Below are 56,874 nucleotides of genomic sequence, written 5' to 3' on the forward strand. Positions count from 1 at the left end.
CTCCCCGACCAGGGCTCGAACCTGGGACCTGCGGATTAACAGTCCGTCGCTCTACCGACTGAGCTATCGGGGAATCGCAAAGAAGCGAAACTATAGCATAATTTTTCGAGACCGCACAATTGCCGGCCTCTTCGTGCTCAGGGAAAGCGCATCAGGATCGGTACGCCGGCCCTGCGCAGGCATCCCGAGGTCACGCTGCCCAGCAAAGCGGCTTCGAGCGCGTCCTGGCGCCGGGTGACCATCGCCAGGATGACGCCGCTGCGATGGGCCACATGATCGACAATCGCCTGCACCGGTTCGCCATGCAGCACATCCCAGTCGACGCTCACGCCGTGCTGCTTGGCGAGTTCAGTGGCCTGGGAATGCACATAGCCGGATTCCAGCATCGGCATTTCCTGGCTGGGTCCCTCGCCCACCTGCGCAGCATTGACGGGCTGAACTGCGCTGACGACTTCCAGTCCGGCATCGGCCCACTGGGCAAACCTGGCGGCATCATGGGCCATGACCTCTGGCAACTGGCTGCCATCCAAAGGCACGACTACGCTGCGCAGCGTTATCTTTTCAGAGGCTGCCGTCCTGCCTCCGGTCGGACGATACACCAGCACCGGCCCCTCGGCGCCGCGCACGACACGCCGGGTCACGCTGCCTAGCATGATCTCCATCAAGCCGGAATGCCCGCGCGAGGTCATCGCCAGCAAAGTGGCTGGCTGACTGGCTGCTTCTTTGAGAATCGCCCGGGCCGCATCACCCGTATCCAGCACACACAGGCCGCGGACGCCATGAGCGGATGCAATCGAATTAATGTAATCCCTGGCATCCGCTTCGTCAGACGCTTTACCGACAATACGCAGCAGCATCAGCTCCGTGCCATGCACGGCCGCCAAGCCAGCCGCATAGGGAATCACTTCTTCCGAAAACGGTGAACCATCAAGCGGTACCAGAATGCGTTTGTACATAGCGATCACTCCAGAAGGTATTGTCCAGGACACTGCACAGCCTTGCGAGGCAAGCCCAGTATAGGGTCTCGGGTGCGTTTACCCTAAGCCTACCGCCCTCGTACCTGGTCGATCAGCCTGCGATCCCGTTTGGTGGGACGGCCCGCTGTCAAATCCTGCGCAGGCTCCGGCGCCAGGCGGCGCTGTTCCGCCGCCTGTTCACGGGCCGTGATGCTGACGGGGGTCTCTTGGTACAACAAGGCTGCCTGGGGCGCAGGGCCACGCACGCCGCTGACCGCCCGGACCTCGACCTCGATGTCCAGCCCGGTCTTGCGCACCCGGATCCGGTCGCCCGCAGTCACCTCCCGCGCGGGTTTGGCGACGATCTGATCATTGACCTGGATGCGCCCTGCGCCAATTTCATGCGCAGCCAGGCTGCGGGTCTTGTAGAAACGGGCGGCCCAAAGCCACTTGTCGAGCCGGATCTTGTCCATGCGGTTTCCTTGCTGCAGTCAGAGTCACACAATAGGGGATCAGGCGGGCCGGGGCAAGGCGCTCCCCACCAGGAAGTCATCCAAACGGTAGGTCACCACTGACGAGCCGGCCAGCGGTTTGAAGGCGACCTCCTGCTCGCGCAATTCGCACAGCCATGGCGCCAACGTCAGGGGCTTGACGCCCGCCAGCGCCTGGTGGGTGAACAGCCCGACACAAGACTGATGCGCGGGATCGCGAGCGGATGCGTATTCAAAAGCCTGGACGCCGGCCCCGCGCATATCCGCCCCCAACTGCTGGGTTGCGGTGTAGTCGGACGGATGCATCAGAGACGTGCCGTAGCGATCAAACGGCGGCGCCTGCAGCAGCAGGCCATGATCCGTGCGATAAGCAGCCGTGAACAAGGTATGTTGACTGATCAGCACGTCTTTGGGGGCAGGCCCCGCCATGGACTGGCGAAAAATGAAGCGGTAATAGGCGGATTCAGCCAAGGTCGTCTGCTGGCTCAAGCCGCCATACAGCAGCCCCGGTTCGTGCCGCGCCCCGAACCGCGATCCCCAGGGCAAAGGGGGATACCGGAAAGGGGACCGCAGCAGATAGTGATAACGGTCGCCGCCAACAGGCCAGACGGGTTTGGACGCCTCTAGCAGGGATTCCAGGACCGCCTGCTCTTCCAGGGTGTCCACATAACCCAGGGTGGCGATCTGTTCCTGGCTTTCAACCAAGCGATACAAGACGCCCCGGATCGGTTGAATCTGGTGCGGCCCATCGCATGCCGCCCAGATCAAATCTTGCCCCGCAGTGCATCGACAAAGCGCAGCACCGTCATCAAGCCCTGGATGGTGCGAATCTGTTCGGCGGGCACTCCGCCCGTGACGGTATTCGGGGACTGCATGAAATGCCGGATCCATACGGCATCCCCGCCCGCCAGGGCGAACAAGGCGCGCGCTATCCGGATCAACAGCAGGGCGATTTCCCCCTGTTTGGAGTCAGGGTCCAGAGATTGCGCGGTTTTCATGCGACTGACAGCGGTGCGATGCATGCCCAGCACTGCCGCCAATTGGACCTGGCGCAAACCCAGCTGATCCCCCGCCCGCAATACGGCCTTGGCCAGAACGGCATCCGGGGCCGGAGAGGTCTTGAGCAGGGCTGTCATGGCGATCTTTAATTGGTTCTATATGCACAATTATCTTATAAATGTGCATTTATAACAATATCGACAGACACTGAAACTTACTACAAACTGAACGGTCCAATCCTATCCACCCACCCTCGGAGCCATTGCCCATGAAATGCCCAGTCTGCACGAACACAGACCTCGCCATGTCCTCGCGCCAGAATATCGAAATCGACTACTGCCCCAATTGCCGCGGGGTCTGGCTGGATCGCGGCGAGCTCGACAAGCTGATCGAGCGCAGCGCCAGCGAATCCGCAGCCACGGCGCGGCCCGCTGCTCAAGCGGGACATCCGCCACAGCCTCGCTACGAAGACTCCCGCCGATACGACGGCCACCGCAAGCACAAATCGTTCTGGCACGAAATTTTCGACTGAGCAGTCCATGATGGGCGGTGTCAGTCCGCCCATCATGGACCGAGCCGATGCCGGGACGAAGGACTACTATGAATCCATCGAATTCCCGGACAAAGGCGATGTCACCCATCTACACCATCGGCCATTCCACCCACGACCTGCCGGCCTTTGCGGCTCTGCTGCAAGCGTCGGGGATCGAACGGCTGGTGGACATCCGCACGGTGCCGCGCTCGCGCACCAACCCGCAGTTCAATCGCGACACCCTGCCCGACTCACTGATTCCCTACGGCATCGATTACGAACATCTGGCCGCGCTGGGCGGACTGCGCGGCAAATCAAAAACCACATCGCCTGCGGTGAACGGCTTCTGGGAAAACGACAGTTTTCACCACTACGCCGACTATGCGCTGACAGATGAATTCCGCCAGGGACTGGACACGTTGATCAGCCTGGCGCACGCACAGCGCTGCGCCATCATGTGTTCGGAAGCCGTCTGGTGGCGCTGCCACCGTCGCATTGTCAGCGACTATCTGATCGCCCGAGCAATCCCGGTCTTTCATATCATGGGGCCGGGCCACGTGGACGCCGCCAGCCTGACGCGGGGAGCTGTCGTTCAGGCGGATGCGACTGTCCTATACCCCCTCGCCGCACAGGCCGCCGGCTGAAGGGCCTGCCCACGACCCACCCCGGTGTACAGGCCAGTTCCAGCAACGTTCGGGCATGCCGGCAGCGCCGGCATTCAGCCGACCGTCAACATGGTAAATCTTCATGTCGGACGCGAACCATTTCCCTACGCCATGATCTGAGCATCAGGTGGATCGATCTGCCCGCCCGGATGCAAAGGTGCTCCCGGGCACCCTCTGGAGTTCATGTCATGACGACACGTTCCCGCATTGCCTACTTGACGGCCTGCTCCGTGGCCGCTCTCGGCCTCGCTATGGCCGCGCCGGTTTTTGCTGCCAATACCGCAGCAGGCGCCCCCGCTCAGGCTACGGCCCAGGCGACTGCGAAAACCGCCCCGGCCCATAAAGCCAAAGCACAGCACAAGGCCAAGAAAGCTCACTCGTCCGCCAAGAAACACACGATGCCGCAAACCAAATCCTGAATCATCACAAGGCCCTGATCAGCCATATTCAACGCCGCAGCATGTCGCTGCGGCGTTTTTCATGCGGTTTTTGGATACACTGAATCTCTTTAGACTTCACCGTTCGGACTGAAGCCGCATGCACCTGCAACGCAATACTCTGCACAACGAACTACACGCTCGACCCTCGATGTATTTCGACGCGCCCGCCCAGGTCTTTCACCTGGCTATTCTGGACGAGAGCGATGCTGCGCAGACCATTATCCGCACGCTGTGCAACCGCCACGTTGCCCTGGCCGATCCGACCCTGCCCCAGGGCGAATTCCCGGTGGGCGACGCTCATCTGAAATGGGAACGGCATACTGAATTTCTGACGCTGACCCTGGTCAGTCCCGGCGCGAGCGCCAGTCCCTGGCCCGCCTTGCCCGCCGTGCTGGCCGAGGTTGCAGAAACCCATAGCGAACTGATCATCAACGCCGACCAGATCTGTGTGGAGTCGGAAACATCCTGGCGCGGCGACCTGGACGCCTACGGTTTTCACGACCCGGTCGGGTCCGATCTGGACGACGGCAAGGCTACGGTCTGGAGCGACCTGCGCCTGAACGGCAACGGCTTGAACCGCATGCTGGTGCTCAACCGTCAATTGGACGGCCGGCGCCTGGGCCGGATGGTGCGCCGCCTGCTGGAAATCGAAACCTATCGCCTGATGGCGTCCATGACCCTGCCCGTCGCGCGCATGCTGGGCAGCGAACTGCGGCAATATGAAATCGAACTGGTGGCGCTGTCGGACGACAACGCCCTGGCCGAAGCCGACGACATCCGGGCGCTGTTGAAACGCATCACGCGGCTATCGGCTCGCGTGACTCAGACCCGCGCCCGCACCCGCCTGCGCTTCAGCGCCACCGAAGCCTATGCTCAACTGGTCTTCGAGCGCATCGCCGAACTGCATGAAAGCCGCACCGGCGACTGCCAGCAACTGGGCACCTTCATCGCCCAGCGCTTTCGTCCGACCGTCCGCTACTGCGAATCGACCGACAAACGCCTGACGCGCATCGGCAGCGCCGTGGCCCATCTGGGCAATCTGCTGCAGGCTCGGGTCCAGGTCGAAATGGAAGAGCAGAACAGCAAGATCCTGCAAAGCCTGAGCACCCGCGCCGATACCCAGATCAAGATCCAGAGGGCAGTCGAGGGCCTGTCCATCATCGCCATCAGCTACTATCTGTTCAGCCTGTTCAAACTGCTGTATCAGGGCATCCTGACACTGGGTTTCGACTGGTCGCCGCATTCCGCCCTGCTGACCAGCATGCCGGTAGCAGCCATTATCATCGGCGCCATCGCCTACCGCATCCGCAACGCCCGGCGGCACTGACCCAACCGTCACACCGACATCCATGCATACCAACACGCTTCATTTCCGCAGCTTTCTGCTGCTGCTGACCGCCGTCTCGATCGCGTTCATCAGCATTCTGATACCGTTTTACGCGGCTATTTTCTGGGGCGGCGTGCTGGCGGTGATCTTCAGCCCCCTGCACCGCTGGCTGCTGCGCCTGCTGGGCGGCGAACGCCCCGGCCTGGCGTCCTTTCTGACCGTGCTGTGTATTACCTTGATGGTGATTCTGCCCCTGCTGTTCATCGCGGGCGCCCTGGCCAACGAGGTCGCGGGCCTATACACCCGCATCAATACCGGGCAGCTGAACCTGGGCCAATACTACGAGCAGATCGTGGCCGCCTTGCCGCCCTCGGTGCACGGCTGGCTGAATTCCTTAGGGGTGGGTGATCTGCTCAGCATCCGCGAAAAGCTGTCGGCCGGCGCCTTGCAAGCCAGTCAGTTCCTGGCCAAGCAGGCTGTCAACATCGGCCAGAACACCTTTCAGTTCGTGGTCGGACTGGGCGTGATGCTGTATCTGCTGTTCTTTCTGCTGCGAGACAGCACATCACTGGTGCCGTCTCTCATGCAGCTGATCCCGCTGCAGGACGACCACCGTCACAAGCTCTTCCAGAAATTCGCCACCGTCGTCCGGGCTACCGTCAAAGGCAATATCGTGATCGCCGCCACCCAGGGCTTGCTGGGCGGCCTGATGTTCACCTTTCTGGGCATCCAGGGCGCCTTGTTCTGGGGTGTGTTGATGGCCTTTCTGTCGCTGCTGCCCGCCGTGGGCGCATCGCTGATCTGGGTGCCGGTAGCCATCTATTTCCTGGTGACCGGCGCCTGGTGGCAAGGCATTACGCTGACTGTATTCGGCATCATGGTGATCGGCCTGATCGACAACCTGCTGCGCCCTATTCTAGTGGGCAAGGACACCAAACTGCCCGATTACGTGGTCCTGATTTCCACCCTGGGCGGCCTGTCGGTATTCGGCCTGAACGGCTTTGTCATCGGCCCGCTGTTTGCGGCCCTGTTCATGGCTTGCTGGGGCTTGTTTCCCGATGCCGTGGCCGCGATCCAGAACAGCCGCCCGCAGGATGATGCAGCTGCTTCAGGCCGCAGCGCGCCGGATCAGGACTAGGCCTAGGACTAGGCCCGCCTGATCCAGGCACGCCATCAGGACAGGATGATCGTGATATTGACGATCAGCGCCGCCGCCCAGATCAGCGAGCGTACCGTCCCGCGCCCCAGCATATAGGCCAGGACAAACAGCACCCGCAGCGCGATCCAGACGCCCATCAGGCCGACCAGCCGGTTCGCCGGCACATTGGCGTACAAGGCATACAACACGGCGGCGTAAAAAAACGGCAGGCCCTCGAACAGATTGGCCTGAGCGGCATTGGCTCGCGCCCGCCAGCCCTGCTGCGCCGCCAGCCACGGCCTGGGGTCGTTGTTGTCGAAGCGCCGTCCCCCCGCCTTAGCCGCAATGGCGGCAACATAGGGCAGCGCGGCCGCCGCAATCATCAGACCCGGAATCATGCTCATGAAAGCCCCTCAGTAGTTGAAAAAATTCCATGTATAATAGCTGGCTTTGGTGGGGTTTAACCCTGCCAGACGATGGCGATTCACCATAACCGCCATGGCCGGCTTAGCTCAGTTGGTAGAGCAGCTCATTCGTAATGAGAAGGTCGGGGGTTCGACTCCTCTAGCCGGCACCATAAGATCATCTCAATCAAGCCCCATGCGATTCATCGCCGGGGCTTTTTTGATGCCTGCCCGCCTCTCCGGGCCAAGACACCCCTTATTCATCCGCCATTCATCTGGCGCCGCGTATCATGTCACCGTCTTGTCGCCACGCAAGGACGGATCATGAACCCATCGAATGACCGCTACAGCCGTCTGATGATGGCGGCGCATTGGTTGACGCTGATCCTGCTGATCGCAATCTACGCACTGATCGAACTGCGCGGCCTGGTTCCCAAAAGCAATCCACTGCATGACGCCATGAAATCATGGCATGCCATGGCCGGCCTGACGGTGTTCTGCCTGACCTTCATCCGGCTGTCCATCCGCAACGTCTCGGCCATTCCACCGATCACCCCGATCCTCTCCGACTGGCAACACCGGCTGGCGCGCGCCATGCACCTGACTCTGTATGCCTTTCTGATCCTGATGCCGCTGCTGGGCTGGCTGACGCTCAGCGCCCAAGACAAGCCCGTGCCTTTCTTTGCGTGGGAATGGCCCGCACTGATCACGCCGGACAAGGCGCTGGGCCGCAACCTGCAGGATATCCACGAAATCATCGGCAATATCGGCTATTTCCTGATCGGCCTGCACGCCGCTGCCGCTCTGGCGCACCACTACATCTTGCGTGACAACACGCTGATCCGCATGCTGCCTGGACAGCGATCAGGCTCCGTCCATCAGCCTCGGGATCGTTCCAGCCACTGAAAGAGCCCCATGCCTGTCAACATGGCGGCGACGAACACGGCCGCCTGCCAACGCCCCGCCCCCAAATCGACCAGGGCTGGACCAGGACACAGGCCGACCAGCCCCCAGCCGATGCCGAACACCAGACTGCCGCCCACCAGACGGCCATCGATATGACGGACGGCAGGCAAAGCCAGCGGCAAGCCCAGGTAGGTCGTCGCCCGCCGACCGGCCAGCCGGAACGCCAGCAGGCCGGCCATCACGGCGCCGCCCATCACCAAGACCAGAGACGGGTCCCAGGCCCCGGCAATGTCCAGGAAACCGATGACCTTGGCCGGTTCCGCCATGCCCGACACCAACAAACCGATGCCAAAGACCAAGCCGGCCAGAAATGCGGTGAAAATTGTCATGATGCGATCCTTACAGTCCCAGAAAACGACGCACTACGGCCACAGTCACCATGCCGGCGCCGATGAAGCAGACCGTCGCCACCAGCGATCGCGGCGACAGACGCGACAGGCCGCATACGCCATGCCCGGAAGTGCAGCCGCCCGCATAACGGGTACCCAGGCCGACCAATAGGCCGGCGACAATCAGCGTCCCGACTTCCGCATCAATCTGGATCCGGACCGCATGACCCGACGTCTGCGCCAGCCAGGGCGCCGCCATCAGGCCGGCCACGAAAGCTACCCGCCAACCGCGATCCCCGGCGCCTGCCCGCAGCAGGCCGCCCAGCACCCCGCTGATGCCTGCAATGCGGCCATTGAGCAAAATGAACAGGGCCGCCGCCCCACCGATCATCACCCCCCCGATCAAGGCGGACCAGGGCGTAAAGGCATGCCAATCAATCATGGTGTGTTCCTGCCGGACAATAAATTGCATAGAGCGCCGCCAGCACCTGCAGCATCTGCGGCTGAGCGACGCGGTAGAAAACCTGCTTGCCGCTGCGGCGCGTGACGACTACGCCTTCGGACCGCAACACCCCCAGCTGCTGGGACAAGGTCGGCTGATGAATCCCCAACAAGGTTTCCAGTTCGCCCACGCTGCGCTCTCCTTGGGACAGCTGGCACAGCAGCAACAGGCGTTCGGGATTGGCCAGGACCTTCAGGTCGGCCACCGCCAGGGCGGCGGCGGCCCGCAGGCGATCAGGATCTAGAACATCAGGGGACATGGTGGATTCAAGCAATGGATCTTGCATAACAATATATCATTAAATATAATATTGATCAATATATTGTTTGCCAGCCAGCTATCATCGGAAGGACGCGCTTATCCCGCTCCGCCGCCTGAAAAACAAAGGAAACTGCCGTGTCCCCATCCATCCAGCCATTTTTCGATCCCGTCACGGGCACCGTCAGTTATGTGCTGTCCGATCCCGTCAGCCGGATGGCGGCGGTCATCGATCCTGTGCTGGACTACGCACCGGCATCCGGGCGCACCGATACCTCATCTGCTGATCGGATCCTCGGCTATCTACACGATCAGCAACTGACTCAGCAATGGATACTGGAAACCCATGCGCATGCCGACCACCTGTCGGCGGCGGCCTATCTGCGCCAGCGCGCGGGGGGCCATATCGCCATCGGCGCATCCATCCGCCAAGTGCAGGGGGTATTCAAAAAGCTCTATAACCTGGGGGCTGACTTCCAGGCCGATGGCAGCCAATTCGATCAGCTGTTTGCCGATGGCGACACCTTCATGATCGGCACACTGCAGGCACGTGCGCTGTTCGTGCCGGGCCATACGCCTGCGGACATGGCCTATCAGGCAGGGGATGCCGTCTTTACCGGCGACACGCTGTTCATGCCCGATGTGGGCACGGCGCGCACCGATTTTCCCGGGGGCGATGCGCGAACCCTGTACCGGTCCATCCAGCGCCTCCTGGCGCTGCCGGACGCGACCCGGCTGTTCGCCTGCCACGACTATCCGCCGGATACCCGCCCTGCCGCCTGGGAAAGCAGCGTGGCGCAGCACAAGGCGCACAATATTCATGTGCGCGACGGGATCACGGAAGATGCTTTCGTGGCGCTGCGTCAGGCGCGGGATGCCACGCTGGACGCGCCGACGCTGATCCTGCCGGCGCTGCAGGTCAATATCCGCGCCGGACAGCTGCCGCCCGCCGAAGACAACGGCACGTCCTACCTGAAGATTCCGCTCAACGCGCTGTCCTCGGCGCCAGCAGGGACGCAGGCGCCCCGCTGACATCCGCCGCAAAAATCAGAATGTCGAAGCGCAATGCCCGCCGCTGGGGGCCACCCCTGACCCGGCGGCGATCAGCGGCGGCTCAGCGCGAACATTGATCGGAGCGCTGCTGGCCCAATCCCAGGCGAAAAACCCCACCAGCAGCAACCAGAAAGCAAGGGCTAGAAATCGGGTCTTCATCTGCCGCCCCTGATCAAAATGCAAACCGGCGGCGCACCCGCACACCGATCAGCGAACCCAGAAAGGCCATGGGCACCCAGATCCAGCCATGCAGGCTGCCGGTCGAAATGCCGCTGACCATGGCGCCGATATTGCAACCGAACGCCAGCCGAGAGCTATAGCCCAGCAATAATCCAGCCCCCAAACCGATCATCCACTGGCTGGCCGTCATGGGCCGTGCGGCGGCGCGCGGTTTGCCGGCTGCGATCCACAAGGCGCCGGCCAAAATACCGATATTGGTGATCGAGGTGACATCCAGAAAAACGGATTGGGTCAGCGTGGCGGTATTGACGGGTTCGCTCCAGAAGGCGTTGGCGGCCGGATCAAACAGATTCGTCGCAGCGGCCAGCTTGGCGGCCCATAGACCAAAGCCATAGACGATGCCCCAAGGTTGACCGGCGATCACCAGATTCAACACGGCCAGCAGCGCCAGCAGCACGGCGCCCACCAGCAATTTACGATCCCACCAACGGGCAGCGCGCCCGGTCCAGCGCGTCACCCCCCAACCGACCAGCGCCAGTCCTGCCAGCGTCAACAACAAGGCCGTGGGCGCACCGACATGCGTCACCAGACCATAAGGCGGCAAAGCACCCAAGGACAGCCATTGATCCAGCGTCGCCGACCCCAGAAAACTGCCAATGGCAAACAGCGGCAAGATCGCCATGTTCATGGGAATACCCAGCCCGGCCTTGTACAGCGTGCCGGAACCGCAGCCATCGGCCACCTGCATGCAGGCGCCAAATACAAAAGCCCCGACAATCAGGCTGACGCTGGGCGGCCCCAGCGCCGCCCCCAGATCCGTCGGATAGGCAGCCAGCAGGGGCATTGACACTGCCGCGGCAATCGCCAGCAGCACCAGCTGCGCCAGCACCCCTGACGGGTCGCGCTGCTCGATGAGCCGCCGCCAACCGGTCGTGAAACCGAAACGCGCGCCAGCCAACACGGCGCCCAGGCCGATGCCGACCAGAAACAGCAGCGCCTGACGCAAGGCCACCGACCAGGCCAGAAAGATCAGAAAGGCGGCGATGACCGCCGCCAAGGGAATCCGCTTTATCATGGAATAGTCGCCTGCTTAACCGAACAAGCCCTTGACCTTATCCAGGATCTGGCTGCCGCGACCCGGCACATTGCTCATCGGCCGGGATGCGTCTTGAGACCATTCGGCCAGAGATTCCGGATACAGCCGCACATTTTTCACACCCACCACTTCCGACAGAGCGAACCAGTCGGTCGCCGCCCAATGGCCGGTATTGCAAAAGGAAATCGTTTCTGCCGCCTGCTCGCCCGGCAACAGTTCAGCCGCGATCTGGCGCGCCTGATCCAGGGATACGAAAATCGACGTGCCGGGTTTGAACCAGCGCCCGTTTTCCACATTGACAGCGCCCTGGATGGTGCCCGGCACCTGGGCAGTGGGGGCTTTGACCTTGCCCAGATAGAAGTCCAGTGGCCGCGCATCGACCAAGCGGGTCTGAGGATTGCCGACTTGGGCGGCGACCTGATCTGTGGTCGCCAGGATTGCCTCGTCCAACTGCGCCTGGAAGGCGCTGGCCGTCACCGTCGGCGTGATCTGGTCTTGCGGCAGATTGGCATCCGCCCAGGCCTTCACCCCGCCATTGAGCACCGACAGGTCTTTCAGGCCCAGATATTTCAATGTCCAGTAGACACGCGCCGAAGCGCCGAAATCCGTACTGTCGGCCCCCGAGAACACGACCACCGCATGGACGCTCTGATCCACTCCCAGCGTCTGCACCAGCTGGGTCAGGCGGTCCACCGGCGGCAACTGGCCAGGATTGTTCGCCGGGCCGCGCCACTGCGCATAGGGAGCCGACACTGCGCCTGGGATGTGACCAGCCGCATAGGCTTCAGCCGGGCGGATGTCGATCACGCGCACCGAAGACTGCTGATGCAAGGCATTCAGTTCAGGCGGGGTCAGCAGCGGTTGAGCCGCCCAGGCGCTGCTGGTCGCAGCCAGGGTCAAGACCGCACCACCGAAAAAGGCAGACAGGATGTTCATTGTGGGAACCAGGATAGAGAACGGAACAGGCATTCATTGTCCCAGATTCGATCTGGCCGCCAGCGATACCTATCAAACTCCTGGTTATATAAAACCCATCTGAAATCCGGCCCGGCCTGCGGCGATTGCCGCGCCGGGTCCAGCGCGCCTCCGGCGACCGGCTCAGGCGCGCAATGGTCCCGCCTGGTTGGCAGGCACGATCTGGATGATCTGCGCAGCGCTGTCGGTCGCGGCGGCCAGGGCTGCCTGGGGCAGCGCGCCATCCGCCCAGGCATGGACGAACGCCGAGGCAAAGGCATCGCCGGCGCCGATGGTGGATACGGCATCCACGGTTCTGGCCGCATGGAAATGCCCCTGCTCGCCATCGAAGAACAAGGCTCCGCCCGCCCCCAACGTGACCAGGATGGACTGCCCCGGGCGCCGGATCAGCCGGCGCGCCAAAGCCTGCGCCACATCGGGCGGCGGCGCATCGGTCTGCAGCGTATCGCCGCCGCTCAGTTTCGCCGCTTCGCGGGCATTGACGCATAACAAGTCCGCCTGATCCCACAAGCCATGCAGGGCGGCAGGATCGGATAACTGCCGGGCGCCGGGGGTCACGACCAGACGAAAGGATCGATCCGCCATGCCTGCCAGGGCTTCTTGCAGCCACGCCTGGGATGCCAGAGACAAGCCGGTCACATAGACGACATCGGCCTGCTGCAGACCGTCGAAACCTTGCTCGCCCACCCAAGTACTGGCGCCGCGTTGCGCATACGCCCGTGCGGCGCCCGTATCATCCACCATGACCACGGCCTTGCCGGTCGGCAGCGTGTGATCCGGAATGGCGGCACGGATGCCATGACGCTGCAGCAGATCGCGGATCAGGCCGCCTTCCAGGTCGCGCCCTACGCACGCATGGACCGTCACCTGCGCGCCCAGCGCCGCCACGTTCAGCGCAGCATTGACCGCCCCGCCCCCGGCATATAGACCGATATGGTCCACATCCTGCTTGGCGCCCCGCATGGGCTGCACATGAGAAACAACGATGTCGACGATGGCTGCGCCGATGGTGGTGAATTGCATGACGATCCAGGCACTGATGGGATGGGGAGCCGAAAGCCTAATCCAGACGCAGCAGGAATCCATATCAGGGTTTTCACCAATGAAGTACACTGCACATCTGAAGGATTTTCTTCCTCGACTCCATGTCCCCATCCTCTTTGCCACACCGCCGGGCGCCTGCTTCGCCCGGCTTGGTCATTCTGGCGCTGGCCATCGGCGCCTTCGCGATCGGCACAACCGAATTCGCCACCATGAGCCTGCTGCCGTATTTTGCACAGGACCTGGGGATCGATGCGCCCACTGCCGGCCACGTCATCAGCGCTTATGCGCTGGGGGTGGTGGTCGGCGCGCCGCTCTTGACCGTGCTGGCCGCCCGCATCGCGCGGCGCACGCTGCTGATCTGGCTGATGGGCATGTTTTCCCTGTTCAATGCCTTGTGCGCTTTTGCGCCCAACTATGAATCCCTGCTGGTGCTGCGCTTTCTGAGCGGCTTGCCGCACGGCGCCTATTTCGGCATCGGCTCTCTGGTGGCGGTATCGCTGGTGCCGCATGGCCGGCGCAATCAGGCTGTCGGCCGCATGTTTCTGGGCCTGACGGTGGCCACCATCATCGGCGTGCCGTTTGCCAACTGGCTGGGACACGCGCTGACCTGGCGTTGGGGTTTCGGCCTGGTCGCCGCGTCCGGCCTGCTGACCATGGCGCTGGTGGCGCGATTGGCCCCTTACAGCCCGCCCGAAGCCGGCGCCAGCCCCTGGCGTGAACTGGGCGCGCTCAAGCACCTGCAAGTCTGGCTGACCCTGGCGGTGGGCGCCATTGGATTCGGCGGCATGTTCGCGGTCTACACCTATCTGGCCGACGTCCTGCTGGAAGTCACCCATGTGTCGCCGGAAACCGTGCCGCTGGTGCTGGGGATCTTCGGCGTGGGGCTGACCGTGGGCAACATCCTGATCCCCTGGCTGGCGGACAAGGCCCTGCTGCCGACCGCCGCCGGCCTGCTGCTCTGGAGCGCCGCCATGACTGCGCTGTTCCCCCTGGCGGCTGACCACATCTGGTCGATCTCTCTGAATGTGTTTTTCATCGGCTTCGGCGGCGCGCTGGGCACGGTGCTGCAAACCCGCCTGATGGATGTGGCGCGGCATGCCCAGGGGCTGGCGGCCGCGCTGAACCATTCCGCCTTCAACTTCGCCAATGCCCTGGGACCGCTGCTGGGCGGCATGGCGATTGCCGGCGGCTACGGCTGGACTTCGCCGGGCTGGGTGGGGACCGGGCTGGCGCTGGGCGGCTTCGCCATCCTGATGCTCTCTATGGCCATCGACAGATCCCGCGCCATCCGCCAGGCGCCAGAACCCTCCGTCTGATACCCGGCCCGCCGCACCCAAGAGGCCGCTAAATCAGGCCATCGAAGTCCGCCGCGGCATGCCGCTCGCGCAGATTGCCTTCAGCGGTGCGATTGACCAAGCGCCCGCGCTGCACGGCGGGGCGCTGCGCGATCTGATTCGCCCAGCGCAACACATGCTGGTAGTCCTGCGCCGACAGAAATTCCGACACGCCATAGACCTGCCCCAACACCAGCCCGCCGTACCAGGGCCAGATCGCGATATCCGCAATGGTGTAGTCATCCCCCGCGACGAATGCATGCTGCGCCAGACGCTGATCCAGCACATCCAGCTGCCGCTTGGCTTCCATGGCGAAACGATTGATGGCGTACTCGATCTTGAACGGCGCATACGCATAAAAATGGCCCAGACCGCCGCCCACGTAGGGGGCGCTGCCCACCTGCCAGAATAGCCAGGACAGGCATTCCGCGCGGCCTGCCGGATCGGCAGGCAGAAACGCGCCGAATTTTTCCGCCAGATGCAGCAGGATCGCGCCGGATTCGAACACCCGGATGGGCGATACCCCGCTGCGATCCACCAGTGCGGGAATCTTGGAATTCGGATTCACCTCGACAAAGCCGCTGCCAAACTGATCGCCCTCGCCAATCTGGATCAGCCAGGCGTCGTACTCGGCCCCGACATGACCGGCCGCCAGGAGCTCTTCGAGCATGATCGTGGCCTTGATGCCATTGGGCGTGCCTTGGGAATACAACTGCAGGGGGTGCTGTCCCACCGGCAAGGTTTGATCGTGCGTCGCCCCGGACACCGGGCGGTTGATGCTGGCAAAACGCCCGCCGCTGGGTTTCTCCCAGGTCCAGACTTTGGGAGGCACGTATTCAGAAGGTTGATTCATGGCTTGAGGGACTCCTGGGCTGAGCCGGCGCACCGGCGCAATCGCTGACAACACCGCCCCGGCTACAGCCGGGCGGCATCAATAATGGGGGGGACGCTCATCCTGCGGATGAGGCGCACCGGCAGGCCCATCCGGGCCGCGCTGCTGACGAAGACCCTGCAGTTCGCGGGCCAGGGCTTCGATCTGCTGCTGCTGCCGGAATACCTGCTGGTTCAATTGATCCAGCAGGTCGTCGGCATACGTCGCCTTCAGTTCCAGTTCGACGATACGCGCTTCCAGCGCAGCCTGTTCATTCATGTTCACAACCCCCGGCAAGCCCCTATTACAGCACAGGCAGCCACGCCGGGGGCTGCGGCTCAGGCCGCCAGGAAATCCGCCAGCATGCCTGCTACTACCTGCGTCGCCCCCTTCAGATCGGCCAGCACCACGTGCTCGTCGGCCTGTTTGGCCCGGGATTCCAGCACCGTGCGCGGCCCGGCCCCGTACATGACGGTGGGAATGCCATGTTCTGCATACAGACGGGCATCAGCATACAAGGGCGTGCCCACCGCAGGAATGGCCTCGCCAAATACCGCCTGAGCATGCCGCTGCAGGCTGGCCACCAATTTTTCATGACCCGGCAGAGGGCGCAAGGCGCGGGCCAGCAGCAGGCGGCGGATATCGACCGTGATGCCCGGCAACCCCTGAACCGCCGACTGGATGAACTGACGCACCTGCGCCTCGACCTGCTCGGGATCCTCTTCGGGAATCAGGCGGCGATCCATCTTCAGCACCACCTGCCCCGGCACCACATTGGTATTGGTGCCGCCCTCGACCCGGCCGACGATCATGGTTGGATTCGTAATACCGTCGATGCCGGAATGGATCTCGTCCAGCGCCGCCGCCTGGCGATAGATTTCCGCCAGAATACGACTGGCGGCCTGCAAGGCGTCATGGCCGGTCTTGGGCGCCGATCCGTGCGTAGCCTTGCCGTTGACCGTGACCTCAAACTGCAGGCAGCCATTGTGCGCCGTGACCACTGCATAGCTGAAACTGGCGCACACCACGTAATCCGGTTTGCTCAAGCCGTGATCCAGCAGCCAGCCGGGGCCTTTCAAGCCGCCAAATTCTTCATCATAGGTAAAGTGCAGTTCCACCGCGCCCTTCAGGGAGGCGCCGCTGGCTTCCAGCGCCCGCACGGCATGCAGATAGGTGGTGAAATCGCTCTTGGACACCGCCGATGCCCGGCCATACAGGCGGCCGTCGACGATTTCGCCGCCATAGGGATCATGGGTCCAGCCGTCACCCGGCGGCACCACGTCGCCATGCGCATTCAGGGCGATCACCGGGCCGCCCGGCGCATACTGGCGACGCGCGATCAGATTGGTGATGCTGCGCATGCCATACGCCTGCATCTCATCGGCGGGCACGGCATGGCGTTCCACCTGCCAGCCCCAGCCTTCCAGCGTGGCGGCCACCGCCTCGGCATGCGGGGCGGTATCACCTGGCGGCGTATCGGTGGGAATGCCCACCAGGCGCTGCAACAGCGCCACTTGCTCATCAAAGTGCTCGTCCACCCAGGCATTCAGGCGGGCGGGCAAGGCAGCATTCGCAGACATGCTCATTCACGATCTCCTAAAAAACAGGCGCCCGCAGGCGCCTGTGCCGATCAACGGGCCAGACGCCCCCAGATGCGGACGCGGCTGATGCCGCCGTCGGGGAACATGTTCACCCGCACATGAGAGACCGGTCCCACCGGCTGCAGGGCAGCGCCTTCGTAGAAATGCTGCTTGTCCATCTCGGTCTTCTGCTCGCCCAGGATGACGGGCCAGAACATGGCTTGCGTCACCAGCGACTGATCGGTGGATTCTTTGACCAGCGCGCCTTGCACAGACACCCGATCCGGATAATTGCCCTTGAAGTGCGCAGTGTCGATCTCGATCTTCTCGACCGTGACCGGATGGCCCAGCTCGATGATGACCCAGTCGTTGCCCGGTTCGCGGCGGCGGCGGGTTTCCCAGCCATCGCCCATGTTCACCCCCCGGCCGGCGGTCAACAGCGGCATGGGCGAACCGAAGTGGGAATCGTTGTATCCCACGATGCGCCCGCCGCTGGACAGGGCCGACACTTCGTACAAAGCGTTGGGATCTTGCTGGTCCCAGTTGCAGGCCGGCTGGCCGTACACGCGCAAGCGCGCCACGCCGCCGTCCGGGAAGATATTCAGGCGCAGGTGCGTCCAGACACGTTCGTCGGCGATTTCCACAAAATGATGGGAATTGCCCTGCAGGGACTTGGCCGGCACGATCTCGACCCATTCGGTCTTATCGTCGGGCTCGCCTGCACAATGGGCGGCCTGCACGGACGCCGCCGGCGGGAAATTACCGGTGAAATGGCTGGTGTTGATGTCCAGGCCGCGGATCGCGCCCGGCAGACCCAGCTTGACGATGGCGGTATCGTTGCCGCCGTTGCGGCGGCGCTGGGTTTCCCAGCCATCCATCCATTTGCCATGGTCGTCGAACTTGCCGACGATGAACACGGGCTCGGAATCCTGCAGCATGCGCGAGGCGCTGGCGAAGAATTCGTCCGTGCAGGATACGACCTTTGCGCCCAGCTTTTCGCTGGCCAGATTCGGGTGACGGGTGGCAAAAACAGGCAGGTCGACCGCGGGGGCGTCGATCACGGTGCCGACTGGCAGATTGGGTGTAGCCATGGGGATGCACTCCAGAGATTCAGAATAAACCCGTCCGGGCCATGCCCGGGCGGTAGGGCGCCGGGACATCGTCCGGCGGGGAAAGAAAAATCAGACTGCCTTGAAAGGATGTTCCTTGGCCCAATGGCGGGCGATATCGGCCCGCGTGGCGATCCATACCCGATCATGTTTCTGGATATGGTCCAGGAAGCGCTGCAGGCCGGCAAAACGCGCCGGTCGGCCCGTCAAGCGGCAATGCAGGCCCACCGACAGCATCTTGGGCGAGGTCTCGCCTTCGGCATACAGCACATCGAAGGCATCGCGCAGGTAGTGGAAGAAATGATCGCCCGTATTGAAGCCCTGCGGCGAGGCAAAGCGCATGTCGTTCGTATCCAGGGTGTAGGGCACGATCAGCTGCGGATGGGTCTTGCCATTGCCCAGATCGACTTCGGTCCAGAAAGGCAGATCGTCGCCGTAGTAATCGGCGTCATACAGGAACTTGCCTTCCTCGGCCACGATGCGCAGCGTATTGGGGCTGTCGCGACCGGTATACCAGCCATCGGGGTGGCGGCCCAAGAGCCGGGTGACGATCTCCACGCAGCGCTGGAAATGTTCGCGCTCGACCGCCTCCGGCACGTTCTGGTAATGGATCCAGCGGTAGCCATGACAAGCAACTTCGTGACCCAGTTCGACAAAGGCGCGGGCCGCTTCAGGATTGCGCTCCAGCGCCATGCCGACGCCAAAGACGGTCAAGGGCAGACCGCGGCGCTCGAATTCCCTCAGGATGCGCCAGACGCCGGCGCGCGAGCCGTATTCATAGATGGACTCCATCGACAGGTGGCGATCCGGGTATGCGGCGGCGCCGATGATTTCCGACAGAAACTGTTCCGATCCGGCATCGCCATTCAGCACGCAGTTTTCGCCGCCTTCCTCGTAGTTCATGACGAACTGGACGGCCACGCGGGCCTGGCCGGGCCAATTGGCCTGCGGAGGCGTGCGGCCATAGCCGGCCAGATCACGCGGATAATGAAGGTCTGTCATAGGAAGTCTCCTGGTAAAATGAGTGTCAACGCCGCACATCAGCGCCGCACGTTGAGTGCCGACCAGGGATCGGCGACGCCTTCCTCGGGCGTGTCCATCCGCTGTTCGCAGTCCTGCAAATGATGATCCATGGCGGCTCTCGCCCCCTGCGCATCGCGCCGCCGGAGCTGGTCCAGAATGTCCCGGTGCTCGACATACGAGCAAGCGCTGCCTTCGGGGCTGCCGCCCAAGGCAATGATCAGCGTCGTGCGGGCGCACAGCCCCGACAACATGTCCGTCAACACCTGATTGTCCAGCAGGCGGGCCAGCTCGACGTGAAACGCATTGGACAGCCGGATCCAGCTGATCCGGTCGCCCTGCTCGTAAGCCCGCTGTTCCCGCGCCACCATGTCGTCCAGCGGCGCCAAGCGCCGGTCAACGTCATCCAGCGCCACCAATTGATCGATGGTGATGCCTTCCAGGGCGCGGCGCATGGCAAAAACATCGCGCACTTCCTTGGGGGTGGCCTGCCAGACCCGCGCCCCGCGATTGGGCTCGATCAGCACGATCTTGTCATAGGCCAGCTGCGCCAAGGCGGCGCGCACGGTGCTGCGCGAACAATCAAAGATCGAGCACAGTGCAGCCTCGGTCAGCTTGGCCCCCGGCAGCAGGCGGCGGTCCATGGCGGCATCGAAGATCTCGCCGTAGACGCGATCGACTTCGGATGGATTGCTGGCGGTCTTCGGGTTGCGCAGGGAAGAGGCCCGAGGGGCCTGCAGATCCGACGAAACGCCTCGAGAAGGTTTCAACTGGAGCATCGGAATGAGCGATTTGGCATCAAATCATGGTCAACAAAAATTGTTGACAATTATTGAGGATCACGAGAGAATCGTCAACACAAATTGTTGACAATATGTCGGATGCCTTGCCGGACACGCTCCGGAAGTCCGGTCGGCGCCGACGCAAACCATCCTGCCCCAAGGCTCTTCACGTTTTCGCGCAGACGCCTTGCGAACCGATATCTTGGTATCGGAACGGCCATACCGGGGGCCTGATTGGCAGGATACTGACCGGGGATCAATCTCATGGGAAAACTTTCCACCCATGTCCTGGACACCGTACATGGTGTGCCGGCTCAGGGCGTCGCCCTGGAACTCTATCGCCTGGACGGCGATACCCGCATTCTGCTCGCACAGACAGCCACCAATCATGATGGCCGCTGTGACGCGCCTTTACTCAGCGGCGATGCCCTGATCAAAGGCGCTTACGAGCTCGTCTTCCATGCGGGGGACTACTTCGCGGCCAAGGGCATCGATCTGCCCGAACCGCGTTTCGTGGACGTGGTGGTGCTGCGTTTCGGCATCGCCCATCCGGAACAGAACTATCACGTGCCGCTGGTCGTGACGCCCTGGACCTGGTCTACCTATCGCGGCAGCTAAGCGCCGCCCTTCCCCCGACATTCATCCAATAAAACAAGAGGAGACCTAGCCATGGAAGGCTTTTTCCTGGAATACGGCAATCTGCTGCTGCGCTGGCTGCACGTCATCGCCGCCATCGCCTGGATCGGCGAATCGATCTATTTCGTCATGCTGGACCTGAGCCTGCACGCCCCCAAGGGCGAACACAGCAAAAAGCTGGGCGTCTACGGTGAAATGTGGGCCGTGCACGGCGGCGGCTTCTACCACAACCAAAAATACCTGACCAATCCGGCCGAACTGCCCAACGACCTGCATTGGTCGTTCTGGAAGGCCTACACCACCTGGCTGTCGGGTTTCGGCCTGTTCATGCTGCTGTACCTGCTGAAAGCCGACATCTACCTGGTCAACCCGTCCAGCCCCTGGGAATGGGCCCGCAACATGAGCGGCACCGAAGCCGGCATCCTGGCAGTGCTGTTTCTGGTGGTGGGCTACAACGTGTATTCGCGTCTGTGCCGCATCATCAGCCCGACCGTTAACCACGATGGCTGGTTAAGCGTGGCGGTGGGCGTGATGATGGTGTTCGTAGCCTGGCTGACGACGCAGATCTTTCCGGGCCGCGCGGCATTCCTGATCACCGGCGCCCTGATGGCCACCTGCATGTCGGCCGGCGTGTTTTTCTGGATCATTCCCGGCCAGCGCCGCATGGTCAAGGCGCTGAAAGCCGGTGAAAAACCCAATCCTCTGGACGGAGCCTGGGGCAAACAGCGTTCGGTGCACAACACCTATTTCACGCTGCCGGTGATCTTCCTGATGCTCAGCAACCACTATTCGTTCACCTATTCGAATGAATACGCCTGGGTCATCATGTCGCTGTTCATCTTTGCCGGCGCCGTGATCCGCCAGTATTTCGTGCTGCGCCACACGGGCAAGAACGACCTGCGCTATCCGGCAGCCGGCATCCTCATGCTGGCCCTGATCGGCTGGATCGCCGCCCCGGCGCCCACGGCTGCACCAGCGCCCAGCCAGACCGGCAGCGCTGCGACAGCCGCCCAGGCCGCCGTCACCATCAACCAGGTACACGGCATCATCACCGCCCGCTGCGTGGAGTGCCACTCGGCCAAACCCACCCAGCCCGGTTTCGCGGCAGCGCCTGCCGGGATCCTGCTGGACACCAACGAGCAGACCCTGCAGCATGCCGCACAGATCAAGCAGGTGGTCGGCAACAAGTACATGCCACTGGCCAACTTGACGAAGATGACCGACGAAGAACGCGCCGTCATCGCCGCCTGGAACGGCCAGTAAACGCACGGTCAGTTGCTGTTGGGCTGACAGACGAACCCCTGGGTCAGGCCTTCGGGAGCGGCCAACGCGCCGCTTTCGGCGACCTGGACCCGGGTATAGCCGGCAGAGCAATTGCAGCTACCGGTCAAGGGGTTGGTCGTGGCCTGTCCCGTCACACTGGAACATCCCTGGCGGCTATTAACCATATAGCCGCCACCTGCAGGACGCGCCAACTGCTGCCAGACGCCCTGACGACAAATCAGCAGGCCCGCATAGCGACCATCCCGGCCCACCGCGCCATCCACGGCACAGGGGCTATTCCCGATCCAGCCTTGTTCCATCACCAGCCCTTCCTGGGCCCGCACCCAGGCGCCGCTTCTGATCGTGCCCAGGACCGAGGCATCTCCTTGGAAATCCGGATTGCGGGTATCACGGACACGCAGGAAATCCGTCTCTGTCTCTGACGCCCCGGGCGCAGCATCATCCACCGCCCGCGTCACATCAGCGGCCAGCGCCACTGCACCCGGCTCCCAGAATCCATCGGCAGGCCGCGCCACACGGCGCCCTGCCCCTCTGAAATGCAGAGGATCATGCGGCCACAGCACCAGGCCGCGCCCCTGGGCCGCCAGCAGCCATTCCGCCACCAGCGCATCGTCCACCCGGCCATCGGATCGCAGCAGGCCGCCACGCGTGCCGATCAGGGCCTGCACCTGGCAGGGTGACTGCGGACAGTGTCCTGCACGCGATACCCGCAACGCCAAGGTCTGACGCAAGGGCCCATGGTCCTGCCACCCCTCGGGCAGCAAGCCTGCCGCCTGCAGTTCCGCCCAGTCGGGCGCTGTCCAATCGGCAATGCCGTGGGCAGCCAGATCCTGCGGCGCCACCGCCTGCTGCAAAGCGGCGGCATGCCGCTGCAGATAGGCCTTAGCGGCTGCCCTGGCGGGCTCCATCCACGCCGCCAAAGCCTGCGCCTGCATGACCCTGGCCCGCTGCGCCCATTCCTGACCGGCCCAGATCGCCGCCGCCAGACTCAGGGCAGCCACCAGCATGACTTCCAGCAGCAGCGAGCCGCGCTGCCTGTGTCGATCAGCGCACATAGAACACGAACTGATTGGTGTCACCCTTGGCGCATGCCGATTCCGCGGACAAGGCGCTGTAGGGCGTGGTGTCGTCCTTGACCGTCTGGGCCGCCCCGCCGCCGGCGCTGACCGTGATGCGATCGGCCACCCGCTGCAGCACCGAAGCGATCGAAGGGCAGGCAACGTGATTCACCCGCAACAGGCGCAGCAAGAACCCGGCGCCGGCGTCGTCGGGTTCTACCTCGATCGTGCCGCTGCCCCCCAGACCATGCAGAATCGCTCCGTCACCGGCCCGCGTCAACACGGTCGAATCCGCCACCATCGACGCCAGATTCGCCGTACCGATACCAGCATAGGGCGGGTCGCCTGCAGTCCCGGCATTGACGCGCGTGTGCATCACGAAACGCGCCAGTTCCTGGCCGACCTTGGGCACTTTGTTTTCCAGCACATAGCCGCCGATGGCGGGAATTCCGATCACGGCAATCAGCAACACGATCGCCGTCACGATGGAGACTTCGATGAGCGAGAACCCCTGCTGCGCCCGCCTGCGCGCCTGAGCCCGGCCCTCATTCCATAGTCGCTGTGTGTCCTGCATAGTGCCCCCTTGCCGTATTCCGGCGACAAAACGCCCGCCCCTATTGGCCGGCGTGAAACATCATCCAGCCCCGACGCAATTCGTCGATTGCCGCGTAATGCCACAAACCGATTCCCATCACGATCACCACCCCCGACAGCAAGGCCAGCCAGCGCAAGGCCTGAGCCTGGATCCCGATGCGGGCCAACCAGACTGTGGCCATGCGCGCATGGGCTGCCTGGAATCCGGCTGACAACCCTTGCGCCGCGACCATATCGTCCAGATACCAGTACAGTTCGCGATCCAGCAGCCCGGTATCCCAGGCGGCCGCGCCGGTCAGTCCCTGATCGATGCGCCAGACCATCCGCTGCAGATGCGCCCGCAGCCACGGGCTGGCGCCATCCAGAAACAGCAGGATCACCGGCCGCAGCTGGGACGATCCGCCCGCCCCCGGTTGCAGCACAATGGATGCCAGGGCCAGCAGGCGCAGCGCCTGGACCTGACGGTACAAACGCCACGGCCCGATCCGATCCAATCGTCGACGCCACGGGCCGCAGGTATGCGGCAACGTCCATAGCACAGCGGCCAAGACAGCAGCTACCAGCAAAGGCGCGAAAAACCCCCAGTCGTGCAATTGCCGGGCAGCGGTAAAAAGGGACCGCGCCCAGCTACCCTGGAAAGCAGGCGGCAGGCCCTGAAAAGCCTGCTGTAAAGCAGGAACGGTCCAGACCGGCACCGCCAGCAGCAGCACGCTGACGACCAGCAAGGCCGCTGCCGCAGCCCCCAGGGTTGCCCACAACAGCTGCCGCGTCCGGATCAGCAGGTCCAGATGCCGCGCCAATGCCTGAAAACAGGCCAGCAATCGAGTATTGCCAAAGGTCTGCGCGACTCGGATCAAGGCACGCTCATCAGCCGGCAGGCAGCCCCGCCAGGTGGCGTCCAGGTCTCCGCCGCTGGCCTCGCAGGCGGCCGACCAACGGCCCGACAAACGTCCTCGTACCGTGCCGGGCCCATAGCGCTGCGCATCCCGATCAAACAACTCCCGCAGGGTCAAGCGCCCCTGCGCGCCTGCCAGCACTGCATGCAGATATTCAAAGTAATCCGCCCGCTGGCCTGCGAAGCGCCAGGCGTCGAGACGATCACGCCAGCCCGACCACTGCCGAGAGAGAAGGTTTACACCGGGCATGACGCCGCCTCTGCCCGTTGCTGACGGCGCAGCAGCAGGGTCTCGAAAGCCAGGAAGCGCACCTCGACATCGCGCGGATCCACCTGCCCCGCACCGACTTTGAGCATGGCATGCGCCAGCGCGCTATGAACGGGATCAGGCAGAAAACCGGCATCCGCCGCCAAGGCGCCGGGATGCAAGCCGGGCTCGACCAGTTCAGCGGCAACGGTCCGCCCGTCGTAACCGGCCAGTTCCGGCAACTGCGGTAAACGGCAGCAGGCGCAACCATCAGGATCACGGATGCGCAGCTGCTCGGCCTGTATGCCCCAGAGCTGCTCGATCCAATCCAGCCAGCGGCGCCAATCCTGAGCCGCCCCTGCATGCTGACGCCGCAATTCCGCCGGATCGGCAGGCCGGGCGCAGGCAGCGCACAATTGCGGCAATAGCGCCTGGAACACCAGCAGCTTCAGCACGCCCGGCGTGTGCAGGAAGTCGCGTGGCACACCGATGAATGCAGAGGACAAGCGGTCCACGATGGCGCGTGCCGACGGCGCATGCACCGTGGTATAGACATTGACGCCCGAGCCGCTCAGATCCATGAAAGCCAGACCGCTTTCCGCATCGCGGATTTCCCCCAGCAGCACGTCGCTCATGGCGGAACGCTTCAGGGTGCGCAATTTGGCGGCATAACGCCCATGCGCCTGCTGATCCAGATCTCGGCCGATGGTGTTCTGCACGGCCCGGTCGATCCGGTATTCCACGGGCTCTTCCAATGTGATCACCTTGCGGTGATCCGGCAAGCCTCGAATCAGCGCGGCCAAGGTGGTGGATTTGCCCGAACCGACCGTGCCGGCCAGCACAATGGCGCCGCCTTCGGAGCGCATGACACGATCAAAACAGGCCAGTTGATCCGGCCGATAGCCCAATGCGCCCAGCCCCGTATCCCGCGCCTGCGCATCCCGCGACAGAAATCGCAGACAGACGCTGGGGCCGCGATCGGCGGCCAAAGACGCCCACCGCAAGGTATAGGCCCTGCCATCCACGCGCCGCAACAGGCTGCCCTGCTGCTCAAACGTGGGATCAAAGACTGCCCCGTTACCGCCCCGAATGTCCATCCAGGCGACGGACAGCACATCCAGCAACAGGTCGGTCGGCATGGGCCGGAACCGTTCTGGCGCAATGTAGCGGCCCGATACGGTATAGCGGACCTCGGATTCCGGCGCATCCCGATAGACGTTCAGATGCAGATCGGTCGCCCGCTGACGCACTCCCCATTCCACCAGATCCTGAAACACCCCCGCCAGCGCCGTAGGGGTTCGATCGGCGGCAGACGCCGCAGGCATCACAGCGCCGGTATCGCGTGACAGGGCCAGCAACAGCGCCGCCGGCAGCACGTAGCGCGCCGGATCGGACAAGGACCAGCCGGCCGATTGAATCCGCCGCACCAGGGCATCTGCCTGATCGCCGCCCACATATTCAGCCCGCGCCAGTACAGTGATACTGCCATCCGCCCGCTCGACCGGACAGATCCGGTCTGCCAGTGTTTCAACACCGAACTGCTGCGCCATCACCCGCCGCAGCGGCGGCTGCAAGACCGACAATTGTTCCGGATGATCAATCGTGGCGGCAGCCGACAGATCAAAAGGCATCAGGGGTTCGGCCACGCGCAACACAGAAGACCAGGCTTTCATGGACGCTCCTCGCTCAATAGCATGCGCAGGCACAGGGAATGACGGTCTTCGCCACGTTCCAGCTGTACGCAAGCGCCATTCATGCCACGCAGCTGATACACCCCCGGGTCCTGGGCATACCCGGCGGGAAAAGCCTGGCCGCGCACGTACAGATAGGCTCGCTGCCCGACCTGGACTTCGGCCATGAGCGCCTGCCCGACGCCGTACAGGGCCACCAGGCGCGGCGCCAGCAAAGGCCTCGCCTGATGATCTGCGACGCGCCCTGACGACGCTGACGGCCCGGCCCGCAAGGCCTCGCGCAGGTCCTGCTGCATCAGCTCACGCACGGATTGCGTCTCCCAGGATTCCACAGACGGTGGAACGGGAACAGCGGGGACCGCCGCCGGCTGGGCCAAGGACAGCGGCGCCCACCAACATCCGCCCAGACACGCCCATCTCCAGGAACACCACATCCAGCGCCACAGGACATCAATCACGGTTTTCATACAAGGATCCTTCCAGGTGCAAGATCAAACGGCTGGCTGTCAGGTCTGGACGCGCCCCCGGCGCATGTGACAGAGAGGCCTTGCGCCAGGACACAGGCTGAGCCAGCGGCGCCAGCAGTTCACCGGAACGCAATGGGCCTTCGACTTTCAACACCCTGCTGGCCACACGGGGAAAATCCAACGGCTGGGGCAAGACCTGCCCGTGTTCATCCCGAGGCGGCGGCACCACTACCGCCTGGGGCGCCTCGAGACGCAAAGCGGTAAAGGCGGGCAACACAGCTTGCAGGGCGCTGGCCCAATCGCGAGCCACCAACCGGGAGGCCGGCAAGCGGGCGGGATCGGCAGGCTGTCCGCTCAAAGCCAGGGTCCACGAGGCCTGCGCGCGATCCAGCGTCGGAAAATCAAGCCGCCAACCTGCCGGCGCGGCCTGCAACAGGCCACGGTTGTCCGCCTGCGCATCCAGACGCCGGTATTCGCTGCGGCACTGCCAGCCGCCCAGGCCTGCGGCAGGCTGGCACTGGGCCTGCTGCAACACCCAGCCCGCCACCCGCACCGGCTGCCCATACAAGGCTTGCAACAGAGTCCGCGTCCCCTGTTCACCATGCACGGGCCACTGAGCCAATACCCGCGCCAACGCCTGTTCCCAGGCCAGGCTGTCATCCGGCACACGATCCGACGGCGCCGTTTCGCCTGCAACGCCCCACCCCCACCACCCTGCCCCCGCCAGCAGCGCCAGCAGCAACATGCCCAGCCAGCCGCCCCGGCGGCGCACACGAACCAAGGGCGGCGCCGTCGGCGCCTGCCGAGCCAGATCCTGCAATACATCGTCTCCGGCGCCGGCACAGGACAATACCTGCAGGCGGGGATAGGCCAGCCGCAAGGCAGCCACCGCCTGATCCGCCAAACCGGCATCCGGGTAACTGCGATCTGCTCGCGCCAGCACGACCCCTTCATGGCTGGCCAGGACATGCCAGGTCTGCGGACCCAGCGGCACGACGCAGGCCATGGCGCCCTGAGGATGCCGCCTCGCCCACAGATCCGCCGCCGACCAGCATGCCTGAGGCGGTTTCAGCCCCTGCGCCAAGCCCAAAGCGGCAGGCGGATTGCCCGACAACACCTGATGCGTAGCCCCTTCGCGGCGCGCCTGTGCGCAGGCGAGCGCCGGGTCGCCCAGCACCGGCATCCAGTCCAGCCCGAAGACCAGCGGCATCCGATCCACCCAGACGAGACGTGCGGCCGACATGATTCACAGACCTTCTTCGACCTGGGCCGTGATGATCAACACGGTTGCCAGACGCTGGGCATGGATGCGATCGCCGCCGCCCAGAATGGCGGGCAGACCAGGATTCAGGCGCCGTTCGCTGGTTTCCGACTGCTGCCGGTCAAAGCCCGAGACCACCAGCGGCTGACCCGGCTGCAGCGCCAGCTGCTGCACCGTCCCATTGCCCTCGACCGTCAGTTGCTGCAGTTGCAGAGGGTTGTCCCGATCACCAAAGGTGACGGTCTTCAGGGGCTGCGCCACGGTATTGTCATAAGCCAGCGACAGCAGGATCTGACCGTTTTCCTGGGCATCCGGTACAAGCGTCAGCAGCGATCCCACGGTTTCTTCCTTTTGCTTGACGGACACGGCCGGCACTGCCAAGCCGTTGGACCCGGACAGCGGTGTGGTTTCGACCCGGTCGATATAGGAAAACGTCGTGCGCACTGCATGCGTCACTGGCCGGCGGTTCAGCGTAAGCATGGGCACGCTGCTGCGACGCACCAGGCGCACGGATTCTCCCAGCGCCTGGATGACGGCCTCGCTGCCGCTCAGAGATCCCTGTGTCACTCCCAACCCCAGACGACCCGCGGACCCTCCGCTGGACAGAGCCGGCACGGCCAGACTGGCAGCCAGTCGAGCGCCGGAGAACACCACATTCCAATCCAGACTGGCCTGCGCCTGCTCGTTGAGCGCCACCGTCAATTCCTCGAAGATCAGGCGCACCCGCCGGGTCAGGGCGCGGTTTTCCTGGTCCAGGTAAGCGCCGATCCGATCCAGGACATCCGGTATATCAGTGACGACGATCGTGGCGCCGGCCCCCGGTTCGGCCACCAGCAAGCCGGCCCGCGACAAAAAGGGTTCGATCCGCGCCCGGACGGTCTTCATCACATCCTGATCGCCGCTATGCAGCTGCGTGCTGGACGTGCTGATGAACCCCCCGTCCGTTTGGCGCGCCCCCAGACCCAGCGAGGCCTGCGCACGGGCATCCAATGTCAGGGCGCGGATATTGAAGACCCGCGTATCCGTCCGAAAAAACTCGATGCGCCCCTGGGCGTAACGCCACCGCACCCCCAGGTGAGCGCACAGACGGTCCAAGATGTGCGGCAGCGGCGCCGGAGCGGCCGCCAGTTCAAAGGACTGCTCGGCATCCGTCTGCGGCATCCCCTGAGCAGCCGTCTGGGCTAGACGCGGCAGGAAATGCCAAGGCGGCAGCAGCGCGTCCGGGCGCACATGTACAGGAATGCCAGTCACCGTAGAAATCCGCCGGGCGATGCGCCGCAGATCATCGGTGCCGTCGGCAAACAGCAGGGTGGTCCGCACCCGCGCCCGCAAGGCCGCAGGCAGGGACAGGTCCCTGGCCAAGGGCTGAGACTGCCCCGCCACCCACGGTTTGTCGACGTCTTGCGCCGCCCGCCGCCGGTCCGGGTCGTCCAGAGGAGGGACGAAGCGTTCGTGTCCCTGCTCGACCGCACGGTCTGTCTGTCGATAGTGCTGCGCCGCCTGCCGCAGGCGTTCCTGCAAGACACAACCAGGCAAGGCCAGGGATAGCGCCAGCAACACGGCCATCAGGCGGGGGCTCATGATCCGCCTCCTGGCGTTTGCGTCCGGTCGCAACGCTGCGCCAGCGGCACCACGCGCAAGACCCGATTGGCATAGAAACAGGGCTGGACCGGCCGGTCACCCAATTCGGTCGCCGCCAGCAGGTTGCGCACGGCGGGACGGAAGGCATCATCGAACACGGCAGACCCCGCCAGCGGAATATCCACATCCACGGCCCAATGCTCGGCCTCGAATGTCCATCCGGCCAAGCCAGCCCAACGGGCCAGCGCCTGGCGCACATTGCCATCAGCCGGCGTGACCCCGAAGGGCAGCGAGACCGGCGGCGGAACCTTAGGCCGCGCCTGCTGTACGGCAAGCGGCGCAGCGGCCGGCAGCGGCTGATCCCCAGCAACGCCAAGCGGCGATGCTAGAGTCAGCGCCAAGGACGATCCCCCCGCAGGGGCGGCAGTATGACGCTCTGCTTCCTTGGCGACCGCATCCCCCATAGGGGCATCCGGCGCGCCATCCGCCACCCGGCGGGCTTCGGCCTGCAACAAGCCGCCGCGCATCAGCAGATGATCCGGCACCCCGCGCACCACCAGGTAGTCGCCCGTACGCCGCGACGACAGCAGGCGGTCCCCCGCTGCCGTGCGGGAAAACAGGGCCGGGGCGGCGGCCTGGCCTGCCGGATACTGCAACCAGGTCTCGCGCCCGTCGTCGAAAATCTGCAAAGGCGCCAGATCGGTATCCCCGGACAGGCGCCAATCGAAGTGATAGCGCCCCACCGCCGGTTCCGTCCACGCATGCCACCACGCTGCCGCATCCGTCGTGGCGCAGCCTGCCAGCCCCAGCATCAACCCCACTGCAACCAGGATCCTGATCATGCCGTTTCTCCAAGAATGGCCCTGGATGCGGCAATGAAAAAGGCGCCGGATTCAGGGAATCAGGCGCCTATGGTGGCCTGGCGGCGAAACTGCCGCCAGACTGGGAAGTACGAACAGATAAAAGTGTCTCGGCGATTGCCTAGCGCTGGCGAGCCAGGCGATTGCCCTCTGCGCTCGCGGCCGTCAAGGCGGTCACCGCCGGTTGTTGGCCATCCAGAGCCGAGGTCAGAATCTGCTGGAAACGCGAACGGATGGCCGGATAGTTGTGGATCCGGAAACCCTGGCCGGTGACGGCCGAGCGGCCTGCATACACGGCCACCAGATTGCGCCATTGGCCCAGGTCCTTGTAGTAGCTGGGCGGCGTATCATCAAACGCCGCCTGGGTCAGGGGCAGATAGCCGGTCTGCTGATACCAGCCGGCAGCCTGTGCGGGCTGCGCCATCCAGCCCAGGAAGGCGACCGTGGCGTCTGTCACGGGCTTCGAGGTTTTCATGACCCACAACCCCGCGCCGCTGACAAAGGGATTGCCCGGCACTTTGGTGACTTCGGGGTAGTACGGCAGGCCGGAGACGGCATATTGCAGCTTGCGCTGGTCATTGAACTGGCCGATGTGGCTGGAGCCCGACATCATCACGGCGCATTCGCCCTTGGCGAAACGGCTGATGGACTGCATGCCGGCATCCGGGCGCACCATGATCTGCGAACGCACCCAGCTGATCATCAGGGACAGATGGCGCACATAGGTGACGTCAAAGGAAAAGCTGGGCAGGCCCTTGGCCTTCAGGCCATTGTCGGCGCTGGCGTACAACTGATTGTTGACGGCAGCCAGATTTTCCAGATTGATCGATACCGGCAGATCGGATGTCAGCGGGCACTTGCGCGAGCCGTTGTTGGCCAGGCTGACCAGCTGACCCTGCAAGTCCATCCAGGTGCGCTGCGGGGCGGCCGGCACCAGGCCCGCTTTTTTGAAGGCATCCTGGTTGTAATACATGACCGGCACTTCCAGCATCGCCGGGAAGGCCATCAGACGGCCTTTAGGGTCATGGATGAAGGCATTGTCGGACGACACGAACCAGCGCACGCCTTTCAGGGGACCGGTTTTTTCCAGGGCATACAGGGGCTGCACATAAGCGCGCTGGGAAATGTCTTCCAGCGTATGGCTGTCGCCGATCTGTGCCAGCGCCGGCAGGGATTTGGCAGCGGCGGCAGCGTCCAGCGCCTGATTCAGGGCCTCGGGCGTGTCGAATGTGCGGACCTTGACCTGTACATCGGACTGGCTGCGGTTGTAGGCCTTGACCAAAGACTGGAAGGCATCGGCATTATGCCCGTCCAGGCTGACCCACACCGGCACGTCGGTCGCCGCCCAGACCGGCGCTGCCACGGCAGCCGCCGCCAGCACGCAGGCAGCACGAACCCCCGGACGCCCGGCGCCGGAACCTAAGAGGAAATTCATCATGAATCAGTCAATCCAAAAAAGGAAATCGAATGTCGGGTGTGCGCCCTGAAACCAGATCGGCCAGTACCCTGCCGGAACCGGCTCCCATGGTCCAGCCCAAGCTGCCGTGCCCCGTATTCAAATACAGGTTACGGATGCGCGAACGGCCGATCAACGGCACATTGGATGGCGTTGTCGGCCGCAAGCCGGACCAGAACTGAACATTATCAAAATCAAGGGCGCTTGGGAACAGGGACCGGGCATGTTCCGCCAGCCGATTGCAACGGCCCGTATCCAGTGCGCGCGAATAGCCGCCGATTTCTGCCGTCCCCGCCACCCGCAAATGATCCCCCAGGCGCGAGGTGACGATCTTGGCTTCCTGGTCGACCAGACTGACGACCGGCGCAGCCGCAGGGTCGCGCAGGCGAAACGTGGCGGAATAACCCTTGGCCGGCCAGACCGGGCAGGACACGCCCAGCGGCGCCAGCAACTGCGGACTGAAGCTGCCCAGGGCCACCACGTAGGCATCTGCCTGCAAGGACCGGAAAAACCCATCCGGCTCGACTAATTCGGCCACCGACACGCGGCCGTTGACCAGCACCAGACGGCTGACCCGCGTATTGAAGCGGAACGTGACACCGGCCGCCTGCGCCTGTTCAGCCAGCCCGCGAGTGAACAGATGCACATCGCCGGATTCATCATCTGCTGTGAAATCTCCCCCCACGATAGGGTCGCGTGCAGCGGCCAAGGCAGGCTCGATGCGCAGGACCTCCGCCGCATCCACGATCCGGCGGTCGACCCCCAGTTCGCGCATCTGCGCAGCACTGGTCCGCGCGTACTCGAATTCGCGCGGATCCCGGTAAAACGCCAGAATGCCGCGCTCCAGGTGGTCGTATTCAATGCCCAGATCGGCTCTTAATTCACGCAGGGTCGCGCGGCTGTACTGCGCCAGCGTCACCATGGCCCGCAAATTCGCGGCAAAGCGCGGCGCACGGCATTCATTCAAGTAGCGCGCGCACCACAACCACTGACGGGGATCCAGGCGCGGACTGACGCGCAAGGGCGCATCGGCCCGACCGATCCAGCGCAACACTTTTTTCAGCATATGCATGCTGGCCCAGGGCTCGGCATAGCAGACGGAAATCTGGCCGCCGTTGGCGCGGCTGGTTTCCAGCGCCACCCCGGAACGCCGTTCGATGACCTCGACTTCGTGACCCGCCCGTGCCAGCCACCAGGCGCTGGACACCCCGATGATGCCGGCGCCGAACACGGCGACTTTCATGTCTGGACCTCGGCGCGATCGGCCTCGGAGGTAAAGGCATCGGCGTAGAACATCGCCGGCGGCAATGCACGCTGCTGCACAAAGTCATGGCGCGCCGCTTCGACCATGGCCGGCGCCCCGCAGGCGTAGACCTGATGACCGGACAGATCCGGGAAATCGGCCATGACCGCCTGATGCACCCAGCCCGAACGGCCGTCCCAGCGGTCTTCGGGTGCGGCATCGGAAATGACTGGAACAAAACCGAAAGCCGGCCACTGCCCCAGCCAGGCACGCACCAGATCCGCCTGATACAGATCGGCAGGCCGCCGCCCGCCCCAGTACAGCACGGCAGGGCGGTGATCGCCGCGCATCAGCATGCTTTCGATCATGGCCTTGATGGGGGCGAAACCCGTCCCGCTGGCCAAAAAGACGATGGGGCGGTCCTCGTCGCGCAAGAAAAACGACCCCAGGGGGCCTTCGATACGCAAGATATCGCGGGCCTTCAGGGGGGTCTCGGTATGGCCGAAGACCTGATCGGTGAACATCCCGCCCGGCATGTGGCGCATGTGCAACTGCACGCGATGGTCCTGAGCCTGGGCGCAGGCCATGGAATAGCTGCGCCGACGACCGTCCTTGAACAGAAAATCCAGATACTGGCCCGGTTGGAAAGCAAAGGCCTCGGCCGACGGCAGCTGCAGCGAGACTTCCATGACATCCCCCGCCAGCGGCGTCAAGGCCTGCACCCGCACCGGCATTTTGCGCACGACGACGTCGCCGCGCATGCGGACTTCTTCGGCCTCGATCACCACATCGGTCGTGGGCCGCGCCTGGCACAGCAAGGTGTAGCCCTGCGCCCGGTCGGCCGGATCGAGGATTCGGTCCGGCGCCGGACCGGCCTCGTAGCTGCCCGACACCACCCGCCCCCGGCAGGTGGAGCAGGTGCCATTGCGGCAGCTGTAGGGCAGGACCATGCCGGCAGCCAAAGCGGCATCCAGGATGGTCTGCCCGGGTTCGACGGTGAAATCCCGACCGGCTGGCTGCACCGAGACCTTGAGACTCATGACGGATTCCGAAAACGTGGGCGATCCCTCATTTTAGCCCCGCCGGCATCCTTTAATTTCCCGACCACAGGCTGGGCTGCTTGATCTTCACATCCAGCAGCTTGCCCTTGCGGGCGCGGCGTCCCACATAGATGGCCAGGTCATCCATAGACAAAGTCAGTTCGGTATCCCGGGCGCGATAAACCCCACGCAACACGACACCGGCCGGCCCCACGGCGGCCCACTGCGCCAGGCTGTCGCCCTCGTCCAGCCCCATCAGGATGGTGCCGCGGCCGCCGCCCGCCAGGGCCTTCAGTTCATCCAGCGCCACGACCAGGAACTTGCCTTTCTGGCTGAACAGGGCGACCGCCTGATCATCGGGCTTGAGCAGCAGAGGCTTGAGCAGCCCGTCGCCCTTGTCCACGGTGACGAACTGCTTGCCCGCGTGCTGGCGGGTAGACAGGTCGCCGCCCGTCGCCACGAAGCCATAACCCGACACCACGCCCAGCAGCAGACGCTGTTCGGGCGGGGCGACCCACATATGCACAATCCGGCTGCCGGGCTCCAGCGTCAGCATGGAGGTGACCGGCTGCCCGTCGCCGCGCGCCGATGGCAAGCTGGCCACCGCCACGCTGTAGCTGCGCCCGGTATTGGACAGCGCCGTCAGTTCCTGCGTGCTGCGGCATTCCACGGCATCGTACAGGGCATCGCCCGTCTTGAAGCTGAACTGCCCCACGTCGTGCCCATGCCCCTGGCGTACCCGCAACCAGCCCTTTTGCGACATGATCACCGTCACCGGCTCGTCCAGCACCTGGGTTTCCAGCACGGCGCGATCTGCGGTTTCGATCAGGGTGCGGCGGTCATCGCCATACTGCTTGGCATCGGCCTCGATCTCGCGGATGATCAGGCGCCGGAAAGCGTCCGGGTTGTCCAGCAGATGCTGCAGCGCCTGCTCATCCTCGCGCTTGGCGGCCAGTTCCTGTTCAATGCGGATGCCTTCCAGACGCGCCAGCTGTCGCAGGCGCATTTCCAGGATGTCGTCGGCCTGACGCTCGGACAGCGAGAAGCGTTCCATCAACGCCGCCCGGGGGTCATCGGCCTCGCGGATCGTGCGGATGACTTCGTCCACATTCAGATAGACGATGCTGCGCCCTTCCAGGATATGGATGCGATCCTGCACCTTGTCCAGGCGATGGCGCGTACGCCGGGTCACGGTCTGCGCCCGGAAGGCCAGCCAGGATTCCAGCACCTGACGCAAGCTGCGCTGGCCGGGCCGGCCATCCGTATCGATACACACCAGATTCAGCGATACATTGCCTTCCAGGCCGGTACGCACCAGCAGCAGATTGACGAACTCGTCGCGATCGATGCTGCGGGATTTCGGCTCGAACACCAGCCGCACCGGCGCCTGTTTGCCCGACTCGTCGCGCACGGCATCCAGCAGCCCCAGCACCAGCGCCTTGGCCTGCTGCTGTTCGGCCGACAGCGATTTTTTGCCCGCGCGCGGCTTGGGGTTGGTCAGGTCTTCGATGGTTTCCAGGATTTTCTGGGCTGACGCGCCCGGCGGCAATTCCGTGACGACCAGCTGCCACTGCCCCCGCGCCATCTCCTCGAAGTGCCAACGGGCGCGGGCCTTCAGGCTGCCTCGGCCGCTGGCATAAATCTGCGCAATGTCTTCCGGAGACGAGATGATCTGCCCGCCACCCGGAAAATCCGGTCCCGGAATCATCGCATACAGATCGGCATCGGCCAGCGAAGGCTTGCGCAGCAGCGCCACACAGGCCTGGGCGACTTCGCGCAGATTATGGGAAGGAATTTCAGTCGCCATGCCCACGGCAATGCCCGACGCCCCGTTCAGCAACATGATGGGCAGGCGCCCGGGCAGGCAGACCGGCTCCTGCTGGCTGCCATCGTAGTTGGGAGCAAAGTCCACCGTGCCTTCGTCCAGCTCGTCGAGCAGCAGGCGGGAAAACGGTGTCAGGCGCGCCTCGGTATAGCGCATGGCGGCAGCATTGTCGCCATCGCGCGAACCGAAATTTCCCTGGCCATCGACCAGCGGATAGCGCAGCACGAAGTCCTGCGCCATGCGCACCATGGCGTCGTAGGCCGCCTGATCGCCGTGCGGGTGGTATTTACCCAGCACATCGCCGACCACTCGCGCCGACTTGACCGGACGCGACTGCGGCCCCAGGCCCATGGCGTCCATCGCGTACAGAATGCGGCGCTGCACGGGTTTCTGCCCGTCCGAGATTTCCGGCAAGGCGCGGCCGCGCACCACCGATACGGCATAGTCCAGGTAGGCCTGTTCGGCATAGCGGGCCAGCACCAGGTTTTCATCATCCCCTGCCATCAGCAGATCCGGGGTATTGGCATCCATCGTCATTCCTTAAACGTCCACTTCGGCCAGATTGCCTTTTTCTTCCAGCCAGGTGCGCCGCTGGTTGGCCTCGCCACGCGCCATCAGCATGTCGAACATCTGCACCGAACCCGGCAGTCCGTCGTCGCCATGACGCACCTGCGCCAACCGACGGGTGTCCGGGTTCAGCGTGGTATCCCACAACTGTTCAGCATTCATTTCCCCCAGCCCCTTGAAGCGGCTGATGCGCCAGACACCCTCGCGCAGGCCTTCGCCGCGCAGTTTTTCCTGCACGGCATCCAATTCGACCTGATCCAGGCAATACAGCTTGCGAGCCGGGCGTTTGCCCGCCGCCGGCACGTCCACCCGGAACAGCGGCGGGCGCGCGATATAGACATGACCCGCCTCGATCAGGCGCGGAAAATGCCGCAGAAACAGCGTCAGCAACAGGACCTGGATATGGGCGCCATCGACGTCGGCATCCGACAGAATACAGATGCGCCCATAGCGCAGCCCCGACAGGTCGACGTCCTGGCCGGCAGCATGCGGATCGACGCCGATGGCCACCGAGATATCGTGGATTTCATTGTTGGCAAACAGCCGATCGCGCTCGACCTCCCAGGCGTTCAGGATTTTGCCGCGCAACGGCAGGATCGCCTGGAATTCCTTGTCGCGCCCCATCTTGGCAGAACCGCCCGCCGAATCGCCCTCGACCAGAAAGACCTCGGTGCGCGTCACGTCCGTCGATTCGCAATCCGTCAGTTTGCCGGGCAAGACAGCCACGCCAGACCCCTTGCGCTTTTCGACCTTGCGCGCGGCGCGGCTGCGGGCCTGGGCCTGGCCGATCGCCAGCTCCGCCAGACGCTTGCCGAACTCGACATTGGCATGCAGCCATAGTTCCAGGGCATTGCGCAGGAATCCGCCCACCAGCCGCACGGCATCGCGGCTATTCAGGCGCTCCTTGATCTGGCCCTGAAACTGCGGGTCCAGCACCTTGGCCGACAGGATGAAGCTGGCGCGCGCGAAGACATCTTCCGGCAGCAGACGGATGCCCTTGGGCAGCAGATTGTGCAATTCCGCAAAGGATTTCACGGCATTGAACAGGCCTTCACGCAGGCCCGATTCATGCGTCCCGCCCGCTGTCGTGGCGATCAGGTTGACATAGGATTCACGCACCACCGGGCCTTCTTCGGTCCAGGCCACCACCCACTGCGCACCCTCGCCCAGCGCGTATTGCTCATCGTCATCCGCCGCATATTGCTGACCCGCAAACAAGGGCACCAAGGTCGGCGCATCGCCCAAGGCTTCGCTCAGATAGCCCTTCAGGCCGGTCTCGTAGTGCCATTCCCGCTGCTGGCCGGTTTTTTCCGTCGCCAAGGTGACGCGCGTGCCCGGCAGCAGCACCGCCTTGCTGCGCAGGGCGTGTTCCAGATCGCCCAGCGGCACCTGCGCATGATCGAAATAGCGGGGGTCCGGCCAGGCTCTGACGCGGGTGCCCGACCGGCGCTTGCCGACCGTTCCCGTCTGGCTCAGGGGCTCGATCACCGCGCCATCGGCAAAGACGATGCGATATTCGCCGCCATCGCGCCAGATGGTGACTTCCAGCCGGGTGGACAGCGCATTGGTGACCGACACCCCCACGCCGTGCAGGCCGCCGGAAAAGGCGTAGGCGCCGCCATCAGCCTTGTTGAACTTGCCGCCCGCGTGCAAGCGGGTAAAGACCAGTTCGACCACCGGCGCATGCTCTTCCGGGTGGTCGCCCACCGGAATGCCGCGCCCGTCGTCTTCCACCGACAGGCTGCCGTCTGCGTGCAAGGTCACCGCGATGCGGTGTCCGAAACCGGCCAGCGCTTCGTCTGCAGCGTTGTCGATGACTTCCTGGATGATATGCAGCGGGTTATCGGTGCGCGTGTACATCCCGGGGCGCTGGCGTACCGGCTCCAGCCCTTTCAGAACGCGAATCGATGACTCGTCGTAGCGTGCTGTGCTCACTGTGGTGTCCGTCCGTTGGCAATCAAAAAGGTCACCATTTTACGGAGATAATGGTATGCTTAGCGACATAGGGCCTCACGCGCCCCGCTGCGCGACGGCATTTCCACCGGCTCCTTGCCTTCCCTTTCCTAGCATTTGCGCACAATAACCGCACTATGAGCGACTCCATCAAGCACGTAAGCGATGCGTCCTTCCAGGCCGACGTGCTCCAATCCGAATTACCTGTTCTGGTCGACTACTGGGCCGAATGGTGCGGCCCTTGTAAAATGGTCGCCCCGCTGCTCGACGAAGCCGCCGCCAAATACCAAGACCGCGTGACCATCGTCAAACTGAACGTGGACGAAAATCCCGACAGCGCCGCCCAGTATGGCATACGCGGCATTCCTACCCTGATGCTGTTCAAGGACGGCAAAGTCGCCACCACCAAGGTCGGCGCTCTGTCCCGCACGCAGCTTCAGGCTTTTCTCGACGAATCTCTCTGATTCCTTTTCATCACCCGCAGTGATTGCGTGCAGGCCCGGTCCCGGACCTGCACAGCGTCCGACGATTCCTTCTTCTCCTTCCTCCCCATGCATCTGAACGAACTCAAAGCGCTGCACGTGTCGCAGCTGCTGGAAATGGCTGCCGAACTCGACATCGACAATGCCAACCGGCTGCGCAAGCAGGAACTGATGTTTGCCATCATGAAGCGCCGCGCCAAACAAGGCGAGCAGATCTTCGGCGATGGCGTTCTGGAAGTGCTGCCCGACGGATTCGGCTTCCTGCGCTCGCCCGATACCTCCTATCTGGCCAGCACCGACGACATCTACATCTCGCCCTCGCAGATCCGCCGCTTCAATCTGCACACCGGCGACTCCATCGAAGGCGAAGTCCGCATCCCCAAGGACGGCGAGCGCTATTTCGCCCTGGTCAAGGTCGACAAGGTCAATGGCATGCTGCCGGAGACCATCAAGCACCGGATCATGTTCGAGAACCTGACGCCGCTGCACCCCGACGATCCGATGGTCTTGGAACGCGACATCAAGAGCAAGGAAAACATCACCGGCCGCATCATGGACATCTTTGCCCCGATCGGCAAAGGCCAGCGCGCCCTGGTCGTCGCCAGCCCGAAATCGGGCAAGACGGTGATCATGCAGCACATCGCGCACGCCATCACCACGAACTACCCCGACGCGGTCATGATCGTGCTGCTGGTCGACGAACGCCCCGAAGAAGTCACTGAAATGCAGCGCACCGTGCGCGGCGAAGTCGTGGCATCGACCTTCGACGAACCCGCCACCCGCCACGTGCAGGTTGCTGAAATGGTCATCGAAAAGGCCAAGCGCCTGGTCGAACTGAAGAAAGACGTCGTCATTCTGCTGGATTCCATCACCCGCCTGGCACGCGCCTACAACACCGTGGTGCCGGCATCGGGCAAAGTCCTGACCGGCGGCGTGGACGCCAACGCCCTGCAGCGACCGAAACGCTTTTTCGGCGCGGCGCGCAACCTCGAAGAAGGCGGGTCGCTCACCATCATCGGCACGGCCCTGATCGAAACGGGCAGCCGCATGGACGAAGTCATTTACGAAGAATTCAAGGGCACCGGCAACTCCGAAGTGCACCTGGAACGGCGATTGGCCGAGAAACGCATCTATCCAGCCATCAACCTGAACAAATCCGGCACGCGACGCGAAGAGCTCCTGATCAAACCCGAACTTTTACAAAAAGTCTGGGTGCTACGCAAATTCATCCATGACATGGATGAGATCGACGCCATGGAATTCATCCTGGACAAAATCCGGGCAACCAAAAACAACGCCGAATTTTTTGACATGATGAAGAAATAAGCGAGCACCTTGATGAGTCTTCCTTCCGTCGATCAATTTCTAACCCAACTGCAGGCACGCGACCCCCATCAACCTGAATTCATGCAGGCTGTCAAAGAAGTCATGCACAGCCTGTGGCCCTTCATCCAGAAAAACCCGCGCTACGCCAGCCAGGCGCTGCTCGAGCGGATCGTGGAACCGGAGCGCGCCTTTCAATTCCGCGTCTGCTGGATGGATGACACGGGCCGCACCCGCGTCAATCGCGGCTTTCGCGTCCAGCACAGTTCGGCTATCGGCCCCTACAAGGGCGGCATGCGTTTTCACCCATCGGTGAACCTGTCGATCCTGAAATTCCTGGCCTTCGAACAGACCTTCAAGAACGCCCTGACCACCCTGCCCATGGGCAGCGGAAAAGGCGGCTCCGACTTCGACCCCAAGGGCAAGTCCGATGCCGAGGTCATGCGCTTCTGCCAGGCTCTGATCATCGAACTCTACCGCCACCTGGGCCCGGACACGGATGTGCCCGCTGGCGATATCGGCGTGGGCGCCCGTGAAGTCGGTTTCATGGCCGGCATGATGAAAAAGCTGTCCAACCAGAGCGGCTGCGTGTTCACCGGCAAAGGCCTGTCCTTTGGCGGCAGCCTGATCCGCCCCGAAGCCACCGGCTACGGCGTGGTCTACTTTGCGGAAGAAATGCTCAAGCATGCAGGCCAGTCCCTGGAAGGCTACAAAGTCGCCGTCTCCGGGTCGGGCAACGTCGCTCAATACGCCATTGAAAAATGCATGCAGTTGGGTGCGCGCGTCGTGACGGTCTCGGATTCGCACGGTTGCGTTGTCGACCCTGAAGGCTTCACGCCGGAAAAACTGGCTGCCCTGATCGAACTGAAAACCGAAAAACGCGGCTGCATCGAAGAATACGCCAAGCAATTCGGCCTGACGTACGAAATCGGCAAACGCCCCTGGCATGTGCCTGTCGACGTCGCCCTGCCCTGCGCAACGCAAAACGAACTGGAAATCGAAGACGCCCGCACCTTGATCGCCAATGGCGTGCGCTGCGTGGCCGAAGGCGCGAACATGCCCTCCAGCATCGAGGCCGCCAACGCCTTGATCGAGGCCGGTGTCCTGTACGCCCCCGGCAAGGCCAGCAATGCAGGCGGCGTGGCGGTATCGGGTCTGGAAATGAGCCAGAATGCCCAACGGCTGCACTGGACGCGTGACGAGGTCGATGCCAAGCTGCACGCCATCATGCGCGACATCCACCAGAATTGCGTGCGCTACGGCGCCGAAGGCCAACAGGTCAACTACCTGAACGGCGCCAACATCGCCGGCTTCGTCAAAGTCGCCGACGCCATGCTGGCCCAAGGGGTGTACTGACCTGCGTCCTGGCTGCCGCCATGGCCTCAGCCATGAAAAAAGCTCCTTAGGGGGCTTTTTTCATGGCCAGAGCCGCCGTATCACACCAGAATCTGCTGCAAAAAGGCCCTTGCCCGATCACTGCGTGGCAGGGTGAAAAACAATTCCGGCTCATTGTCTTCGACGATGGATCCTTCATCCATAAACAGCACCCGCTCCGCCACCTGGCGCGCGAACCCCATCTCGTGCGTGACGCACAGCATCGTCACCCCGCTCTCAGCCAGCTGAACCATCACATCCAGAACTTCTTTCACCATTTCAGGATCCAACGCAGCAGTGGGCTCATCAAATAGAATGATTTTTGGCTCCATGCACAGGGCGCGGGCAATCGCCACCCGCTGCTGCTGACCGCCGGACAGCTGTGCAGGGTATTTGCACAGGTGCGCCCGCATGCCGACCTTGTCCAGAAAATGACAGGCGCGCTCTTGCGCGCCCTGGCGCCGCAAGCCGCGCACCGACATGGGCGCCAGCGTGCAATTGTCCAGCACCGTCAGGTGGGGGAACAGATTGAAATGCTGAAATACCATGCCGACGTCCTGCAACACCGGCGCCGCCTTGGGTGCGGTCTGCACGATATTGGCCCCCAGGATCTCGATGTGTCCGTGCTGAGCCGTCTCCAGCTGATTGATGCAGCGTATCAAAGAGGATTTCCCCGAGCCTGACGGACCGCAGAGAACGATCCGATCCCCCTGGCGCACCCGCAGGTTGATGTCTCGCAGGGCATGGTAATCGCCATACCATTTGTTCAGACCCTGGATATCGATGACGACAGGGACATCGCCAGCCGGCAAGGTGTCTTGCAGATAACGGGATTGGATTGGAGCATTCATGATGAGTCAGTCCGTAAACGGGCCTCAGCGGCCCAGGTGGCGGGACAACCGTCCCTCCATGATCAGCAGCACCCGCCGCAACACCTCGACAACACACAAATACAGCACTGCGGCCCAAAGATAGATTTCAAAATTGAAACTTCTGGAATAGGCCAGTTTGGTGACGCCCATGACGTCATACACGGTCACCAGGGAAGCAATCGCGCTGGCCTTGACCAGCAGAATCATTTCATTGCCCAGCGGCCCGATTGCGATCCGCATGGACTGCGGCAGCATCACGCTTAGAAAGGTCCGCACACGCCCCAGGCTGAGCGCTCGGCAGGCCTCTCTTTGCCCTGCAGGAATCGCCAGCAGACTGCCACGAAAGATCTCTGCCTGATAGGCCGCTGTATTCAAGGTAAAGGCCAACAGCGCGCACCACCAGGGATCGCGGAAAAACCACCACAGGTTGATCGACTGCCAAAATCCGCGAAAAGCGCCCATCCCGTAATACAGCAGAAACAGCTGAGCCAGCAGCGGGGAGCCGCGGAAAAAATAGATATAGCCACTGCTGAACCCGCGGACCAGCCGCCGGGCCGACAAGCGCCCCCACACCAACACCCAGCCCAGCAGCCAGCCTAGAAGGAAGGACAGCAAGACCAGTTTCATGGTGATCCAGAAACCCGTCAGCATGCGCAGACCATAGAGATCCAGCAAAGACGGGTCCAGGAAGTACGATAAGAAATGCTTGGCTGCATCCATGGCGATCAGCTCTTTTGCAGATGGCGCGAAAAACGACTTTCAGCGCGGGAAAACAGCAAGCCGGACACCGCCGACAGGATCAGATACAGCACACAGGCTGCGCCATAGAACAAGACAGGTTCTCGGGTCGCCGTGACGGCCAGACTGGTCTGGCGCATGATGTCTGCCAAAGAAATGGTCGATACCAGCGAAGTGTCCTTCAGCAGGGTCAGCCAATTGTTCGTCAAACCAGGCAAAGCGACCCGCATCAACTGGGGAAACGTCACCCGCCACAGCGCGCTCCAGCGCGACAAGCCCAAAGCCTGCGCCGCTTCACTCTGCCCTTGCGGAACAGCCTTGAAAGCGCCGAGCCAGACCTCGCTGGAAAAAGCAGCCAGCACCAGGCTGAAGGCGATCACCCCAGCCACGAAGGCATTGACGGCAATGCCTCCGGTATAACCCAGATGCCGCATCAACCGTTCCGCCGCGATCTGGCTGCCGTAATAGACCAGAAACAGCGTCAGAAGCTCGGGCAAGCCGCGAAACACGGTTGAAAACAGGGTGGCCGACAAGCGGGCGGCCGAGCGCTGCGACCGGGCGCCCAGCGCCACCAGCAGCCCTAATGGGAAGCCGAAGGGCACACAGCACAACGCCAGCAGGATCGTGACCAAGGCGCCAGCCAACAGCGCATCCCCCCACCCGCTCTCTCCCCAGGACAGCAATTGCAATACATCAAGCATGGAAGCATCGGCCCCGAACAGGCCGCTCCGTGTGGATGAACAATGCAAACGGTGGCATGCGCCACCCATCCGGTCAGTAGATATCCAGCCCGAAGTAACGCTGGGAGATCCGCTGATAAGAGCCATCGGCGCGAATCGCTTGAATCGCCTGATTCAGCCGGCCGCGCAAAGCATCGTCACCCTGGCGCACCGCAATCGCGATATCCCCCTGCGTCCCCGGCAAGTCGCCCAGCAGCTTGCAACAATCATGGCTGTGCTTGCGCATCCACTCGATCAGGGGATATTTATCATGCACCAGTGCGTCCAGGCGACCGCTGATCAAGTCGCTGCCCGCTTCGTCGGCGGTCGGGTACAAACGCACCTCGGCCCCTGCCTTGCCGTAAACATCCTCGGCATACATCCCAGGCGTGCTGGACGACTGAGCGCCGACCACCTTGTCCTTGAACGCCGCCGCATCCAGGCTCTTCAGCTCGGAGTCGCGCAGCACCGCCACCGACATCGACGTACGGTAGTAATGCTCAGTGAAATCCACCTGCTTGGCGCGTTCCGCCGTCACGGCCATGGACGAAATGATGGCATCGAACTTGCGAGCCATCAGCGCCGGAATGATGCCGTCCCAGTCCTGGGCAACGAATACGCATTCGACCTTCATCTGCTTGCACAAGGCATTGGAAATATCGATGTCGAAGCCCACGTATCCGCCATTGGCGCTGGGCGCGCTAAAGGGCGGATAGGCGGCCTCCAGGCCGATGCGCAACGTTTCAGCCCCCGCCGGGGCTCCCAGCCCCAGCCCACAGGCCAGTGCCAGCCACGCAGTAAAGATCTTCAGTTTCTTCATGGGTTTTGTCTCCTGTTTTTTTATAGAAAATCGCCCCTGATGCTGATCTATCGATCGTCTCAGGGGCCGGGTAAAGGCTGTAGCAGCCGATCGCGCACCAAAGTGCTTTTGCCAAAAAGGCTTTCCACCATCTGCACCGCCACTTTGGCGGTGCCATTGCGGACATCCAGAGCAGGATTCAGTTCGACAATGTCCAGCGATGCGACACGACCGGTATCCGCCAGCATTTCCATGCACAATTGAGCCTCGCGCCATGTGGGCCCGCCCTGCACGGTGGTACCGACGCCAGGGGCGTAGCTGGGGTCCAGGAAATCCACATCAAAGCTGACATGCACATGGGCATCGTCGGGCAGGCCGGCCAAAGCCGCCTGCATCACTGCCTGCATGCCCAGTTCGTCGATCAGGCGCATGTCGTATACGTCCAGACCCTGTTCATGCACAAACAAACGTTCTTGGCGATCCACGCTGCGGATGCCGATCATGCGCAGGTCACCGATCTGCAAGGCGGGGCCCGCCCCCCCCAGATCCACCAGACCATCCGGACCAAAGCCACACAGACAGGCAACCGGCATGCCATGCACGTTTCCGCTGGGCGTCAGGCTGGCCGTATTGAAATCCGTATGCGCATCCAGCCAGAACACCCGCAAGGGGCGCCCGATCCGGCGGCAATGACGGGCGACGGCGCCCACCGAACCAACACCCAGGCAGTGGTCTCCGCCCAGCATGATCGGGATGCGATCGGCCTGAAGCTGCGCCGTCACCGCATCAAAAAGCGCATGATTCCACTGTGTCACTTCGGGCAGATGACGATAGCCATCCCGTGGTGGTTGCCAAGGGTTGCCCGGGCCGCTCAGATTGCCGGCATCGACGACGCTCAGACCCTGCCGGATCAGCGCCCGTTCCAGGCCGGCCACGCGCAGCGCCTCCGGCCCCATCGAGGCGCCACGGGCGCCTGCGCCGATATCCGTCGGTGCGCCGATCAGGGCGGCTACCTTTCCTGTCATCATTGATCTCCCTAGTAGACTCAGGCCTCATGCGGGCAGGCCAGCGCCGCCTTTTCCATGCCTGCCGCCGTACCGGCAGACAGGCGCTGCATGGCGCCAAACAGATCCTTGGGATTGCCGGTTTGCGGCACCAGCTCGAACTCGCGGCCGATCTGCAATGCCCGCGCTTGATCCCACAGGAAACGCAAAGCGGAAAAATCTTCCAGCGCAAAGCCGACGGAATCAAATACCGTGATCTCGGCATCGGACCGGCGGCCGGGGCGCCGTCCTGTCAGCACTTCCCAGAGCGGGACCACCGCATAAGCGCTGGGCATCTGCTGGATCTCTCCCTCGATCCGGGACTGGGGCTCGAATTCCACGAACGTCGTGGCGCCCGACAGAATATCGGCATGCAATTCGGTCTTGCCCGGACAGTCCCCGCCAACGGCATTGACGTGCACACCGGGCTGCACCATATCGGGCGTCAGGATCAAAGCATTGGTCTTGTCCGCCGTGACGGTCGTGATGATATCCACCCCAGCCACCGCATCCTGCGTGCTACGGGCCAACTGGACATCCAGGCCCTGGACACCCGCCAGATTCTGCTTCAGCTTATGGCTGGCCTCGGGATCAATGTCATAGATCCGCAACGTATCGATGCCCAGCAGATGATGAAAAGCCAGCGCCTGGAATTCGCTTTGAGCGCCATTGCCGATCAGTGCCATGGTACGGGCCTCTTTGCGCGCCAGGACGCGGGCGGCCATGACCGACGTGGCCGCCGTACGCAGCGCGGTCGTCAGTGTCAGTTCACTCAACAGCAAGGGCCGGCCGGTACTGACTTCCGCCAGTGCGCCAAACGCCATGACGGTGGGCAAGCCATGGGAAGGGTTGGAGGGGTGGCCGTTGACGAACTTGAAGGAATAGCGGTCCGCATCCGACGTCGGCATCAGTTCGATCACGCCGACCGTGGAATGGCTGGCCAGGCGGGCGATCTTTTCGAAAGACTCCCAGCGCACGAAATCATCTTGGATGTATCGGGACAGCAGGTCCAGAGTCCTGCGGATATTCATACGAGCAACCAGCACGGCTACGTCGCTTGTCGTCAGCATCAATGCCATGATGCGCCTCCTGTCTGATTATTGTGTCTTGGTCCGGCATCTTGAAATCCATGCGCATCCGTCGTTCGATCCACCGCACATGCCGCTTGCTCGAGGACGGGGCTGAAGGATTTCCGGTCGGGCTGAACCTATTATTCTTCAGAGGAGAGGCAATTCATATAATCAATTTCATACAAAAAACGATAGATTTTTGAACAAAATGTATGATGTTGATATCAATATGTCAGAAGTAGGTTCGGAATGGACTCCCTCGACCACCAGATCCTCTCTTATCTACGCAACGACGCCCGCCTCTCGGTCGCCACATTGGCCAAAAAACTGGGGGTATCGCGCGGTACCGTCTGCAATCGCATCGCCCGTATGGAACGCGATCACATCATCCTGGGCTACACCGTGCGCGTGCAGGCCGACGCTCAGCCTCAGGACATCAACGCCTGGATGAGCATCGCCATCGAAGGCCATGAAACGTCGCGCATCGTGCGCGACCTGACCGGCGAACCTGCTGTCTGGGCGCTGCACGACACCAATGGCCGCTGGGATCTGCTGGCGGAACTGCGGGTCACCAGCATCGCCCAGCTATCTGATGCGCTGGAGCGCATCCGTCTGATCAAAGGCATTTCAGCAACCGAAACCAGTCTGCACCTGAAGACCCGGCAACTGCGTTGACGGCGTCAGCGCAGCCTGGCCACCTCACTTCCCATTGGCCTCTTGGGTCGCGGCATCAATCGGCACTTCCGTGATCTTGGGCTCACTCCAGGTCCCCTTGACCTGATAGCGCACCGTCATGGCCTTGGCCAGCGGCGTTTTCAGCAGCCACTGGGTGACAAAGGCGCCCAGGCCGATCAAGGGATTGATGGCGATGCCCGCCGCCAGGGCGGCGCCGCTGACGTCCAGATTGGGCACAATGACCGCCTGCATATTCAGGGATTTGTCGAGGATGTTCGTGCTGCCTTCCAACAGCACAGTGCCGACCGAGCCGATGAGCTTGTAATCATGCGCCTGCACGACTCCCCGGCTCAGACTCAGAGAGCCACGCAGCTGATCAAAGGGGAAGCCGTCCTTGGGCAGGCCCGCCAGGCCCTGATCCAGGTGATTCAAGCGTGCAATGGACTGCAGGGACAAGATTTCCAGCAATTTCCCGGTTTGCGACGCAACCTTCAGGATACGGCCCTTGTCGAGTTCGATCTGCAGACTGCCGCTCAGGTCGGCCTTGTCATGCCGCCACGGCAGGTCACGCCAGGTGAAATCGCCCTTCAGCGTCCCCTGCCCGCCCGACAACATGCCTGGCCACCCCGCACGAGACAGCCAGGCCCCCAGGTCCTGGGCCTTGACCGTTGCTTGCAGACTCAAGCCCCGATCCGGGCCGCGCAAGCGCCAGGCGCCAGAGCCTTGCAGACGGGCGTCCTCATCCCCGATGCGCAGGTGGTTCATCTGCCAGACATGGTGCGCGTTGTCTCGCACGCCCTCCAGAGACAAAGCCCCCATGGCACGGCCATACAGGCGCAAATCATCGGCCTGCAGGATCAGGCCGGGGATCTCCAGATCATCTTCGAAGCTGGCGGCATCGGCTGCGGGATCGGCCGGCAGCAGCGACTGCGTATCCCTGGGATCATCCCCCAGGCTCAGGCGGGCAAAACGCCCCGACAAAGGACCTTGCACCCGGCCATCCAATTCCCGCCACTTCAGGGTGCCGGTGGTCTGCTCGGAACGCAGATTCAGGGACCACTGCTCGTCCGGCGTGCGCGTCACGCGCAACACGGCATGATCCAGGCGCGTAAGCTGCAGACGCAGCTGATCCGCCTGGACGCTGAGCAAAGACAGATCCGGCCACAATGGCCGGGCAGCTGCACGAGCGGCACGGCCACGCCGGGGAATGGAAAACTCATCCACGATCCGGTTCCAGAGATCCAGATCGATCAGGGGATAGCGCAACGCCAAGCGCAAGCCCGGCTCGGCAGGATCGGCCGCCTGCCCCACGCCGACCAAGGCCTGCTGAAAATAGGGCCCCTGCCGCATCCGCCGGACATGGCGTAAGCCCACGACCACCAGATCACCCAGACGCACGTCCAGAATATCGGCTTGCTCATCCGCATCGGTCCAGTGCACCTGCAGGGATCGCGCCTGCTCGACAGGCTTGGCCAGAGGGGCAGGAAAATCCAGACCCAGGCCGCGTGTATCCGAGTCCAGATTGAAGACATAGGCGCCACCCTGCTGTGCCAACTGCGCCCGATAATCCAGCGCCCCTGACAGACGCTTCATGCCCGGCACACCGACAAACGCCGCCAAGGCCTTGGCCGTCATGTGGCCCTGCAAAGACAAACCCGCCGCCTGCGCCCCTCCCAGCGCCCCCTGCACCCGCACCGCGCCACCCAGGATGGTGGCCGTCAGGGGGTGGGCGATCTGCACACCCTGTTCGCTGAAATGCAGGCTGCCATCGATCGCCTCGAAGGGCGGCGCCTGCGGCAGAAACTGCAAGCGCCCTTGCTGCAGATCGATACGCCCTTGCACCTGGCTGTCGTCTGTGCGCAAAAGCGGGATCGTCAGCGCCAAGGGCACCTGCCAGTCGCCGGCGGCCGATGCTTCGTCAAAGACGCCATCAAGCAGATGCGCCAGCGGCGTCTGGCGGATCAGGTTCATGTATGTCTCGCCATCCGCTGCGCTGTGGCCCGAGACCTGCAGGGTAGCGTCGTGCTCGAGATCGGGTATCCTGGCCCGCAATCCGCTCAGGCGGATCTCCTGCCCAGGCGCCGGTTCCATCCGCGCAGTCGACGCGCTCAGGCGCAGATCCATGCGATGCAGGTCCGCCGTGCCGATCATGTCCTGCAGCAAAGGCCAGGATTGCCCCTTGGGCGCATCCGGTACAAACTCGATCCGCGCATCGCGGAAATCCCCCCTGACCTGGAAATCCCCGGCCTGGGGCTTTTCGCCAAAGGGAAAGTCGGCCAGATCCCCGCGCAACACCCATTGACCATTGAAGAGCGTTCCCGCCTGCAAACCCTTGGACAGCCATTCCCGCGCATCGGCATCGACTTCAAGCGGCAGATAGCGGTGGATGGCATCCAGGCGGGCGCGTGCAATCGTGCCCTGGAAATCCGCCGTTCCGGCCAGCCCCCCGCTATCCCAACGGCCCGCCCCCTGCAGCGCAATGTCGGCGTTGCGCCAATCCAGACGCTGCAACTCCAAAGCCCACCGGCCGGCATGCTGCACGCTGCCGCGGACCGCCACGGCGCCAAACGCCAGCGGCGCCTCAAACCACTGCGGCTGTGTCAGGCGAATATCCTGGGTGCGCAGATCAAACGCCAGGCCATTCGGGGCGTCGCCCCCCTGGGCCAGCGCCTGCCATTGATCCAAGCCGCCCTGCAGCCAGAGTTCCGCCTGCGGCACCTGCACCTGCAGAGGGCCGGCATCCGGGGATCCCCAGCGCACCGCCTGCAAGCCCAGCAACAGCGTCAGCTCCGGCGAACGCTGTCCGGCACGGGCCCAGAACTGCGCGTCCAGCCGCCCCTGTTCCAGGGCCTGCGGCAGATCGACCCAAGGACGCCAATCTCGCGCCCCCGCCCCGGACAGCTGCAGCCAGCCCCGCCAGTCCGCAGCCCTCCCCCGCATCAGCGCAGCGGCATCGGCCACCACTCTGATATCCAGACGGGCATCCCCCGCCAGAGGCGCTCGAGCCGACAGCGACAGCCCCCATTCATCGGCCCCCTGGCGGCGCAAGACGACATGCGCATCACGCAACACCAGTTCAGGCGCGCCGCGCAATTGGTCGTCCCAATGCACCGTGGCATCCTGAAAGGCAATCAAGGGTTGAGCCAACACCCATTGCAGCCAGCCCGGCACGGTCGCCTGATCGGTCGCCCGGTCCACGCCCAGCACCTGACCCAATAGACGAAGCCGCCCGTCGGGCAAACGGGCAAGGCCCAGATCCATGCCCTGCACCTGCAGGCGCAACACGCCTTGGCGACCGGGCAGAAGGGCGGCCCAGTTCAAGCTGGCCCGGACACTGGGCGCTGCCAGCCAGTCATGCCCCTGATCATCGGATACCCGCACCTGACGAAGATCGAACTGCGGGTTCCAGCCGTGCCAGGACACCTGGATCGACCCAAGGGAGACCTGTGCGCCCGCCGCTTGCGATAAACGGGCGGCAATCTGCGGCCGCCAATCGTCCAGATGCGGCAAAATCAGGTAGCGACCTGCCAGCAGCAAGCCCGCCAACCCAAAGTACAGGCACAGCAAGACCGCGCAGATGCGCCGCGGCCAGACACAGGAAAGCTTTGAAATGAATTGGCGCATGCCGAATTTTGCAGTATGTTAAAGCCCCTGCCCACCCGGCTGCACCGGGCCCAGCTTCACCGAATCACTGATGGATCCGATGTCCCGAGCCATTATAGAGCCCGCCTTGCACTGGTCCGGCACCTTGCGGCGCTACCTGGCTGCCCGCCCCGACGAGCAGGCCTCGCTGCTGGCTGACAGCGCCGAACCCCTGACCCGCAAGACGATCCAGTCCTGGTATGCCCAGGCGCTGGATCTGCCGCCCGAACAGGCGCCTGAGCGCCCTGCCCTGCAACGGGCCTTGCGCTGTCTGCGCCGGCGTGTCTTTCACACCTTGATGGTGCGCGACATCGCCAGCCTGGCGCCGCTGCATGAGGTCGTCGCCGCCATGTCGGCCTTGGCGGATCTGGCTGTCGGTCAAGCCTACGCCTGCGCCATGCGCACCCTGACGGAGACCCACGGCGTGCCGCGCCACCCCGATACCGGCGCCCCCCAGGACATGCTCATCCTGGGCATGGGCAAGCTGGGCGGCAAGGAACTGAACGTCTCGTCCGACATCGACCTGATCATGCTGTACGACGCAGAAGGCGAAACCGATGGCCGACGGCGCATCAGCCATCACGAGTTCTATGGCAAGGTCTGCCGTCTGATGATGCCCATTCTGTCGGAGCTGGATGCCGACGGCTACGTCTTTCGCACCGACCTGCGGCTGCGTCCCGACGGTGACGGCGGGCCGCTGGCCTGGAGCCTGGCCGCCCTGGAAAACTACCTGGTATCCCAGGGGCGGGAATGGGAACGCTACGCCTGGCTCAAGGCTCGCCTGATCCCCTGCCCGCTGTTTGACGAAGCCGCCTTCACCGCCCAGGCGCAGGAACTGGAGTCCCTGCGCCGGCCCTTCGTCTACCGCAAATACTTCGATTTCGACACCCTGTCGTCCCTGCGCGGCCTGCGCGAGCGCATCCGCATGGACTGGCAGCGCCGCGCCCAGGCGCGCCACGGCGTAGATACGCGACACAATATCAAGCTGGGCGAAGGCGGCATCCGGGAAATCGAATTCGTCATCCAACTGAATCAGCTGATCCGGGCCGGACGGCAACCGTCCCTGCAACAACGCAATCTGCTGGCCGCTTTGCACAAGCAGCACCGCGCCGGCATCCTGGACGATACCCAGGCACGCGGACTGGAAGCCGCCTACACCTACCTGCGGCGCGTCGAGCACCTGCTGCAATACCGCGAAGACGAACAGACCCACCTGCTGCCCCACGACCCCGCCGGGCTGGCGTCCCTGGCCCAAGCGCTGGGGCACCCGGACACAACCGCTTTCCAGGCCGTGCTGGAACAGCATCGGACCTATGTCTCTCAATGCTTTCAGGACGCCTTCCGCATTGCCGGCATGGGCGCAGACGCGGCAGCCGAAACCCCGGCTCCCGCCCCTGCAGCAGAACCCGCCCCGGTCTCCGACGAACAGACACAGGAGATGCAGGCCCGCATTGACGCCCTGCTGGACAGCCACCGCATCCAGAGTCTGCCGCGCACCAGCCAGCAGCGTCTGCAGACCCTGCTGCCGGGCCTGATGCAGGCGGCCACCCGGACCGACGATCCGCCCGCCACCCTGCTGAGGCTGTTGAACCTGGTCGAGCACATCGCTCAGCGCAGCGCCTACCTGGCGCTGCTGGCCGAATATCCGGAAACCCTGGCGCGCGTGGCGCGCATCGTCAGCGCCAGCCCCTGGGCATCCCAGTACCTGAGCCGCTATCCGCTGCTGCTCGACAGCCTGATCGAATGGCGCAGCCTGATGCAGGCCCCGGATTTTCCCGCCCTGGCGGAACAGTTGTGCAGCGACCTGGATGCCTGCGTGCTGCCCGATGGCCAGCCCGACGTCGAACAGCAGATGAACCTGATGCGCGATGTGCAGCACCAGGTCACGTTCCAGTTGCTGGCCCAGGATCTGGAAAATGTCATCAGCGTGGAAGGCCTGGCCGATCACCTGTCGGCCCTGGCCGATCTGATGCTGGCCGAGGCCATCCACCGGGTCTGGCCCCAAGTGCTGCCCCGCGAACGCCGCGCCGATCCCGGCGTGCCGCACTTTGCCATCATTGCCTACGGCAAGCTGGGCGGCAAGGAAATCGGCTATGCATCCGACCTGGATCTGGTCTTTCTATACGATGACCCGGACCAGGACGCAGGCGAACGGTATGCCAAACTGGGCCGCCGGGTGGCCTCATGGTTGTCGACACTGACCTCATCCGGGCGCCTGTACGAAATCGACCTGCGCCTGCGCCCGGACGGCGACGCCGGTCTGCTGGCTCTGCCGATCGACGCCTTTGAACACTATCAGCTGAACCAGGCCTGGCCCTGGGAACATCAGGCGCTGACCCGCGCCCGTTTCGTGGCAGGAGACGCGGCCATCGGCGCCCGATTTGAAGACATCCGCCAGCGTATCCTGCTGCTGCCCCGCGACCCGGACGCGCTGCGCCGCGAAGTCCTGTCGATGCGCGACAAGATTTCCCAGGGGCACCCCAACCGCAGCGACGACTTCGACCTGAAGCACGACCGAGGCGGCATGGTGGACATCGAATTCATCACCCAGTTTCTGGTGCTGAGCCAATCGGGCGCCCACCCGGAACTGCTGGGCAATCTGGGCAATATCGCGCTGCTGGGCTTGGCCGCGCAGGCAGGGCTGATCCCAGGGCTGCTGGCGGCCGAGGTAGCCGACGCCTATCGGCTCTTTCGCCGCCGTCAGCATGCGCTGCGGCTGCAAGGGGCGGAAAAAGCCCGCGTGCCGGCGGCTGAATTCACCCGTGAGCGCAATGCGGTACGTGGATTATGGAAGACGGTGCTGGAAGCAGCGCCCAGTGATTAACCGAAGCATCCATCGAACCGCGCCTCCGCGACAAGATACTTTTTGTTGCTCAAGTAACGTCAAGAGCATCTGGACGCCCCTTCTCTCGCTCGCTATCCTGCCTTCAGTCATCAACCCGCACAGGAGTACAGCATGGGCATCATCAGTATGATCGTCGTCGGCTTCATCATCGGCCTGATCGCCCGGGCCATCATGCCCGGCGATCAAAAACTGGGCATCATCATGACGACGGTCCTGGGGGTCGTGGGGTCAGTCGTTGCAGGCTACCTGGGGGCCGCGCTGGGCCTGTATCAGGCAGGTCAAGGCGCCGGCTGGATCGGTTCCATCGTCGGCGCATTGATCGTGCTGTGGATCTATAGCCGGGTGGCCAAACGGGCGTGAACGCAGCGCCGGGCGATCGACAGTGACGCCCGGCGGTTTTCTTATTGCAGCGTGCGCTCGAACACGAATTTCTCGCCGTCCCAGTCCACCGGCACCACATCGCGCGGGCCGAACTGTCCTTCCAGGATCAGGCGGGCGACCGGGTTTTCCAGGTACTGCTGGATCGCACGCTTCAGCGGCCGGGCGCCGAACACAGGGTCGTAGCCCACGCGGGCCAGTTCCTGCACTGCGGCATCCGTGATTTCCAGACGCATGTCATGCTGGGCCAGGCGTTCGGCCAGGCGCTTCAACTGGATCCGCGCAATCGGCTCGATATGCGTGGCATCCAGGCCGTGGAAGACCACGATTTCATCGATCCGGTTCAGGAATTCCGGACGGAAAGCAGTTTTCAGTTCGTCACGGATGACTTCCTTGACCACGTCGTACGGCTGGTCCGCCAGATTCTGAATATGCTGCGAACCGATGTTCGAGGTCATGATGATCACGGTGTTGCGGAAATCCACGGTGCGCCCCTGGCCATCGGTCAGCCGGCCATCGTCCAGCACCTGCAGCAGCACATTGAAGACATCCGGGTGCGCCTTTTCGACCTCGTCGAGCAGAATCACGCTGTAGGGTTTACGGCGCACGGCCTCGGTCAGATAGCCGCCCTCTTCGTAGCCCACATAGCCCGGAGGCGCGCCGATCAGGCGGGCCACGGAATGTTTTTCCATGAACTCGCTCATGTCGATGCGCACCAGATGGGTATCCGAATCGAACAGGAAACGCGCCAGCGCCTTGGTCAGTTCGGTCTTGCCCACGCCGGTCGGCCCCAGGAACAAGAATGAGCCATACGGACGGCTGGGGTCGGACAGGCCAGCGCGCGAGCGGCGGATGGCCTCGGACACCAGGCGCACCGCCTCGTCCTGACCCACGACCCGTTCGTGCAGCACGGCTTCCATGTTCAGCAGCTTTGCGCGTTCGCCCTGCATCATGCGCGACACGGGAATGCCGGTCGCCCGCGAGACGACTTCGGCGATTTCCTCGGCGCCTACCTGAGTCCGCAGCAAGCGGGGCTTGTCGGATGCCTCGTCCCTGGGCGTGGAATCGGCAGCCTGCAGCCGGGCTTCCAGTTCAGGCAAGCGGCCATACTGCAATTCAGCCAGCTTGTCGTACTGGCCCTTGCGCTGCAGTTCAGCCATTTCCGCGCGGACATGATCGATTTCTTCCTTGACCGCTTGCGATCCCTGGACGGCGGCCTTTTCCGCCTTCCAGACTTCCTCGTAGTCGTTGTATTCGCGCTGCAGGGTTTCGAGTTCTTCCTCGATGGCCTTCAGGCGGCGTTCGGACGCCTCGTCAGTGTCCTTGCGCACCGCCTCGCGTTCGATCTTCAATTGGATGATGCGCCGATCCAGCCGATCCATGACTTCCGGCTTGGAGTCGATTTCCATACGGATGCGGGCGGCGGCCTCGTCGATCAGATCGATAGCCTTGTCCGGCAAAAAACGATCGGTGATGTAGCGGTGCGATAATTCTGCCGCCGCGACGATGGCCGGATCGGTGATCTGCACCCCATGGTGCAGCTCATAGCGTTCCTGCAGACCGCGCAAAATGGCGATGGTGGATTCCACATCGGGTTCATCGATCAGCACTTTCTGGAAACGCCGTTCCAGCGCCGCATCCTTTTCGATGTACTGGCGGTACTCGTCCAGCGTCGTGGCGCCCACGCAGTGCAATTCACCGCGCGACAGGGCAGGCTTCAACATATTGCCGGCGTCCATGGCGCCTTCGGCCTTGCCGGCGCCCACCATGGTGTGCAGCTCGTCGATAAAGACGATGGTCTGGCCGGAATCCTGGGACAGTTCCTTGAGCACGGCCTTCAGGCGTTCCTCGAATTCGCCGCGATACTTGGCGCCCGCCAGCAGTCCGGCCAGGTCCAGCGTCAGGACGCGCTTGCCTTTCAGGGTTTCCGGGACTTCGCCATTGACGATGCGCTGCGCCAGGCCTTCGACGATGGCGGTCTTGCCCACGCCGGGTTCGCCGATCAGCACCGGATTGTTTTTCGTACGGCGCTGCAGGATCTGGATGGTGCGGCGGATTTCATCGTCGCGCCCGATGACGGGGTCGAGCTTGCCTTCGCGCGCACGCGCCGTCAGATCCAGGGTGTATTTCTTCAGCGCCTGACGCTTGTCCTCGTCGTCCGCGCCCTCTACGGCTGCGCCGCCGCGCACCGCGTCGATAGCGGCT

55 protein-coding genes and 2 tRNA genes (1 of these 57 only partly in view) are annotated in these 56,874 nt (G+C 63.4%); 17 read left to right on the forward strand and 40 right to left on the reverse strand.

Features of this window, described 5'->3' with window-relative positions; genetic code table 11:
* The 5 genes from VDP79_RS04430 to VDP79_RS04450 form a co-directional block, all read right to left on the reverse strand.
* Window positions 1–73 (reverse strand) — tRNA-Asn (locus VDP79_RS04430).
* 64 nt (window positions 74–137) lie between these two features.
* Window positions 138–956 (reverse strand): universal stress protein, encoded by an 819-nt coding sequence (locus VDP79_RS04435; protein ID WP_323017025.1) that lies wholly within the window; start codon window positions 954–956, stop codon window positions 138–140.
* A gap of 89 nt (window positions 957–1,045) precedes the next feature.
* On the reverse strand, window positions 1,046–1,429 hold the full coding sequence (locus tag VDP79_RS04440; protein ID WP_323017026.1) for an RNA-binding S4 domain-containing protein: 384 nt from the start codon (window positions 1,427–1,429) through the stop codon (window positions 1,046–1,048).
* A gap of 39 nt (window positions 1,430–1,468) precedes the next feature.
* On the reverse strand, window positions 1,469–2,161 hold the full coding sequence (locus tag VDP79_RS04445; RefSeq protein ID WP_323017027.1) for an RES family NAD+ phosphorylase: 693 nt from the start codon (window positions 2,159–2,161) through the stop codon (window positions 1,469–1,471).
* 50 nt (window positions 2,162–2,211) lie between these two features.
* The gene (locus VDP79_RS04450; RefSeq protein ID WP_323017028.1) at window positions 2,212–2,583 is read right to left on the reverse strand and encodes an MbcA/ParS/Xre antitoxin family protein; all 372 of its coding nucleotides are present in this window, start codon (window positions 2,581–2,583) and stop codon (window positions 2,212–2,214) included.
* A gap of 131 nt (window positions 2,584–2,714) precedes the next feature.
* Between VDP79_RS04450 and VDP79_RS04455 the strand changes: the two genes are divergently transcribed.
* The 5 genes from VDP79_RS04455 (at window position 2,715) to VDP79_RS04475 (ending at window position 6,548) form a co-directional block, all read left to right on the forward strand.
* Window positions 2,715–2,978 carry a zf-TFIIB domain-containing protein gene (locus tag VDP79_RS04455; protein WP_323017029.1) on the forward strand — a complete coding sequence of 88 codons (264 nt, stop codon included), beginning with the start codon at window positions 2,715–2,717 and terminating at the stop codon, window positions 2,976–2,978.
* 98 nt (window positions 2,979–3,076) lie between these two features.
* Complete coding sequence (locus VDP79_RS04460) at window positions 3,077–3,622, forward strand: DUF488 domain-containing protein (protein WP_323017030.1); 546 nt, start codon at window positions 3,077–3,079, stop codon at window positions 3,620–3,622.
* 209 nt (window positions 3,623–3,831) lie between these two features.
* Window positions 3,832–4,062 carry a hypothetical protein gene (locus VDP79_RS04465; RefSeq protein WP_323017031.1) on the forward strand — a complete coding sequence of 77 codons (231 nt, stop codon included), beginning with the start codon at window positions 3,832–3,834 and terminating at the stop codon, window positions 4,060–4,062.
* Between the two features lie 118 nt (window positions 4,063–4,180).
* The gene (locus VDP79_RS04470; protein ID WP_323017032.1) at window positions 4,181–5,410 is read left to right on the forward strand and encodes a DUF3422 domain-containing protein; all 1,230 of its coding nucleotides are present in this window, start codon (window positions 4,181–4,183) and stop codon (window positions 5,408–5,410) included.
* A 22-nt stretch (window positions 5,411–5,432) separates the two neighbouring features.
* Window positions 5,433–6,548 (forward strand): AI-2E family transporter, encoded by a 1,116-nt coding sequence (locus VDP79_RS04475; RefSeq protein WP_323017033.1) that lies wholly within the window; start codon window positions 5,433–5,435, stop codon window positions 6,546–6,548.
* A gap of 35 nt (window positions 6,549–6,583) precedes the next feature.
* On the opposite strand, the gene VDP79_RS04480 is transcribed toward VDP79_RS04475, so the two are convergent.
* Entirely contained in the window at window positions 6,584–6,952 is a 369-nt protein-coding gene (locus tag VDP79_RS04480) for an MAPEG family protein (RefSeq protein WP_323017034.1), read from the reverse strand.
* 97 nt (window positions 6,953–7,049) lie between these two features.
* Here VDP79_RS04480 and VDP79_RS04485 point away from each other — a divergent pair.
* Both VDP79_RS04485 and VDP79_RS04490 read left to right on the forward strand, forming a co-directional pair.
* Window positions 7,050–7,125, forward strand: a tRNA-Thr gene (locus VDP79_RS04485).
* Window positions 7,126–7,276: 151 nt separating this feature from the next.
* Entirely contained in the window at window positions 7,277–7,858 is a 582-nt protein-coding gene (locus tag VDP79_RS04490; protein ID WP_323017035.1) for a cytochrome b, read from the forward strand.
* Here the strand turns inward: VDP79_RS04490 and VDP79_RS04495 are convergent.
* Genes VDP79_RS04495 through VDP79_RS04505 form a run of 3 tightly spaced genes read right to left on the reverse strand, consistent with a single transcriptional unit; the run spans window position 7,831 to window position 9,008 of the window.
* The gene (locus tag VDP79_RS04495) at window positions 7,831–8,247 is read right to left on the reverse strand and encodes a DUF6691 family protein (RefSeq protein ID WP_323017036.1); all 417 of its coding nucleotides are present in this window, start codon (window positions 8,245–8,247) and stop codon (window positions 7,831–7,833) included. The two genes, VDP79_RS04490 and VDP79_RS04495, sit on opposite strands and share 28 nt — an antisense overlap.
* Before the next feature lie 10 nt (window positions 8,248–8,257).
* Entirely contained in the window at window positions 8,258–8,689 is a 432-nt protein-coding gene (locus VDP79_RS04500; protein WP_323017037.1) for a YeeE/YedE family protein, read from the reverse strand.
* A complete protein-coding gene (locus VDP79_RS04505) occupies window positions 8,682–9,008 on the reverse strand; it encodes a metalloregulator ArsR/SmtB family transcription factor (RefSeq protein ID WP_323017038.1) in 327 nt (108 codons plus the stop codon). Before VDP79_RS04505 ends, VDP79_RS04500 begins: the two co-directional genes overlap by 8 nt.
* A 137-nt stretch (window positions 9,009–9,145) precedes the next feature.
* Between VDP79_RS04505 and VDP79_RS04510 the strand changes: the two genes are divergently transcribed.
* Window positions 9,146–10,039, forward strand: coding sequence for an MBL fold metallo-hydrolase (locus VDP79_RS04510; RefSeq protein WP_323017039.1), 894 nt, complete (start codon window positions 9,146–9,148; stop codon window positions 10,037–10,039).
* A gap of 15 nt (window positions 10,040–10,054) precedes the next feature.
* Here VDP79_RS04510 and VDP79_RS04515 read toward each other — a convergent pair whose 3' ends face one another.
* The 4 genes from VDP79_RS04515 to VDP79_RS04530 form a co-directional block, all read right to left on the reverse strand.
* On the reverse strand, window positions 10,055–10,219 hold the full coding sequence (locus tag VDP79_RS04515) for a hypothetical protein (protein ID WP_323017040.1): 165 nt from the start codon (window positions 10,217–10,219) through the stop codon (window positions 10,055–10,057).
* A 13-nt stretch (window positions 10,220–10,232) separates the two neighbouring features.
* A complete protein-coding gene (locus VDP79_RS04520; protein ID WP_323017109.1) occupies window positions 10,233–11,312 on the reverse strand; it encodes a YeeE/YedE thiosulfate transporter family protein in 1,080 nt (359 codons plus the stop codon).
* Between the two features lie 18 nt (window positions 11,313–11,330).
* Window positions 11,331–12,272, reverse strand: coding sequence for a sulfurtransferase (locus tag VDP79_RS04525; protein WP_323017041.1), 942 nt, complete (start codon window positions 12,270–12,272; stop codon window positions 11,331–11,333).
* 162 nt (window positions 12,273–12,434) lie between these two features.
* A complete protein-coding gene (locus VDP79_RS04530; protein ID WP_323017042.1) occupies window positions 12,435–13,334 on the reverse strand; it encodes a carbohydrate kinase family protein in 900 nt (299 codons plus the stop codon).
* Between the two features lie 122 nt (window positions 13,335–13,456).
* Between VDP79_RS04530 and VDP79_RS04535 the strand changes: the two genes are divergently transcribed.
* A complete protein-coding gene (locus VDP79_RS04535) occupies window positions 13,457–14,671 on the forward strand; it encodes an MFS transporter (protein WP_323017043.1) in 1,215 nt (404 codons plus the stop codon).
* 28 nt (window positions 14,672–14,699) lie between these two features.
* Here the strand turns inward: VDP79_RS04535 and yghU are convergent, their stop codons facing one another.
* From yghU to VDP79_RS04565, 6 genes are all read right to left on the reverse strand, one after another.
* Window positions 14,700–15,542 (reverse strand): glutathione-dependent disulfide-bond oxidoreductase, encoded by an 843-nt coding sequence (gene yghU / locus VDP79_RS04540; protein ID WP_323017044.1) that lies wholly within the window; start codon window positions 15,540–15,542, stop codon window positions 14,700–14,702.
* Window positions 15,543–15,620: 78 nt separating this feature from the next.
* Window positions 15,621–15,839: a SlyX family protein gene (locus tag VDP79_RS04545; protein WP_323017045.1), complete on the reverse strand. Its 219-nt coding sequence runs from the start codon at window positions 15,837–15,839 to the stop codon at window positions 15,621–15,623.
* A gap of 59 nt (window positions 15,840–15,898) precedes the next feature.
* On the reverse strand, window positions 15,899–17,146 hold the full coding sequence (locus VDP79_RS04550) for a M20/M25/M40 family metallo-hydrolase (protein WP_416233046.1): 1,248 nt from the start codon (window positions 17,144–17,146) through the stop codon (window positions 15,899–15,901).
* Window positions 17,147–17,190: 44 nt separating this feature from the next.
* Entirely contained in the window at window positions 17,191–18,231 is a 1,041-nt protein-coding gene (gene alc / locus VDP79_RS04555; RefSeq protein ID WP_323017046.1) for an allantoicase, read from the reverse strand.
* Window positions 18,232–18,321: 90 nt separating this feature from the next.
* Window positions 18,322–19,290, reverse strand: coding sequence for an allantoinase PuuE (gene puuE / locus VDP79_RS04560; protein WP_416233047.1), 969 nt, complete (start codon window positions 19,288–19,290; stop codon window positions 18,322–18,324).
* Window positions 19,290–20,048 carry a GntR family transcriptional regulator gene (locus VDP79_RS04565; protein ID WP_323017048.1) on the reverse strand — a complete coding sequence of 253 codons (759 nt, stop codon included), beginning with the start codon at window positions 20,046–20,048 and terminating at the stop codon, window positions 19,290–19,292. The genes puuE and VDP79_RS04565 overlap by 1 nt, the downstream gene beginning before the upstream one ends.
* A gap of 267 nt (window positions 20,049–20,315) precedes the next feature.
* Here VDP79_RS04565 and uraH point away from each other — a divergent pair, with 267 nt between their 5' ends.
* Both uraH and VDP79_RS04575 read left to right on the forward strand, forming a co-directional pair.
* The gene (uraH, locus tag VDP79_RS04570; protein WP_323017049.1) at window positions 20,316–20,669 is read left to right on the forward strand and encodes a hydroxyisourate hydrolase; all 354 of its coding nucleotides are present in this window, start codon (window positions 20,316–20,318) and stop codon (window positions 20,667–20,669) included.
* A 51-nt stretch (window positions 20,670–20,720) separates the two neighbouring features.
* Entirely contained in the window at window positions 20,721–21,950 is a 1,230-nt protein-coding gene (locus VDP79_RS04575) for a urate hydroxylase PuuD (protein ID WP_323017050.1), read from the forward strand.
* A gap of 8 nt (window positions 21,951–21,958) precedes the next feature.
* Here VDP79_RS04575 and VDP79_RS04580 read toward each other — a convergent pair whose 3' ends face one another.
* From VDP79_RS04580 to VDP79_RS04640, 13 genes are all read right to left on the reverse strand, one after another.
* A complete protein-coding gene (locus VDP79_RS04580; protein WP_323017051.1) occupies window positions 21,959–23,026 on the reverse strand; it encodes a hypothetical protein in 1,068 nt (355 codons plus the stop codon).
* A complete protein-coding gene (locus VDP79_RS04585; RefSeq protein ID WP_323017052.1) occupies window positions 23,016–23,603 on the reverse strand; it encodes a type 4 pilus major pilin in 588 nt (195 codons plus the stop codon). The genes VDP79_RS04580 and VDP79_RS04585 overlap by 11 nt, the downstream gene beginning before the upstream one ends.
* A 40-nt stretch (window positions 23,604–23,643) precedes the next feature.
* The gene (locus tag VDP79_RS04590; RefSeq protein ID WP_323017053.1) at window positions 23,644–24,768 is read right to left on the reverse strand and encodes a hypothetical protein; all 1,125 of its coding nucleotides are present in this window, start codon (window positions 24,766–24,768) and stop codon (window positions 23,644–23,646) included.
* On the reverse strand, window positions 24,756–26,438 hold the full coding sequence (locus VDP79_RS04595) for an ATPase, T2SS/T4P/T4SS family (protein ID WP_323017054.1): 1,683 nt from the start codon (window positions 26,436–26,438) through the stop codon (window positions 24,756–24,758). The genes VDP79_RS04590 and VDP79_RS04595 overlap by 13 nt, the downstream gene beginning before the upstream one ends.
* The gene (locus VDP79_RS04600) at window positions 26,435–26,923 is read right to left on the reverse strand and encodes a hypothetical protein (RefSeq protein ID WP_323017055.1); all 489 of its coding nucleotides are present in this window, start codon (window positions 26,921–26,923) and stop codon (window positions 26,435–26,437) included. The genes VDP79_RS04595 and VDP79_RS04600 overlap by 4 nt, the downstream gene beginning before the upstream one ends.
* Window positions 26,907–28,166: a hypothetical protein gene (locus VDP79_RS04605; RefSeq protein WP_323017056.1), complete on the reverse strand. Its 1,260-nt coding sequence runs from the start codon at window positions 28,164–28,166 to the stop codon at window positions 26,907–26,909. Before VDP79_RS04605 ends, VDP79_RS04600 begins: the two co-directional genes overlap by 17 nt.
* A 3-nt stretch (window positions 28,167–28,169) precedes the next feature.
* On the reverse strand, window positions 28,170–29,765 hold the full coding sequence (locus VDP79_RS04610) for a hypothetical protein (RefSeq protein WP_323017057.1): 1,596 nt from the start codon (window positions 29,763–29,765) through the stop codon (window positions 28,170–28,172).
* On the reverse strand, window positions 29,762–30,607 hold the full coding sequence (locus tag VDP79_RS04615) for a TcpQ domain-containing protein (protein WP_323017058.1): 846 nt from the start codon (window positions 30,605–30,607) through the stop codon (window positions 29,762–29,764). The genes VDP79_RS04610 and VDP79_RS04615 overlap by 4 nt, the downstream gene beginning before the upstream one ends.
* Window positions 30,608–30,746: 139 nt before the next feature.
* Window positions 30,747–32,063 (reverse strand): extracellular solute-binding protein, encoded by a 1,317-nt coding sequence (locus VDP79_RS04620; protein WP_323017059.1) that lies wholly within the window; start codon window positions 32,061–32,063, stop codon window positions 30,747–30,749.
* 7 nt (window positions 32,064–32,070) lie between these two features.
* Complete coding sequence (locus tag VDP79_RS04625; protein WP_323017060.1) at window positions 32,071–33,324, reverse strand: D-amino acid dehydrogenase; 1,254 nt, start codon at window positions 33,322–33,324, stop codon at window positions 32,071–32,073.
* The gene (locus VDP79_RS04630) at window positions 33,321–34,364 is read right to left on the reverse strand and encodes a CDP-6-deoxy-delta-3,4-glucoseen reductase (protein ID WP_323017061.1); all 1,044 of its coding nucleotides are present in this window, start codon (window positions 34,362–34,364) and stop codon (window positions 33,321–33,323) included. Before VDP79_RS04630 ends, VDP79_RS04625 begins: the two co-directional genes overlap by 4 nt.
* 52 nt (window positions 34,365–34,416) lie before the next feature.
* Window positions 34,417–36,720 carry a DNA topoisomerase IV subunit A gene (gene parC / locus VDP79_RS04635; protein ID WP_323017062.1) on the reverse strand — a complete coding sequence of 768 codons (2,304 nt, stop codon included), beginning with the start codon at window positions 36,718–36,720 and terminating at the stop codon, window positions 34,417–34,419.
* 9 nt (window positions 36,721–36,729) lie between these two features.
* Entirely contained in the window at window positions 36,730–38,691 is a 1,962-nt protein-coding gene (locus VDP79_RS04640; RefSeq protein ID WP_323017063.1) for a DNA topoisomerase IV subunit B, read from the reverse strand.
* Window positions 38,692–38,846: 155 nt separating this feature from the next.
* On the opposite strand from VDP79_RS04640, the gene trxA reads away from it, so the two are divergent.
* The 3 genes from trxA (at window position 38,847) to gdhA (ending at window position 41,870) form a co-directional block, all read left to right on the forward strand.
* On the forward strand, window positions 38,847–39,173 hold the full coding sequence (gene trxA / locus VDP79_RS04645) for a thioredoxin TrxA (RefSeq protein WP_323017064.1): 327 nt from the start codon (window positions 38,847–38,849) through the stop codon (window positions 39,171–39,173).
* Between the two features lie 87 nt (window positions 39,174–39,260).
* On the forward strand, window positions 39,261–40,517 hold the full coding sequence (gene rho / locus VDP79_RS04650; protein WP_323017065.1) for a transcription termination factor Rho: 1,257 nt from the start codon (window positions 39,261–39,263) through the stop codon (window positions 40,515–40,517).
* A gap of 12 nt (window positions 40,518–40,529) precedes the next feature.
* Window positions 40,530–41,870 carry an NADP-specific glutamate dehydrogenase gene (gene gdhA / locus VDP79_RS04655; RefSeq protein WP_323017066.1) on the forward strand — a complete coding sequence of 447 codons (1,341 nt, stop codon included), beginning with the start codon at window positions 40,530–40,532 and terminating at the stop codon, window positions 41,868–41,870.
* An 80-nt stretch (window positions 41,871–41,950) separates the two neighbouring features.
* On the opposite strand, the gene VDP79_RS04660 is transcribed toward gdhA, so the two are convergent.
* The 6 genes from VDP79_RS04660 to VDP79_RS04685 form a co-directional block, all read right to left on the reverse strand.
* The gene (locus VDP79_RS04660) at window positions 41,951–42,739 is read right to left on the reverse strand and encodes an amino acid ABC transporter ATP-binding protein (RefSeq protein WP_323017067.1); all 789 of its coding nucleotides are present in this window, start codon (window positions 42,737–42,739) and stop codon (window positions 41,951–41,953) included.
* Window positions 42,740–42,763: 24 nt separating this feature from the next.
* Window positions 42,764–43,480: an ABC transporter permease subunit gene (locus VDP79_RS04665; RefSeq protein WP_323017068.1), complete on the reverse strand. Its 717-nt coding sequence runs from the start codon at window positions 43,478–43,480 to the stop codon at window positions 42,764–42,766.
* A gap of 5 nt (window positions 43,481–43,485) precedes the next feature.
* Window positions 43,486–44,199, reverse strand: coding sequence for an ABC transporter permease subunit (locus VDP79_RS04670; RefSeq protein ID WP_323017069.1), 714 nt, complete (start codon window positions 44,197–44,199; stop codon window positions 43,486–43,488).
* A 73-nt stretch (window positions 44,200–44,272) separates the two neighbouring features.
* Entirely contained in the window at window positions 44,273–45,037 is a 765-nt protein-coding gene (locus VDP79_RS04675; protein WP_323017070.1) for a transporter substrate-binding domain-containing protein, read from the reverse strand.
* A 59-nt stretch (window positions 45,038–45,096) separates the two neighbouring features.
* Window positions 45,097–46,044, reverse strand: coding sequence for an arginase (gene rocF / locus VDP79_RS04680; RefSeq protein ID WP_323017071.1), 948 nt, complete (start codon window positions 46,042–46,044; stop codon window positions 45,097–45,099).
* Window positions 46,045–46,061: 17 nt separating this feature from the next.
* Window positions 46,062–47,138 (reverse strand): ornithine cyclodeaminase, encoded by a 1,077-nt coding sequence (locus VDP79_RS04685; RefSeq protein WP_323017072.1) that lies wholly within the window; start codon window positions 47,136–47,138, stop codon window positions 46,062–46,064.
* A 240-nt stretch (window positions 47,139–47,378) separates the two neighbouring features.
* On the opposite strand from VDP79_RS04685, the gene VDP79_RS04690 reads away from it, so the two are divergent.
* A complete protein-coding gene (locus VDP79_RS04690; RefSeq protein WP_323017073.1) occupies window positions 47,379–47,804 on the forward strand; it encodes an Lrp/AsnC family transcriptional regulator in 426 nt (141 codons plus the stop codon).
* Between the two features lie 24 nt (window positions 47,805–47,828).
* Here VDP79_RS04690 and VDP79_RS04695 read toward each other — a convergent pair whose 3' ends face one another.
* Window positions 47,829–51,428: a YhdP family protein gene (locus VDP79_RS04695; protein WP_323017074.1), complete on the reverse strand. Its 3,600-nt coding sequence runs from the start codon at window positions 51,426–51,428 to the stop codon at window positions 47,829–47,831.
* A 79-nt stretch (window positions 51,429–51,507) separates the two neighbouring features.
* Here VDP79_RS04695 and glnE point away from each other — a divergent pair, with 79 nt between their 5' ends.
* Complete coding sequence (gene glnE, locus VDP79_RS04700) at window positions 51,508–54,270, forward strand: bifunctional [glutamate--ammonia ligase]-adenylyl-L-tyrosine phosphorylase/[glutamate--ammonia-ligase] adenylyltransferase (RefSeq protein WP_323017075.1); 2,763 nt, start codon at window positions 51,508–51,510, stop codon at window positions 54,268–54,270.
* Between the two features lie 132 nt (window positions 54,271–54,402).
* Complete coding sequence (locus tag VDP79_RS04705; protein WP_323017076.1) at window positions 54,403–54,651, forward strand: GlsB/YeaQ/YmgE family stress response membrane protein; 249 nt, start codon at window positions 54,403–54,405, stop codon at window positions 54,649–54,651.
* A 41-nt stretch (window positions 54,652–54,692) separates the two neighbouring features.
* Here VDP79_RS04705 and clpB read toward each other — a convergent pair whose 3' ends face one another.
* A protein-coding gene (gene clpB, locus VDP79_RS04710; RefSeq protein ID WP_323017077.1) for an ATP-dependent chaperone ClpB crosses the window boundary here: on the reverse strand, window positions 54,693–56,874 show its 3' portion. Its footprint extends 410 nt past the window's final position; the window shows 2,182 of its 2,592 coding nt (coding positions 411–2,592); its start codon lies beyond the right edge, outside the window; its stop codon occupies window positions 54,693–54,695.

The organism is Castellaniella sp. (assembly GCF_034675905.1).
Taxonomy (GTDB): Bacteria; Pseudomonadota; Gammaproteobacteria; order Burkholderiales; family Burkholderiaceae_B; genus Castellaniella.

Coding starts and splice junctions, on each gene's coding strand:
- VDP79_RS04480 (WP_323017034.1), bottom strand. CDS start 6,952: ATGAGCATGATTCCGGGTCTGATGATTGCGGCGGCCGCGCTGCCCTAT.
- VDP79_RS04565 (WP_323017048.1), bottom strand. CDS start 20,048: ATGCTCCAGTTGAAACCTTCTCGAGGCGTTTCGTCGGATCTGCAGGCC.
- VDP79_RS04525 (WP_323017041.1), bottom strand. CDS start 12,272: ATGAACATCCTGTCTGCCTTTTTCGGTGGTGCGGTCTTGACCCTGGCT.
- alc (WP_323017046.1), bottom strand. CDS start 18,231: ATGGCTACACCCAATCTGCCAGTCGGCACCGTGATCGACGCCCCCGCG.
- VDP79_RS04630 (WP_323017061.1), bottom strand. CDS start 34,364: ATGAGTCTCAAGGTCTCGGTGCAGCCAGCCGGTCGGGATTTCACCGTC.
- VDP79_RS04535 (WP_323017043.1), top strand. CDS start 13,457: ATGTCCCCATCCTCTTTGCCACACCGCCGGGCGCCTGCTTCGCCCGGC.
- VDP79_RS04695 (WP_323017074.1), bottom strand. CDS start 51,428: ATGCGCCAATTCATTTCAAAGCTTTCCTGTGTCTGGCCGCGGCGCATC.
- VDP79_RS04580 (WP_323017051.1), bottom strand. CDS start 23,026: ATGTGCGCTGATCGACACAGGCAGCGCGGCTCGCTGCTGCTGGAAGTC.
- VDP79_RS04660 (WP_323017067.1), bottom strand. CDS start 42,739: ATGAATGCTCCAATCCAATCCCGTTATCTGCAAGACACCTTGCCGGCT.
- VDP79_RS04690 (WP_323017073.1), top strand. CDS start 47,379: ATGGACTCCCTCGACCACCAGATCCTCTCTTATCTACGCAACGACGCC.
- VDP79_RS04490 (WP_323017035.1), top strand. CDS start 7,277: ATGAACCCATCGAATGACCGCTACAGCCGTCTGATGATGGCGGCGCAT.
- puuE (WP_416233047.1), bottom strand. CDS start 19,290: ATGTGCGGCGTTGACACTCATTTTACCAGGAGACTTCCTATGACAGAC.
- VDP79_RS04470 (WP_323017032.1), top strand. CDS start 4,181: ATGCACCTGCAACGCAATACTCTGCACAACGAACTACACGCTCGACCC.
- VDP79_RS04625 (WP_323017060.1), bottom strand. CDS start 33,324: ATGAAAGTCGCCGTGTTCGGCGCCGGCATCATCGGGGTGTCCAGCGCC.
- uraH (WP_323017049.1), top strand. CDS start 20,316: ATGGGAAAACTTTCCACCCATGTCCTGGACACCGTACATGGTGTGCCG.
- VDP79_RS04575 (WP_323017050.1), top strand. CDS start 20,721: ATGGAAGGCTTTTTCCTGGAATACGGCAATCTGCTGCTGCGCTGGCTG.
- VDP79_RS04615 (WP_323017058.1), bottom strand. CDS start 30,607: ATGATCAGGATCCTGGTTGCAGTGGGGTTGATGCTGGGGCTGGCAGGC.
- VDP79_RS04455 (WP_323017029.1), top strand. CDS start 2,715: ATGAAATGCCCAGTCTGCACGAACACAGACCTCGCCATGTCCTCGCGC.
- VDP79_RS04670 (WP_323017069.1), bottom strand. CDS start 44,199: ATGCTTGATGTATTGCAATTGCTGTCCTGGGGAGAGAGCGGGTGGGGG.
- trxA (WP_323017064.1), top strand. CDS start 38,847: ATGAGCGACTCCATCAAGCACGTAAGCGATGCGTCCTTCCAGGCCGAC.
- VDP79_RS04500 (WP_323017037.1), bottom strand. CDS start 8,689: ATGATTGATTGGCATGCCTTTACGCCCTGGTCCGCCTTGATCGGGGGG.
- VDP79_RS04475 (WP_323017033.1), top strand. CDS start 5,433: ATGCATACCAACACGCTTCATTTCCGCAGCTTTCTGCTGCTGCTGACC.
- rocF (WP_323017071.1), bottom strand. CDS start 46,044: ATGATGACAGGAAAGGTAGCCGCCCTGATCGGCGCACCGACGGATATC.
- gdhA (WP_323017066.1), top strand. CDS start 40,530: ATGAGTCTTCCTTCCGTCGATCAATTTCTAACCCAACTGCAGGCACGC.
- VDP79_RS04505 (WP_323017038.1), bottom strand. CDS start 9,008: ATGTCCCCTGATGTTCTAGATCCTGATCGCCTGCGGGCCGCCGCCGCC.
- VDP79_RS04530 (WP_323017042.1), bottom strand. CDS start 13,334: ATGCAATTCACCACCATCGGCGCAGCCATCGTCGACATCGTTGTTTCT.
- parC (WP_323017062.1), bottom strand. CDS start 36,720: ATGGATGCCAATACCCCGGATCTGCTGATGGCAGGGGATGATGAAAAC.
- VDP79_RS04685 (WP_323017072.1), bottom strand. CDS start 47,138: ATGGCATTGATGCTGACGACAAGCGACGTAGCCGTGCTGGTTGCTCGT.
- VDP79_RS04620 (WP_323017059.1), bottom strand. CDS start 32,063: ATGATGAATTTCCTCTTAGGTTCCGGCGCCGGGCGTCCGGGGGTTCGT.
- VDP79_RS04515 (WP_323017040.1), bottom strand. CDS start 10,219: ATGAAGACCCGATTTCTAGCCCTTGCTTTCTGGTTGCTGCTGGTGGGG.
- VDP79_RS04705 (WP_323017076.1), top strand. CDS start 54,403: ATGGGCATCATCAGTATGATCGTCGTCGGCTTCATCATCGGCCTGATC.
- VDP79_RS04675 (WP_323017070.1), bottom strand. CDS start 45,037: ATGAAGAAACTGAAGATCTTTACTGCGTGGCTGGCACTGGCCTGTGGG.
- VDP79_RS04465 (WP_323017031.1), top strand. CDS start 3,832: ATGACGACACGTTCCCGCATTGCCTACTTGACGGCCTGCTCCGTGGCC.
- VDP79_RS04435 (WP_323017025.1), bottom strand. CDS start 956: ATGTACAAACGCATTCTGGTACCGCTTGATGGTTCACCGTTTTCGGAA.
- glnE (WP_323017075.1), top strand. CDS start 51,508: ATGTCCCGAGCCATTATAGAGCCCGCCTTGCACTGGTCCGGCACCTTG.
- VDP79_RS04585 (WP_323017052.1), bottom strand. CDS start 23,603: ATGCAGGACACACAGCGACTATGGAATGAGGGCCGGGCTCAGGCGCGC.
- VDP79_RS04495 (WP_323017036.1), bottom strand. CDS start 8,247: ATGACAATTTTCACCGCATTTCTGGCCGGCTTGGTCTTTGGCATCGGT.
- VDP79_RS04460 (WP_323017030.1), top strand. CDS start 3,077: ATGTCACCCATCTACACCATCGGCCATTCCACCCACGACCTGCCGGCC.
- VDP79_RS04600 (WP_323017055.1), bottom strand. CDS start 26,923: ATGAAAACCGTGATTGATGTCCTGTGGCGCTGGATGTGGTGTTCCTGG.
- VDP79_RS04610 (WP_323017057.1), bottom strand. CDS start 29,765: ATGAGCCCCCGCCTGATGGCCGTGTTGCTGGCGCTATCCCTGGCCTTG.
- VDP79_RS04595 (WP_323017054.1), bottom strand. CDS start 26,438: ATGAAAGCCTGGTCTTCTGTGTTGCGCGTGGCCGAACCCCTGATGCCT.
- VDP79_RS04550 (WP_416233046.1), bottom strand. CDS start 17,146: ATGAGCATGTCTGCGAATGCTGCCTTGCCCGCCCGCCTGAATGCCTGG.
- VDP79_RS04440 (WP_323017026.1), bottom strand. CDS start 1,429: ATGGACAAGATCCGGCTCGACAAGTGGCTTTGGGCCGCCCGTTTCTAC.
- rho (WP_323017065.1), top strand. CDS start 39,261: ATGCATCTGAACGAACTCAAAGCGCTGCACGTGTCGCAGCTGCTGGAA.
- VDP79_RS04450 (WP_323017028.1), bottom strand. CDS start 2,583: ATGACAGCCCTGCTCAAGACCTCTCCGGCCCCGGATGCCGTTCTGGCC.
- VDP79_RS04665 (WP_323017068.1), bottom strand. CDS start 43,480: ATGGATGCAGCCAAGCATTTCTTATCGTACTTCCTGGACCCGTCTTTG.
- yghU (WP_323017044.1), bottom strand. CDS start 15,542: ATGAATCAACCTTCTGAATACGTGCCTCCCAAAGTCTGGACCTGGGAG.
- VDP79_RS04605 (WP_323017056.1), bottom strand. CDS start 28,166: ATGTCGGCCGCACGTCTCGTCTGGGTGGATCGGATGCCGCTGGTCTTC.
- VDP79_RS04545 (WP_323017045.1), bottom strand. CDS start 15,839: ATGAATGAACAGGCTGCGCTGGAAGCGCGTATCGTCGAACTGGAACTG.
- VDP79_RS04590 (WP_323017053.1), bottom strand. CDS start 24,768: ATGCCCGGTGTAAACCTTCTCTCTCGGCAGTGGTCGGGCTGGCGTGAT.